The sequence below is a fragment of the Neobacillus sp. BF23-41 genome (assembly GCF_041106275.1).
In genome coordinates this window covers 115344-172522 of record NZ_JBGBPR010000011.1, presented here as the reverse complement: position 1 = coordinate 172522, position 57179 = coordinate 115344, and the positions used below count along the sequence as shown (strand labels likewise).

The 57179-nt window shown below is 38.9% G+C and carries 64 protein-coding genes, 2 pseudogenes and 2 riboswitches (2 of these 68 cut by a window edge); of the genes and pseudogenes, 50 read left to right on the top strand and 16 right to left on the bottom strand.

The window, feature by feature from the left end; all coding sequences use genetic code 11:
- Positions 1-1140: the 5' portion of a cytochrome aa3 quinol oxidase subunit I gene (gene qoxB / locus AB7942_RS17825; RefSeq protein WP_088086839.1), read on the bottom strand. It extends 837 nt beyond the left edge of the window; only the first 1140 of its 1977 coding nucleotides appear in the window; it begins with the start codon at positions 1138-1140; its stop codon lies off the left edge, out of view.
- A complete protein-coding gene (qoxA, locus tag AB7942_RS17820; protein ID WP_088086840.1) occupies positions 1130-2092 on the bottom strand; it encodes a cytochrome aa3 quinol oxidase subunit II in 963 nt (320 codons plus the stop codon). Before qoxA ends, qoxB begins: the two co-directional genes overlap by 11 nt.
- 374 nt (positions 2093-2466) lie before the next feature.
- Here qoxA and AB7942_RS17815 point away from each other — a divergent pair, with 374 nt between their 5' ends.
- The gene (locus AB7942_RS17815) at positions 2467-2769 is read left to right on the top strand and encodes an iron-sulfur cluster assembly accessory protein (protein ID WP_369447908.1); all 303 of its coding nucleotides are present in this window, start codon (positions 2467-2469) and stop codon (positions 2767-2769) included.
- Between the two features lie 62 nt (positions 2770-2831).
- Here AB7942_RS17815 and AB7942_RS17810 read toward each other — a convergent pair whose 3' ends face one another.
- From AB7942_RS17810 to AB7942_RS17800, 3 genes are read right to left on the bottom strand one after another with little or no spacing between them, the layout of a single operon-like run.
- A complete protein-coding gene (locus AB7942_RS17810) occupies positions 2832-3254 on the bottom strand; it encodes an Hsp20/alpha crystallin family protein (protein ID WP_369447907.1) in 423 nt (140 codons plus the stop codon).
- A 12-nt stretch (positions 3255-3266) separates the two neighbouring features.
- On the bottom strand, positions 3267-3509 hold the full coding sequence (locus AB7942_RS17805) for a spore germination protein (RefSeq protein ID WP_088086843.1): 243 nt from the start codon (positions 3507-3509) through the stop codon (positions 3267-3269).
- Between the two features lie 20 nt (positions 3510-3529).
- A complete protein-coding gene (locus tag AB7942_RS17800) occupies positions 3530-3796 on the bottom strand; it encodes a spore germination protein (protein WP_088086844.1) in 267 nt (88 codons plus the stop codon).
- 216 nt (positions 3797-4012) lie between these two features.
- Between AB7942_RS17800 and AB7942_RS17795 the strand changes: the two genes are divergently transcribed.
- The gene (locus tag AB7942_RS17795) at positions 4013-4768 is read left to right on the top strand and encodes a Cof-type HAD-IIB family hydrolase (RefSeq protein ID WP_369447906.1); all 756 of its coding nucleotides are present in this window, start codon (positions 4013-4015) and stop codon (positions 4766-4768) included.
- 122 nt (positions 4769-4890) lie between these two features.
- Entirely contained in the window at positions 4891-5091 is a 201-nt protein-coding gene (locus tag AB7942_RS17790) for a cold-shock protein (RefSeq protein ID WP_088086846.1), read from the top strand.
- 124 nt (positions 5092-5215) lie between these two features.
- Here AB7942_RS17790 and AB7942_RS17785 read toward each other — a convergent pair whose 3' ends face one another.
- Together AB7942_RS17785 and AB7942_RS17780 are read right to left on the bottom strand one after the other, a co-directional pair.
- Positions 5216-5413, bottom strand: a complete 198-nt coding sequence (locus tag AB7942_RS17785; protein ID WP_088086847.1) for a YwbE family protein — start codon at positions 5411-5413, stop codon at positions 5216-5218.
- Positions 5406-5609, bottom strand: a complete 204-nt coding sequence (locus AB7942_RS17780; RefSeq protein ID WP_369447905.1) for a hypothetical protein — start codon at positions 5607-5609, stop codon at positions 5406-5408. The genes AB7942_RS17785 and AB7942_RS17780 overlap by 8 nt, the downstream gene beginning before the upstream one ends.
- A 399-nt stretch (positions 5610-6008) precedes the next feature.
- On the opposite strand from AB7942_RS17780, the gene katA reads away from it, so the two are divergent.
- The 19 genes and pseudogenes from katA to AB7942_RS17685 all read left to right on the top strand — a co-directional run bounded on the left by katA (position 6009) and on the right by AB7942_RS17685 (position 22577).
- On the top strand, positions 6009-7469 hold the full coding sequence (gene katA / locus AB7942_RS17775; protein WP_369447904.1) for a catalase KatA: 1461 nt from the start codon (positions 6009-6011) through the stop codon (positions 7467-7469).
- 144 nt (positions 7470-7613) lie between these two features.
- Positions 7614-8138 (top strand): CBO0543 family protein, encoded by a 525-nt coding sequence (locus tag AB7942_RS17770; protein ID WP_369447903.1) that lies wholly within the window; start codon positions 7614-7616, stop codon positions 8136-8138.
- A 140-nt stretch (positions 8139-8278) separates the two neighbouring features.
- Complete coding sequence (locus tag AB7942_RS17765; RefSeq protein WP_088086851.1) at positions 8279-8749, top strand: GyrI-like domain-containing protein; 471 nt, start codon at positions 8279-8281, stop codon at positions 8747-8749.
- 162 nt (positions 8750-8911) lie between these two features.
- A riboswitch (FMN riboswitch) is annotated at positions 8912-9060 on the top strand.
- Between the two features lie 148 nt (positions 9061-9208).
- Entirely contained in the window at positions 9209-9868 is a 660-nt protein-coding gene (gene ribE, locus AB7942_RS17760; RefSeq protein ID WP_369447902.1) for a riboflavin synthase, read from the top strand.
- A gap of 59 nt (positions 9869-9927) precedes the next feature.
- Positions 9928-10551, top strand: a pseudogene (ribB, locus tag AB7942_RS17755) (3,4-dihydroxy-2-butanone-4-phosphate synthase); the annotation flags it as partial.
- A 26-nt stretch (positions 10552-10577) separates the two neighbouring features.
- Positions 10578-11048 (top strand): 6,7-dimethyl-8-ribityllumazine synthase, encoded by a 471-nt coding sequence (gene ribH, locus AB7942_RS17750; RefSeq protein WP_214716906.1) that lies wholly within the window; start codon positions 10578-10580, stop codon positions 11046-11048.
- A 59-nt stretch (positions 11049-11107) separates the two neighbouring features.
- Positions 11108-11300, top strand: a riboswitch (cobalamin riboswitch).
- A 196-nt stretch (positions 11301-11496) separates the two neighbouring features.
- Positions 11497-12462, top strand: coding sequence for an ABC transporter substrate-binding protein (locus AB7942_RS17745; protein WP_369447901.1), 966 nt, complete (start codon positions 11497-11499; stop codon positions 12460-12462).
- Positions 12428-13489, top strand: a complete 1062-nt coding sequence (locus AB7942_RS17740; protein ID WP_369447900.1) for a FecCD family ABC transporter permease — start codon at positions 12428-12430, stop codon at positions 13487-13489. Before AB7942_RS17745 ends, AB7942_RS17740 begins: the two co-directional genes overlap by 35 nt.
- Before the next feature lie 3 nt (positions 13490-13492).
- A complete protein-coding gene (locus tag AB7942_RS17735) occupies positions 13493-14959 on the top strand; it encodes a heme ABC transporter ATP-binding protein (RefSeq protein WP_369447899.1) in 1467 nt (488 codons plus the stop codon).
- Positions 14956-15939, top strand: coding sequence for an adenosylcobinamide-phosphate synthase CbiB (cbiB, locus tag AB7942_RS17730; RefSeq protein WP_369447898.1), 984 nt, complete (start codon positions 14956-14958; stop codon positions 15937-15939). Before AB7942_RS17735 ends, cbiB begins: the two co-directional genes overlap by 4 nt.
- Entirely contained in the window at positions 15896-16972 is a 1077-nt protein-coding gene (cobD, locus tag AB7942_RS17725) for a threonine-phosphate decarboxylase CobD (protein ID WP_369447897.1), read from the top strand. Before cbiB ends, cobD begins: the two co-directional genes overlap by 44 nt.
- Positions 16954-17526 (top strand): bifunctional adenosylcobinamide kinase/adenosylcobinamide-phosphate guanylyltransferase, encoded by a 573-nt coding sequence (locus AB7942_RS17720; protein WP_335439179.1) that lies wholly within the window; start codon positions 16954-16956, stop codon positions 17524-17526. The genes cobD and AB7942_RS17720 overlap by 19 nt, the downstream gene beginning before the upstream one ends.
- Positions 17523-19031, top strand: coding sequence for a cobyric acid synthase (locus AB7942_RS17715; RefSeq protein WP_369447896.1), 1509 nt, complete (start codon positions 17523-17525; stop codon positions 19029-19031). The genes AB7942_RS17720 and AB7942_RS17715 overlap by 4 nt, the downstream gene beginning before the upstream one ends.
- Positions 19028-19816: an adenosylcobinamide-GDP ribazoletransferase gene (cobS, locus tag AB7942_RS17710; RefSeq protein ID WP_369447895.1), complete on the top strand. Its 789-nt coding sequence runs from the start codon at positions 19028-19030 to the stop codon at positions 19814-19816. Before AB7942_RS17715 ends, cobS begins: the two co-directional genes overlap by 4 nt.
- Complete coding sequence (locus AB7942_RS17705) at positions 19786-20385, top strand: histidine phosphatase family protein (protein ID WP_369447894.1); 600 nt, start codon at positions 19786-19788, stop codon at positions 20383-20385. Before cobS ends, AB7942_RS17705 begins: the two co-directional genes overlap by 31 nt.
- Positions 20337-20771, top strand: a complete 435-nt coding sequence (locus tag AB7942_RS17700) for a bifunctional adenosylcobinamide kinase/adenosylcobinamide-phosphate guanylyltransferase (protein ID WP_369447893.1) — start codon at positions 20337-20339, stop codon at positions 20769-20771. The genes AB7942_RS17705 and AB7942_RS17700 overlap by 49 nt, the downstream gene beginning before the upstream one ends.
- Positions 20772-20786: 15 nt before the next feature.
- On the top strand, positions 20787-21371 hold the full coding sequence (locus tag AB7942_RS17695) for a cob(I)yrinic acid a,c-diamide adenosyltransferase (RefSeq protein ID WP_369447892.1): 585 nt from the start codon (positions 20787-20789) through the stop codon (positions 21369-21371).
- Position 21372: 1 nt separating this feature from the next.
- The gene (locus AB7942_RS17690) at positions 21373-21864 is read left to right on the top strand and encodes an ECF transporter S component (protein WP_088086931.1); all 492 of its coding nucleotides are present in this window, start codon (positions 21373-21375) and stop codon (positions 21862-21864) included.
- On the top strand, positions 21861-22577 hold the full coding sequence (locus AB7942_RS17685) for an ATP-binding protein (RefSeq protein ID WP_369447891.1): 717 nt from the start codon (positions 21861-21863) through the stop codon (positions 22575-22577). The genes AB7942_RS17690 and AB7942_RS17685 overlap by 4 nt, the downstream gene beginning before the upstream one ends.
- A 17-nt stretch (positions 22578-22594) precedes the next feature.
- On the opposite strand, the gene AB7942_RS17680 is transcribed toward AB7942_RS17685, so the two are convergent.
- A complete protein-coding gene (locus tag AB7942_RS17680) occupies positions 22595-24697 on the bottom strand; it encodes a transglycosylase domain-containing protein (RefSeq protein ID WP_369447889.1) in 2103 nt (700 codons plus the stop codon).
- A gap of 222 nt (positions 24698-24919) precedes the next feature.
- Here AB7942_RS17680 and AB7942_RS17675 point away from each other — a divergent pair, with 222 nt between their 5' ends.
- From AB7942_RS17675 to AB7942_RS17655, 5 genes are all read left to right on the top strand, one after another.
- Complete coding sequence (locus AB7942_RS17675) at positions 24920-25609, top strand: ABC transporter ATP-binding protein (RefSeq protein ID WP_335712933.1); 690 nt, start codon at positions 24920-24922, stop codon at positions 25607-25609.
- Positions 25606-26952: an ABC transporter permease gene (locus tag AB7942_RS17670; RefSeq protein WP_369447888.1), complete on the top strand. Its 1347-nt coding sequence runs from the start codon at positions 25606-25608 to the stop codon at positions 26950-26952. The genes AB7942_RS17675 and AB7942_RS17670 overlap by 4 nt, the downstream gene beginning before the upstream one ends.
- Positions 26953-27060: 108 nt before the next feature.
- Positions 27061-27327: a phage holin gene (locus AB7942_RS17665; RefSeq protein WP_088086936.1), complete on the top strand. Its 267-nt coding sequence runs from the start codon at positions 27061-27063 to the stop codon at positions 27325-27327.
- A gap of 230 nt (positions 27328-27557) precedes the next feature.
- Positions 27558-28778 carry an MDR family MFS transporter gene (locus AB7942_RS17660; protein WP_369447887.1) on the top strand — a complete coding sequence of 407 codons (1221 nt, stop codon included), beginning with the start codon at positions 27558-27560 and terminating at the stop codon, positions 28776-28778.
- 228 nt (positions 28779-29006) lie between these two features.
- Positions 29007-29231: a hypothetical protein gene (locus AB7942_RS17655; RefSeq protein WP_369447886.1), complete on the top strand. Its 225-nt coding sequence runs from the start codon at positions 29007-29009 to the stop codon at positions 29229-29231.
- Between the two features lie 61 nt (positions 29232-29292).
- Here AB7942_RS17655 and AB7942_RS30560 read toward each other — a convergent pair whose 3' ends face one another.
- A complete protein-coding gene (locus AB7942_RS30560) occupies positions 29293-29529 on the bottom strand; it encodes a YczF family membrane protein (RefSeq protein ID WP_483310883.1) in 237 nt (78 codons plus the stop codon).
- 181 nt (positions 29530-29710) lie between these two features.
- On the opposite strand from AB7942_RS30560, the gene AB7942_RS17650 reads away from it, so the two are divergent.
- Genes AB7942_RS17650 through AB7942_RS17635 form a run of 4 tightly spaced genes read left to right on the top strand, consistent with a single transcriptional unit; the run spans position 29711 to position 34807 of the window.
- Positions 29711-31315, top strand: coding sequence for a spore germination protein (locus AB7942_RS17650; protein WP_369447885.1), 1605 nt, complete (start codon positions 29711-29713; stop codon positions 31313-31315).
- Positions 31312-32529 carry a Ger(x)C family spore germination protein gene (locus AB7942_RS17645; protein WP_369447884.1) on the top strand — a complete coding sequence of 406 codons (1218 nt, stop codon included), beginning with the start codon at positions 31312-31314 and terminating at the stop codon, positions 32527-32529. Before AB7942_RS17650 ends, AB7942_RS17645 begins: the two co-directional genes overlap by 4 nt.
- Positions 32530-32558: 29 nt before the next feature.
- Positions 32559-33665, top strand: coding sequence for a GerAB/ArcD/ProY family transporter (locus tag AB7942_RS17640; RefSeq protein ID WP_369447883.1), 1107 nt, complete (start codon positions 32559-32561; stop codon positions 33663-33665).
- Positions 33666-33700: 35 nt separating this feature from the next.
- Entirely contained in the window at positions 33701-34807 is a 1107-nt protein-coding gene (locus tag AB7942_RS17635; protein ID WP_369447882.1) for a GerAB/ArcD/ProY family transporter, read from the top strand.
- Between the two features lie 13 nt (positions 34808-34820).
- Here AB7942_RS17635 and AB7942_RS17630 read toward each other — a convergent pair whose 3' ends face one another.
- The 3 genes from AB7942_RS17630 to AB7942_RS17620 form a co-directional block, all read right to left on the bottom strand.
- Positions 34821-36500: a PAS domain S-box protein gene (locus tag AB7942_RS17630; RefSeq protein ID WP_369447881.1), complete on the bottom strand. Its 1680-nt coding sequence runs from the start codon at positions 36498-36500 to the stop codon at positions 34821-34823.
- A 228-nt stretch (positions 36501-36728) separates the two neighbouring features.
- Positions 36729-37232, bottom strand: coding sequence for a GNAT family N-acetyltransferase (locus AB7942_RS17625; RefSeq protein ID WP_088086944.1), 504 nt, complete (start codon positions 37230-37232; stop codon positions 36729-36731).
- Positions 37233-37415: 183 nt separating this feature from the next.
- Positions 37416-37571, bottom strand: coding sequence for a YpzG family protein (locus tag AB7942_RS17620; RefSeq protein WP_098933996.1), 156 nt, complete (start codon positions 37569-37571; stop codon positions 37416-37418).
- Between the two features lie 252 nt (positions 37572-37823).
- Between AB7942_RS17620 and AB7942_RS17615 the strand changes: the two genes are divergently transcribed.
- The 14 genes from AB7942_RS17615 to AB7942_RS17550 all read left to right on the top strand — a co-directional run bounded on the left by AB7942_RS17615 (position 37824) and on the right by AB7942_RS17550 (position 51286).
- On the top strand, positions 37824-38183 hold the full coding sequence (locus AB7942_RS17615; RefSeq protein WP_088086946.1) for a DUF3147 family protein: 360 nt from the start codon (positions 37824-37826) through the stop codon (positions 38181-38183).
- 18 nt (positions 38184-38201) lie between these two features.
- Positions 38202-38573, top strand: a complete 372-nt coding sequence (locus tag AB7942_RS17610) for a DUF3147 family protein (protein WP_369447880.1) — start codon at positions 38202-38204, stop codon at positions 38571-38573.
- A gap of 191 nt (positions 38574-38764) precedes the next feature.
- On the top strand, positions 38765-39943 hold the full coding sequence (locus AB7942_RS17605; protein WP_369447879.1) for an acyl-CoA dehydrogenase family protein: 1179 nt from the start codon (positions 38765-38767) through the stop codon (positions 39941-39943).
- 53 nt (positions 39944-39996) lie between these two features.
- A complete protein-coding gene (gene fabG, locus AB7942_RS17600; protein WP_369447878.1) occupies positions 39997-40761 on the top strand; it encodes a 3-oxoacyl-ACP reductase FabG in 765 nt (254 codons plus the stop codon).
- A 20-nt stretch (positions 40762-40781) separates the two neighbouring features.
- Positions 40782-41231, top strand: coding sequence for a MaoC family dehydratase N-terminal domain-containing protein (locus AB7942_RS17595; protein ID WP_369447877.1), 450 nt, complete (start codon positions 40782-40784; stop codon positions 41229-41231).
- Positions 41228-41629 (top strand): MaoC family dehydratase, encoded by a 402-nt coding sequence (locus AB7942_RS17590; protein WP_369447876.1) that lies wholly within the window; start codon positions 41228-41230, stop codon positions 41627-41629. The genes AB7942_RS17595 and AB7942_RS17590 overlap by 4 nt, the downstream gene beginning before the upstream one ends.
- 244 nt (positions 41630-41873) lie before the next feature.
- A complete protein-coding gene (locus AB7942_RS17585) occupies positions 41874-42647 on the top strand; it encodes an SDR family oxidoreductase (protein WP_369447875.1) in 774 nt (257 codons plus the stop codon).
- 320 nt (positions 42648-42967) lie between these two features.
- The gene (locus AB7942_RS17580) at positions 42968-43918 is read left to right on the top strand and encodes an MBL fold metallo-hydrolase (RefSeq protein ID WP_369447874.1); all 951 of its coding nucleotides are present in this window, start codon (positions 42968-42970) and stop codon (positions 43916-43918) included.
- 56 nt (positions 43919-43974) lie between these two features.
- Positions 43975-45495 carry a class I adenylate-forming enzyme family protein gene (locus AB7942_RS17575; protein WP_369447873.1) on the top strand — a complete coding sequence of 507 codons (1521 nt, stop codon included), beginning with the start codon at positions 43975-43977 and terminating at the stop codon, positions 45493-45495.
- A 23-nt stretch (positions 45496-45518) separates the two neighbouring features.
- Entirely contained in the window at positions 45519-46412 is an 894-nt protein-coding gene (locus tag AB7942_RS17570; RefSeq protein WP_369447872.1) for a R2-like ligand-binding oxidase, read from the top strand.
- A gap of 26 nt (positions 46413-46438) precedes the next feature.
- A complete protein-coding gene (locus AB7942_RS17565; protein WP_369447871.1) occupies positions 46439-47962 on the top strand; it encodes an aldehyde dehydrogenase family protein in 1524 nt (507 codons plus the stop codon).
- 19 nt (positions 47963-47981) lie between these two features.
- Positions 47982-49190, top strand: a complete 1209-nt coding sequence (locus AB7942_RS17560; protein ID WP_369447870.1) for an iron-containing alcohol dehydrogenase — start codon at positions 47982-47984, stop codon at positions 49188-49190.
- Between the two features lie 196 nt (positions 49191-49386).
- The gene (locus AB7942_RS17555) at positions 49387-50238 is read left to right on the top strand and encodes a GNAT family N-acetyltransferase (protein ID WP_369447869.1); all 852 of its coding nucleotides are present in this window, start codon (positions 49387-49389) and stop codon (positions 50236-50238) included.
- Between the two features lie 112 nt (positions 50239-50350).
- Positions 50351-51286: a manganese-dependent inorganic pyrophosphatase gene (locus AB7942_RS17550; protein WP_088086959.1), complete on the top strand. Its 936-nt coding sequence runs from the start codon at positions 50351-50353 to the stop codon at positions 51284-51286.
- Between the two features lie 82 nt (positions 51287-51368).
- Here the strand turns inward: AB7942_RS17550 and AB7942_RS17545 are convergent, their stop codons facing one another.
- Positions 51369-51959, bottom strand: coding sequence for a hypothetical protein (locus AB7942_RS17545; RefSeq protein WP_369447868.1), 591 nt, complete (start codon positions 51957-51959; stop codon positions 51369-51371).
- Positions 51960-52108: 149 nt separating this feature from the next.
- Positions 52109-52930 carry a Cof-type HAD-IIB family hydrolase gene (locus tag AB7942_RS17540; protein ID WP_369447867.1) on the bottom strand — a complete coding sequence of 274 codons (822 nt, stop codon included), beginning with the start codon at positions 52928-52930 and terminating at the stop codon, positions 52109-52111.
- A gap of 544 nt (positions 52931-53474) precedes the next feature.
- On the opposite strand from AB7942_RS17540, the gene AB7942_RS17535 reads away from it, so the two are divergent.
- Together AB7942_RS17535 and AB7942_RS17530 are read left to right on the top strand one after the other, a co-directional pair.
- Positions 53475-53867 (top strand): MmcQ/YjbR family DNA-binding protein, encoded by a 393-nt coding sequence (locus AB7942_RS17535; protein WP_335712902.1) that lies wholly within the window; start codon positions 53475-53477, stop codon positions 53865-53867.
- The gene (locus tag AB7942_RS17530; RefSeq protein WP_335712903.1) at positions 53864-54436 is read left to right on the top strand and encodes a DNA-3-methyladenine glycosylase I; all 573 of its coding nucleotides are present in this window, start codon (positions 53864-53866) and stop codon (positions 54434-54436) included. Before AB7942_RS17535 ends, AB7942_RS17530 begins: the two co-directional genes overlap by 4 nt.
- A 161-nt stretch (positions 54437-54597) precedes the next feature.
- On the opposite strand, the gene AB7942_RS17525 is transcribed toward AB7942_RS17530, so the two are convergent.
- Positions 54598-55035 (bottom strand): hypothetical protein, encoded by a 438-nt coding sequence (locus AB7942_RS17525; protein ID WP_369447866.1) that lies wholly within the window; start codon positions 55033-55035, stop codon positions 54598-54600.
- A gap of 182 nt (positions 55036-55217) precedes the next feature.
- On the bottom strand, positions 55218-55382 hold the full coding sequence (locus AB7942_RS17520; protein ID WP_369447865.1) for a hypothetical protein: 165 nt from the start codon (positions 55380-55382) through the stop codon (positions 55218-55220).
- Between the two features lie 296 nt (positions 55383-55678).
- On the opposite strand from AB7942_RS17520, the gene AB7942_RS17515 reads away from it, so the two are divergent.
- From AB7942_RS17515 to AB7942_RS17505, 3 genes and pseudogenes are all read left to right on the top strand, one after another.
- Complete coding sequence (locus AB7942_RS17515) at positions 55679-56344, top strand: TetR/AcrR family transcriptional regulator (RefSeq protein ID WP_369447864.1); 666 nt, start codon at positions 55679-55681, stop codon at positions 56342-56344.
- Positions 56345-56426: 82 nt separating this feature from the next.
- Positions 56427-56642: pseudogene (locus tag AB7942_RS17510) on the top strand (GTP pyrophosphokinase family protein); the annotation flags it as partial.
- A gap of 145 nt (positions 56643-56787) precedes the next feature.
- A protein-coding gene (locus tag AB7942_RS17505; protein WP_369447862.1) for a CBS domain-containing protein crosses the window boundary here: on the top strand, positions 56788-57179 show its 5' portion. 85 nt of this gene lie beyond the right edge of the window; 392 of the gene's 477 nt are visible here — the first part of the coding sequence; its start codon is at positions 56788-56790; the stop codon falls past the right edge of the window.

Here is a 57179-nt window from a genome sequence, read left to right as displayed (position 1 = left end):
CGCCCACAGCATCGCTGTTGTAAACTCGATTCGACCTTTTCTCATCGTGAATAACCAGTTAAACATTTTGACACCCGTTGGAATAGCAATCATCATCGTCGTAATGGAGAAAACAGAGTTGACTCCTGGTCCGGCTCCCATCGTAAAGAAGTGGTGAACCCAAACAAGCATACTTAATAACGCAATTCCAACAATGGAGAATACCATTGATTTATAACCGAACAGCATTTTTCTAGAAAAGGTTGAAATAACCTCAGAGAACATCCCAAATGCTGGAAGAACAACGATATATACTTCAGGGTGACCCCATAACCAGAATAAGTTGGCCCACATCATATCCATACCGCCACCGCTTAAGGTGAAGAAGTGCGTTCCAAAGATCCGGTCAAAGGTCATCAAGGCAAGTGCAACAGTGAAAATTGGAAAGGAAGCCACAATAATGACAGATGCAATGAATGAAGTCCAAGTAAACATTGGCATTTTCATTAGTGTCATACCTTTAGTTCTCATTTTTAAGATAGTTACGATAAAATTAATTCCTGTCATTAACGTACCAATCCCGGCAATTTGCAGGGCAATAGCGTAATAGTTATTTCCGATCCCAGGAGTAAATTCTTTACCTGCAAGAGGGAAGTAGGCTGTCCAGCCGGCATCCGGGGACCCTCCAATAACAAACGAAATATTAAACAACATAGCACCACTAAAGAACAACCAGAAGCTTAGAGCGTTAAGTTGAGGGAATGCCACGTCACGCGCGCCAATTTGCAGCGGGATTACCACGTTCATTAAACCAATTAATAATGGCATTGCCGCAAACAAAATCATGATCACACCGTGTGTGGTAAAAATTTCATTGTAATGCTGCGCATCTAAAAATTTCATCTCTGGACGAGAGGTTTGAGCCTTCATTAAAAGACCATCTACGCCTCCCCGGAAAAACATCAGCACACCAGAAAGGATGTACATAATCCCAATTCGTTTATGATCAACGGTTGTTAACCATTCTCTCCAAAGCCATTTCCATTTCTTTAAATAGGTAACCCCTGCTACAATTCCTATCATTGTTAATAGAATAGCAATCTGAGAACCTAGTATTAATGGGTTGCCGACAATAAAAAAGTCATGCCAATTAATGCCCATCGTGCTCACCTCCATCTGATTTTTCGCCCATGTCCATAGAATGCCCATTTGTTTCTTTCTCTTTAAAAATCTTTCCTTTGACGCCATGTACTTCGTACAATTCAGGATTTGTATAAGTTTTAGAATTCATATCAGCATGATTTACCCAGGCTAGATGAGTTCCAAGGAATGTTTCACGACCTAAGTGTGTAGGTTTTAGAAGTTGATTGTATTTCTTTTCTGTTAACTTAGGGGCAGTATCTTTGACATCCTTAACCCACTTTTCAAAGGCTTGCGGGGATTTCGCTTCAACTGTAAATTCCATTTCTGCATATCCCTTGCCGTTAAAGTTTGTATTTCTACCTAGAAATTCTCCAGGCTTGTCTGCTGTGAGATACAACTCTGTCTCCATTTTGTTCATGGTATACTTTTGACCACCTAAAGCAGGAACCCAGAACGATTGCATTGTACCAGCAGAGGTTAACTTAAACTGTACCGGAGTGCCAGCAGGAATATTCACATAGTTCACTGTCTCGATCCCTTGTTCTGGATAGCTAAAAATCCACTTCCAATCAGCTGATGTTACATTAATGGTAATAGGTTTTTTATTTTCATACCCGGCAGGTACTTTCTCTAATTTATATATTGTTTTAACAGTAGGAATCGTTAAAGCAATGACAATCAGAATAGGAATGACAGTCCAAATAATCTCTAATTTTGTACTTCCGTGTTCTTCAGGCGGTTCGTAATCTGCATTTTCAGGTTTCGCACGATATTTCCAAATGATATATCCAAATAAACCGAATACAACGACAACCACCAACAGCATAAAAATAAGTGACCAGTTAATTAATTCTAGAATGTCACGTGCGGCAGGGCCTTTTGGATCAAAGACGACCATATTCGTACAGCCGCTTAAAAGTAAAGTTGGTACTAAAGCTAACAGTGGAATGATGTAGCTTTTTTTAAACATGAATATTTCTCCCTTCTAGAATGTTCATTTTTTGATATGATTATCGTGAATTCATTCACAAACAAAACAAGACTAATTCATTCCTTCATTGTAATAGATGTAAGAATTTAAATTAATTATCATTTAATATTAATTAGTCTGTATGTATTTCCTAAAATCTATATTATCAACATTGCTGTGATGTTAATATAGGTTTTTGGATTAAATTGTGACAAATTTGTTAAGGTTTTAAAATCCCTTACTAGGAAAAATTAGGTAAGTTGATTTTACAAAAAGTGCATTTATGACTTTTGTTGTTTCAAAGCTAAACATTGTCTATTTTGGATTTAAAGTGGGATAATATAAAGGAATACATAGATAGAGGAGAGTAAAAAATGAAGGTAAAAGTTAATCGGAATGCAGCAAAAGCATTGAAGAAAATGATGGAACAAGAAGAGGCACAAGGGAAATTGTTTCGAGTATATGTGACAAGTATCCACGGAGACCACGCCCATTATGAATTAAAGCTTGATACACCAACAGAAAACGATGTAGTGGTTACAAGTGATAAAGAAATTGACTTTATTCTTGATAAAAATGATCCGACATTAAATAATATCTGGATTCAATATTTCCAATTACCAAAAGAAGAATGGCTAATTACCAACCCAACAATGGGCGTTCATCATCACCATTAATAAAACAAGAAAAAACGCTTGTGAGTTCACTGCGTTTTTTTTGTGACTATTTTCTTTTCTTTCTATTGACTATTATTTAACACACTTTTTCGAGGATATGATATATGAAGTAGTCCATTATAAATTTGTGTTTGCATTAAATGAACATATGTTGGTTCTGGAAGTTCAATTACACGTTCAAAATCACCATATATTCGCTCTCTTTTCATTTCCATTTCAAATGGTAGAACCGGCTTTATTCTGCCATTAATTTTTAAATGTGTATTTGTGATTAAGTTAATTGAAAGATCTTCTTGATTTACTCCAGGTATTTCAAAAATAATAAAGTAATAATTTTCATTTTGATATATATCAAATTTTGGATTACATACCGCTTCTCTAAAAAATTCATCAGGATGTTTTTGCTTAAGTACACTAGACCAAAAATTGCTCTCTCTATATTCATTTGTAATCTCTAGCCATTTTCTCATTTTTTCTATATCCATCTTACTACTCCTTTAAATTTGATTGGCGATAGGCATAGAAGGGTTAGCTATTTGATCCTGATCACTAATATCTGGATCTATATTGCCTGAGTTCATAAGAGAAGAAGCAGGTGAAAAATCACCTAAAGAAAAATTTGCTCCGACAAATTTACTATTGGCAGTATGGCTGTTATGCACAGTGGGACCTATATCAACATTTCCGTTTTGCGTAGCTCCATTAATCTTAAAATTTAAAATATTTATTTGAAATGGCATATCATATAACCCCTATAATGTTAGATTGGTAGTACAGGTTGAATGGGTTTATTTACATTAGCAACATCAGTAGTTCCAATTGAAGTTTGATCATTGACGTCAGGATCATTTAATAGGTTTTCCATCATTGCCTCAGTCGGTGAAGTGTCTCCATATGAAGCATTAATTCCTTGTGATTTAGTATTGGAAGTGGGACTATTATGAGATGCTTCCCCTATAGTTATGGAACCATTACCCGAAATACTATTGATTTTTAAATAATATAAATTGATTACAACCGATGGCATCTTTAAACACCTTTCTATCCTTTGGCTTATGGGTACTATATGCGATGGTGTGCCTATTTGTTACTTAATGGTTGTTGTATTAGAAATGTTTTGGATTTCACTTGACTCTTCTTTGTCTACCGTAAATATATTATGTAAACTTAATTATTTGATTAATTTTTAGTAATGGTGTTAATCTTATAGATGGAAAAGTAAGAAGGGAGCACTTTAATACATATGGATAATTTTAAAAATGATGTTGAAATCAAATTAGTAGCACTTGATATGGATGGCACACTATTAAATAATAAAGGCCAGATATCGGAAGCAAATCGCCAGGCAATTAAAGCAGCAAAGGACAAAGGAGTTTTTGTCGTACTAAGTACTGGACGTTCTGTGATTACTAGTCGAGAGCATGCTGATTCATTGGAGCTAAATTCATATTTGGTAACGGTAAATGGAAGTGAGATTTGGGATGAGAAACGGGAACTAGTGGAAAGGAATTTGGTTAAATCGGAGCTGGTTGAGTGGATGTGGGGGTTAACGCAACAGCATAACACAAAATTTTGGGCGATTAGTACCGAGCGTAATTGGCATAATGAAATGCCGGCTGACCTACATACACTGGAATGGATGAAATTTGGCTTTAATATCGATGATGACGCAACAAGAGCACTAATCTTTAATGAATTACAGGCTAAAGGTGAATTTGAATTAAGCAATTCAACCCTGAAAAACATTGAAGTAAATCCAGCTGGAATTAATAAAGCGAAGGGACTTGGGATTGTTTGCAGCCGATTGGGTTTGGAAATGAAAAATGTTATGGCCGTAGGAGATAGCCTTAATGATTTAGCAATGATCAAAGCTGCTGGTTTGGGTGTAGCGATGGGAAATGCTCAGGATACGGTAAAGGAGTCTGCGGACTGGGTAACAGCAACCAATGAAGAAGATGGTGTAGCGCAGGCAATCCGTAAATGGGTGCTGTCAAAATAAAATATGGACGATAAAATTTTTAGGAATTAGTTTGGTATATGCAATCCATAAATGGGTAAAAATAATTAGGCAAGTCAATTTGCAATTTACATGTAATTGTTACATGCTAGGAGGCTACAAAAATGGAACATGGTAAAGTAAAATGGTTTAACGGTGAAAAAGGTTTTGGATTCATTGAGCGTGAAGGTGGAGAAGATGTATTTGTTCACTTCTCAGCTATTCAAGGCGAAGGATACAAAACATTAGATGAAGGTCAAGAGGTTACGTTTGAAATTGAAAGTGGTCAGCGTGGACCACAAGCAGTAAACGTCCGTAAAGCATAATGACCCGCCGATAAAACAGGCCCAAGCATTTGGGTCTGTTTTTTATTGGAAAAACCGTTCTGTGTGAACAATGAATGAGCGTCCCATTTACAAAAAACCCTCTACATAAATGTAGAGGGTTGGTTTAACGATTGATTTCCTTGACTCTGCCAACTTGACCATCCGTTAGCCGTACTTTAATTCCATGAGGGTGAAAACTTGACTTGGTCAATATATCCTTAACAGTCCCCTCAGTGAGTTTCCCGCTTCTTTGATCTGCTTTTAGGACTATTTTGACTAAAGTCCCTGGGACAATGTCTACTCTATTTTGACCACTAGACACCCATTTTTCTCCGTGAATTACTTACTTTTTTAGTCTGCTGGCTTTGCAGCTTTTTAGTTGCCTGTGAGCTATTCGAGCTTGAATTCCCAGCGGCTGATTTGTTTTTCTTATTTTCCAGCTGTTGTTTCATCGCTTCCTGCAGACTTATTTTCTTCTTAGGTTCTTCCTGTGGATTGGTTTGGTTTATATCACTCATAAAAAATCCTCCTATTATAGTGTTAACTACATTATAAGCTATTTTCGTCCAAATTAAAATTTAACCATTAATTCTTTAACTTGCCTTAAAATGTTCATATTCTTTAAAATATTCTTATAAACAATCATACTAAAATATGGTAGAATGAACATGAGTGACGTCCGCGGACAATTTTAATCACAACTAAGGGCTTACTAACATTAAAATAAAAATTTTTTGGACGTTATTTCTCATTTTTGGAATAACGTCCTTTATTTTTAATACCTATGTAATAGTGGGTACATGTTATCCTGTTGATAATCAATACTAATTTATAATAATTATAATTTAGTATTGATTTTAATAAGATTTATATTATAATTTGTTTAAGCTTTAAAAAATAGTTTACGAGGTGATCAAATGGGTAATGGTAACAAACACTTAACTACAGGAAATGGAGCACCAGTCGGTGATAATCAAAATTCTATGACGGCTGGATCACGTGGACCAACATTGATTCAAGATGTACATTTACTAGAGAAATTGGCTCACTTTAACCGTGAGAGAGTTCCTGAGCGTGTTGTCCACGCCAAAGGTGCCGGAGCACATGGCTATTTCGAAGTGACAAATGACATGTCAAAATATACAAAAGCAAAATTGTTTAATAGCGTTGGAAAACGTACACCTATGTTTATTCGCTTCTCAACTGTTGCAGGTGAACTTGGTTCAGCTGATACAGTTCGCGATCCGCGTGGCTTTGCTGTTAAGTTTTATACGGAAGAAGGAAACTATGATTTAGTAGGGAACAACACGCCAGTCTTCTTCATTCGCGATGCGATTAAATTTCCTGATTTCATTCATACTCAAAAAAGAGATCCAAAAACCCATTTGAAAAATCCAACTGCAGTTTGGGACTTCTGGTCACTGTCACCTGAATCCTTACACCAAGTTACTTATTTAATGGGTGACCGAGGACTTCCAGCAACACTTAGACACATGAATGGCTATGGCAGCCATACCTTTAAATGGGTTAATGCGGATGGAGCGGCAGTTTGGGTCAAATATCACTTTAAATCCGAGCAAGGTGTTAAGAATATGGCACCAGAGCTTGCTGGTAAGTTAGCTGGTGATAATCCTGATTACCATACGGAAGACTTATTTCATGCAATTGACAAGGGTGACTTCCCAGCATGGAGACTCCATGTTCAAATCATGCCTTTTGAAGATGCTGAAACGTATCGCTTCGATCCGTTTGATGTCACAAAGGTATGGTCACATAAGGACTACCCATTAATCGAGGTTGGACGCATGGTGCTCAACCGTAATCCAGAAAACTATTTTGCAGAAGTCGAGCAGGCCACATTCTCTCCTGGAACAATGGTCCCTGGTGTTGAGGCTTCGCCGGATAAAATGCTTCAAGGCCGACTATTTGCTTATTCGGATGCCCACCGCTATCGTGTAGGACCGAATCATAATTTGCTTCCAATTAATCGTCCAAAGGTAGAAGTAAATAACTATCAACGTGATGGGGCGATGCGTTCCGATCATAATGGTGGTGGTTCGGTTTACTATGAGCCAAACAGTTTTGGAGGACCAAAGGAAGAACCTGAAAATAAACAAACTGCCTTCCAGGTTAATGGACTTGCTGAACAAGTAGCCTATGATCAAAATGACCACTACACACAAGCCGGTGATTTATATCGCTTAATGTCAGCAGACGAGCGGGCCCGCTTAATTGAAACAGTTGTAGGCGCAATGAAGCCAGTTGAGAGGGATGACATAAAGCTTCGTCAAATTCAACATTTCTACAAAGCAGACCCAGAATATGGTGAGAAAGTAGCTAAAGGGTTGAATCTAGCTATTCCTCAAGAGGTAAAGTAACTATTAAACTAGTAAAGGCCGTTCATTTAGTTGAGCGGTCTTTTTTCATGTAGTGAATTCAGAGGATTACGGTTATTCCTTATCGTGTTATAAATACCAATTAATTGGAAAAAATAATAACAATAAGTGATAAGGAGCCTGCTCGTGAATCTTAACTTGATGTATGGTGCGATATTTATTTTTTCAGCAATAAAATGGGGCGATTGGAAAAATTGGAAATCTTATTATCCAACCTTTCTCTTTTTAATGGTAGGTGATTTGGTTTATCAATTTTTATTTTATAAGCATAGTATGTGGGAATATGTACCTGTAAGAAGTGATAAAAGCTGGGCTAAGCACACCCATATTGCTTTTTTGATTATGTTAATTAAGTATCCTGCAACTATTAGCATGTTCCTTGGTAATATGCCCAAGGCAGCATGGAAGAAACTAGTGTTTATCCTATTCTGGACACTTCTCTATACGATTAATGAATTCACTGATTTGAAATTAGGTGGAATAGTGCATAAAAATGGCTGGAATTTAGGCTGGTCAGCTTTTTTTAGTTTCGTCATGTTTATTGTTTTAGATGTTCATTATAAAAAGCCGCTTTTAGCTTGGATTCTTTCTGCTATCTTTGCTACTTTCCTGTGGAATGTTTTTAAGATACCACAAAGTATTCTAAAATGAATCGTCCTCCACTAACCTATTTTAGGGTGCTTTTTGCATTTTTTGAAATAAATTTACTGATTTGGTCGAAATATATATGCAGGATTTATAGGGCTAAGATTAGAATTATATTAATATGATGATTCAAAAGGGGGATTAGCATGAGTATCCAGGTAATAGAAAAAGAAGAAATGAAAGTTGTTGGGATTTCATGGAATGGAACTTACTCACAAATCAGTACACTTCCACGTCTTTTTCAAGAAATGGTTAATCGACTAGAAGAAGTATCCTATCAAACGAAAGAACCTGTCTTGATTGCACCTTTTCATAGCCGGGAAACAGAGTTCACCTATTATGTAACAACGCCCGTAGAAAAAATTGACGAAATTCCCGATGGTATGGTTGGATTTACGATTCCAAGTAAAAATTATGTTTTTGCTACTCATAAAGGACCGCAAGAGGAAGTCCAAAATACATATCAACAAATATATGCTTTGATGAAAGAATATGGCTATGAACAGGATCACAATGCATTAAGCATTGAAGTATATAAAGAAGAGCATAAACATCTGTATGCTTCTGGGGAGCTTCACTTTGATATTTATTTACCAGTAAAGACTTATAAAGAGTAAACTAATTCTTTCAATGGAAGCAAGCTAAGGGAAGAAGCAATCACCTTAGCTAATGGATTTTATGTGAAATAATAATCAAATAATTTTAGTATGAAAATACTTTTTAGTGCGTTTCCCTTTACTGTTACAATAGAGTATACTATCATTAATTTAAGAATTGTATATTTCCTTCGGGGTCAGGTGAAATTCCTAACCGGCGGTGATGAAGCGTTGCTTCTTAGTCCGTGACCCGGTTAACATATTATTGTTAAACGGTGGATCTGGTGAAACTCCAGAGCCGACAGTTAAAGTCTGGATGGGAGAAGGAAAAGACAGGATTAAGGGTAGGGTGTAGTGTACCTATTTTTAACCCTTTATTTTCTATTGTCTTTTACAGGACCCTGAGGACTTATTGTCTTCAGGTTCTTTTTCATTTTAGCGTAAGAATTTAAGTGGAACCATAGTAAGGAGAAGGAAATTATGTTTACTGGAATTATTGAAGAAATTGGAGTAGTCGCGAACATCCAGCGGACAGGTGAGTCGTTTGTGTTAGCCATTGAAGCAAAGAAAATACTAAATGATGTTCACCTTGGCGATAGTATTGCGGTCAACGGGGTTTGTCTAACGGTGACATCCTTTACGGGAAAGTTATTCACGGTAGATGTTATGCCCGAAACGGTCAAAGCTTCAAGTTTAAATATGGTTAAGCGGGGTTCCAAAGTAAATCTTGAGCGGGCGATGGCAGCAGGTGGAAGGTTTGGCGGTCATTTCGTCTCTGGACATATCGATGGAACTGGCATAATTAAAAGTAAACAGTCTTTCGAAAATGCGGTTTACTATGAGATTGAAGCGGAGCAGAACATATTAAAATATGTCATCTTAAGAGGATCTATCACGGTAGATGGGACAAGTTTGACTGTTTTTGCGGTAACAGAAAATAGTTTTACAATATCGATCATCCCTCATACATTATCGGAAACGATTTTGGGATTAAAAGGGTCAGGGGATATCGTTAATCTAGAATGCGATATGATTGGTAAATACGTTGGTCATTTTATCAAAAACCTTTCAAGTGATACAGTGGAAAAGCGTAAGACAGGGATAACTGCACAATTTTTAGCAGACAATGGCTTTAATTAAATGATGGTTGGAAAAGTCTAGTTTTAATTGGTTTGTAATTTTGAAAGGAGAGATGTGGCGTGTTTAATACGATTGACGAAGCTCTTGCTGATTTAAAAGTAGGAAAGGTTGTTATTGCCTGCGATGATGAGAACAGGGAAAATGAAGGGGACTTTATTTCTCTTGCTGAAAAAGCAACGCCGGAGGTTATAAATCTTATGGCCACTCACGGAAGAGGTCTAATCTGTGTTCCCATTGACGAGGCATTAGCTCAAAAGCTCGACTTACATCCAATGGTTTCCAAAAACACGGATCCAAATCGAACAGCTTTTACCGTAAGCATTGACCATAAATTTTCTACCACTGGCATTTCTGCATTTGAACGTTCAGCAACGGTGTTGAGTATGGTCGACCCGGAATCAAAAGCATCTGATTTTTTAAGACCAGGGCATATGTTTCCGCTAATTGCTAAAAAAGGCGGAGTCTTGAGCAGAACGGGGCATACAGAAGCAGCTGTAGACCTTGCAATTTTATGCGGTGCCAAACCTGCTGGTGTCATTTGTGAAATCATGAATGACGACGGAACGATGGCCCGTGTCCCCCAACTGCGCAAAATTGCTGATAAGCTAAACGTTAAAATGATTACGATAAAAGACTTAGTAGAATACCGAAACAACAAGGAAAACTTAGTTAAGCGGGAAGTTTAAAATCAAATTTAGGAGGAATATTCATGGGTAATATTTTTGAAGGAAATTTAGTTGGCTCAGGATTAAAAGTTGGAATCGTGGTTGGACGTTTTAATGAATTTATTACAAGTAAATTATTAGGCGGTGCACAGGATGCTCTCAAAAGACATGGCGTCAGCGAGACAGACGTGGATATTGCCTGGGTACCAGGTGCATTTGAGATTTCATTAATCGCCCAAAAAATGGCTAATAGTAAAAAATATGATGCAGTTATCACGCTTGGCACAGTCATTCGCGGCTCTACTCCACATTTTGACTTTGTTTGTAATGAAGTGGCAAAAGGTGTTTCTGCAATCAATTTAAGTAGTGGTATTCCGGTTATTTTTGGAGTGTTAACCACGGATTCTATTGAACAGGCAATTGAGCGTGCTGGGACAAAGGCGGGTAACAAGGGATGGGATGCCGCTTCGGCTGCAATTGAAATGGCCAATTTGTGCAGAACGATTGAACTATAATCTTATAGCAAAAAAACATGTACAATTCATAGCAACTTTTCTATAATGAATTTAACAAAAAATATTTTTAAAAATTAGGTGCTAAAATCTTTTCGAAAGATTTTCAGCTTAAAAGGGAAGTTTGGTGTAAGCCAACGCGGTCCCGCCACTGTAAATGAGAGCAACCTATATTGTGTCACTGTCGAATATGATGGGAAGGCATAGGAAGCGATGATCATGAGCCAGGAAACCTGCCTAATTCTTGTGCGCCAATAAACCTACGAGGATGGGACGGTGTTGAAGTCTAGACTCTTTTTACTTTTTGCTAGTAACCTGAATCTACTCATACCAACATCTCCATATCACAGTGGAGATGTTTTTTATTGTTAATATCCAAGCTATATTGTTTGGCACAAGGTGGATTTATTTTTTGTCACATACTTTTATTACATAGAAAGCAGGGAGAAAAATGAAGAAGTTGTATTCATTGCTGTTAGTAGTATTATTAACAGTAGGAGTTTTAGCAGGTTGTGTTGAAAAGAAAGACCAAGTGAAGGAAGAGAATAAATCCAGCGTTGAGAAGAAAACAGCGGAAATAACATATCCTGTTACACTTACAGATGCTACCAAAACTAAAGTTATTATCGAAAAGAAACCTGAAAAGATCGTTTCACTAATTCCAAGTAATACAGAAATTGCATTTTCATTAGGACTTGACAAAGAAGTGGTGGGCGTGTCTGATTTCGATAATTATCCGGAAGCAGCGACGAAAAAAGAAAAAATCGGCGGACAGGAAATAAACTTAGAAAAAATCATTTCCTTAAAACCAGATTTAGTGCTAGCACATGAATCGTCCGCTCATAATTCTGAAGCAGGGCTTCAGCAGCTTAAAGATGCCGGAATTACCGTTTTGGTTGTTAATGATGCGCAAAATTTTGACCAAGTTTATGATTCCATTGATATGATTGGGAAAGCTACCGGTGAAACAGCGAAAGCCGATGAAATGATTACAGGGATGAAGGATAAATTGGCCGAAATTAAAGCAAAGGCTGGGGAAATAAAAGAAAAGAAAAAGGTATTAGTTGAGGTTTCACCGGCTCCAGAAATTTATACACCTGGAAAGAATACCTTTATGGATCAAATGCTAAGTTCGATTAATGCTGAAAACATTGCAAATGATCAAGAAGGCTGGATTAAAATTGATCAAGAGGCGATGATTAAACGAAATCCTGATGTTATCGTCACAACATATGGGTACTATGTGAAAAATCCGGCAGAACAAGTTTTAAGCAGAAAGGGCTGGGAAACAGTCAACGCTGTAAAAAATAAGAAAGTAGTCGATGTAGATTCTGATCGAGTAACTCGGTCAGGCCCTAGGATCGTTGAAGGAGTAGAAGATCTTGCAAAGGCTGTCTATCCTGAAATTTTTAAATAACAAGTATACAGCCTATATAATAGCTGGAATTTTCCTATTCCTAGCTATTTTATTAGGTATTTCAATAGGAACAGTTTCGGTTCCAATGTTAGCCATTATTAAGATTATCAGCGCTAAATTATTTGGGGTTATTCCATTGGAGACAATTGACCCTATGTATTCGAGTATAGTTCTAAACATTCGCTTACCCAGAGTGATATTATCAGGCCTTGTCGGGGCTTCTCTTGCAATTGCAGGGGCAGCCTTTCAAGGACTGCTCAGAAACCCGTTAGCCGATCCCTATACATTAGGTGTATCTTCAGGGGCGTCTGTGGGTGCAGTTTTGACTCTGTTTTTCCATCTATCGATCCCTTTTATCGGTTCCTTCACACTACCATTGCTTAGTATTCTTTTTTCCTTTTTAACCATCTTTTTAGTCCTCGCTTTCGCCAGTAAAATAGAGCGCTCCATGAGAGTGGAAACGATTATTTTAACAGGGATAATTTTTAGCTCGTTCTTAGGGGCAATAATTTCGCTGATGATTGCGCTGACCGGGGATGAGCTCCGGCAAATTATAGGCTGGCTATTAGGAAGCGTTTCGATGAGAGGATGGGAGTACATAAAGATCATTTTGCCATTTTTTATCATTGGCTCATGCCTGCTGATTTTTAATTCAAAAGAACTAAACGCCATGTCGTTTGGGGAAGAGCGGGCACAGCATTTAGGGGTCAATGTTCAAAAAAGAAAGCTAATTATATTAACAGCTGGCTCTATTTTAACAGGAGCGGCGGTTGCGGTGTCAGGCACCATTGGTTTTGTCGGGCTTGTGATTCCTCATTTATCAAGATTATTATGGGGGCCCGATCACCGGCATCTCCTTCCTTTATCGATCATAACTGGAAGCGGTTTTTTAATCTTAGCTGATCTAATTTCAAGAACAATCATATCTCCTACAGAATTACCCATTGGTGTTATCACTGCTTTAATTGGTGCACCGGTATTTGCAATAATCCTGCTCCAAAGAAAAAGGATGGAAAGAAGTGGTTAGAGAATGCTTAGTGTTCAACAGGTTTCCGGTGGATACTCGAGTGAAGCGGTTCTGCAAGACATTTCTTTTGATGTGAAAAAGGGAGAATTATTCGGGATATTGGGGCCAAATGGAAGTGGAAAGACAACCCTTTTGAAAATGCTTAGTGGAATTTTACCAATTCAAAAAGGTGAGATTATCATCAATCGGAAACGGCTGCAGGAATACAGACCAAAACAGCTTGCCCAAATGATTGCCGTTCTTTCACAACATTCATCACAATCTTTCTCGTATACCGTAAAAGAAACCGTTTCGCTTGGCCGTTATGCACATCAAAAGGGGTTATTTCAATCCTGGAGTAAAGCGGATGAAGAGGTTGTCCAGCGAGTAATGAAGCAAATTGGTGTTTCCAGATTCCAAAATAAAAATATTCAGGAGTTATCAGGCGGTGAAAAACAACGAGTATTTCTCGCCCAAGCTCTAGCCCAAGAGCCTGAAATATTATTGTTAGATGAACCTACGAACCATTTGGATTTGTCGTATCAAAAGGAATTGTTAGATTTTTTAAAACAATGGACGTCAGAAAATGAATTAACAGTCATCTCCATTTTTCACGATTTAAATCTTGCAGGGCTTTATTGTGATCGACTGCTCCTTCTCGAAAATGGAAGAATTAATATCGATCATATTCCTAATGAGGTGCTTCGGGAAGAACGAATAAGAGATGTGTATCATACAGACATTCAAAAACATCCTCATCCTAAAGTCGCTGCACCGCAAATGGTCTTACTGCCAAAAGTGAAAAACGAAGTTGTCGATTTTGACATAGATGTGGCGATGTTACATATCTCAGAAGAATTAATCGAGTTAACATCCCCCATGCCATTAAGGACGATGTCATCTGGGGTGATTGGTTCGGGAACGGGATGGCACCAAACATTTGTGAACCGCCATGTTCACAAGGGTTACAGCTGTAGTGACCATCGCTCAGAAATGGCTTCATTTTTAAAATCAAACGGGTTTGAACCGTCGGAAACTGTTGGCATGATGACCGCGGTTGTCCTCGAAGATGTAGTTTACAAGCGGTTTGAACATAATAACTTCTCGATATTTGCTGTTGTGACAGCAGGAGTAGGAAATGCGATTGATGCCTCGAGAAGTGAACAGCATTCATTTGAAATGACACCTGGAACAATCAATACCTGGATTTTTGTGAGCGGCGAGCTGACAGAGGAGGCTTTTATTCAAAGTATCATGACCGCAACTGAAGCGAAGGTCAAAGCATTGAATGATCTAAAGATAATCGATGAAGTCACCGGAACGATCGCCACTGGTACATCGACAGATAGTATCTTAATTGCTGCTACTCAAACGGGTGAAGTATTAGAATTTGCGGGAACCATTACCCCGTTAGGCAAGCTTATTAGCAAGGCAATTTATCAGTGCACGATCGAAGCGATTCAAAAATCCAGCAAAAGGAAACGCAAATGATCGTCTATCATTTAATCTCAATCACAGTTGCCTATATTATTGACCTGTTTATTGGGGATCCACCCGATTGGCCCCATCCTGTAAGATGGATTGGCACGATGATAACATTTCTTGAAAAACGTTGGAATAATGGCAAATCAAAACGATGGAAAGGGGTGGCAATGCTCCTTTTTATATTACTCTTTGTTTTTTTCATCGTTTTGGTTTTAGTAATAATAGGATATAGGATTCATCCTTTCGTTGGAGTTTTAGTGGAAAGCTTGATTATTTCTACTTCCATTGCTCAAAAAAGCTTAAAGGTGGCTTCTCTTGAAGTCTATCGTCCCTTAATAGAAGGGGACCTTCCTGAAGCAAGGAAAAAACTATCCTATATTGTTGGCCGTGATACAGATTCCTTGGATGAGAGTGAAATCGCTCGCGGCACGATTGAGACTGTGGCTGAAAATACTAGTGATGGGGTGACGGCCCCCTTGTTTTGGGCACTGATTGGCGGAGCCCCGCTGGCGATGGTTTATCGCGCAGCCAATACATGTGATTCGATGGTGGGCCACTTGAACGATAGATATAAAGAGTTTGGCTGGGCGTCTGCAAAATGGGATGATGTGATGAATTGGGTTCCAAGTCGATTAACAGGAATCATCATGCTGATAGGAAAACGCCCCGTAAGGATGCCTTATAGAAAAGCTTGGACGATTTTATTCCGTGATGCGAAAAAGCATCCGAGCCCAAACAGTGGCTGGGGGGAAGCGGCTGTTGCAGCTATTTTAGGGATACAGCTTGGCGGAATCAATTATTATAAAGGCATGATATCGAAACGGGCAAAAATGGGTGATCCCATTCAGACGATCCAAGCGGAACATATCATCAAAGCCAATCACATTCTAAGTAAAACGGTCTTTTTATTTTTACTATTTTTATGGATAGGGGGAATGGTCCTTGAATTGGCCGTCACATGGCTCGAATCCTCAATATTTATATGAGGCAATGGGTCTTGCACTCCCGTTGCAGTTTATTGATTTTAGCGCAAATATTAACCCTATTGGCCCGCCATCTGCTTTGAAAGAAAAATGGCCGGGTTTTTTTCAAGAAATTAACGTTTATCCAGACCCTTATGCAACACAGCTAAAGGAAAGGATTGCGAAATCGGAGCAGACCCCGATCGATACAATCCTGATTGGAAATGGAGGAGCAGAGCTTATTACGCTGCTTGCCCGTATGCTTGCCGGCAAAAAAGTACTCATCGTGGAACCCACATTTTCGGAGTATGAACAAGCATGTCGGGCAAACAAATGTGAAATTGTCCACCATCAACTTGTGGAGCCGAACTTTGAATTGAATCCAGTCGATTTTCACTCGAGTCTGATGGATGCAGATGCGGTGTTTTTGTGTAATCCAAATAACCCAACAGGTATTCACTATCCGACGTCAACGATTATTTCGCTTTTAGAGGAATGTGAAAAGCGGGATTGCCTTGTCATCTTGGATGAAGCATTTTTTGATTTTTTAATAGAATATGAATCATTGGTTCCATACATAAACAAGTTTTCAAATTTAATTATTATTCGGTCGCTGACAAAGATGTTTGCAATTCCAGGAATACGCTTGGGATATTTAATCGCTCAGCCAGCTATTGTTTCAAGCCTTTGCCAGTTACAATCACATTGGAGTACCAATACCATTGCTTTATTAGCAGGGGAACTTTGTTTGGAAAATGAATTTTTTATTAAAGAGACACAGGCATATATTAGTCAAGAGCGGAAAAGGCTGTTTGACTTTTTTACACAGGAAGAATTTGTGGTTTCGACTTCCAACGTGAATTTCTATTTATTGAAGGATCCGCATTTGAAAGATCAGTTTGCGTTGTTTGAGTTCCTTCTTCATCATGGCATCATTCCAAGGCATACCTTTAATTTTCCTGGTTTAGAGGGAAGATGGCTTCGGTTTGCCATAAAAAGTAATCAAGAAAATAATCAACTAATGGAAGTGTTGGCGAAATGGCGTCATCATCATTAATCTTCATAACAGGCGGAGTAAGAAGTGGGAAGAGCAGCTTTGCTGAGAGGAAAGCAGTAGAGATCGCTCGTAAGACAGGCTGCCAACTTAACTATCTGGCAACCGGCGTTCCTTCTGACTCAGAAATGAAGGCACGAATTGAAAAACACCAACGCGATCGAGATTCAGCGAATTACCGGTGGAAAACGTATGAACAGTCTGTTCAAATTGGGAAAATTGCAGATGACTTTCATGATAAGGATATTGTTTTGTTGGATTGTGTCACAACTCTATTAAATAATGAATTGTTTTCTTCTGAGCAAGCATGGGATGAACGTTTTTTAGAAAAGGTCAAAGAAAATGTGATTACAGGAATTACTTCGATAAAAAATCGTGCTCGGACAATAATTGTCGTAAGTAATGAAGTATTAAATGAGCCGTTAATTGGCAATGAACTGGTTTTTACCTATGGCCGCTTGCTGGGCCAAATCCATCAATATTTAGTCAAGGAAGCTGAGTTAGTGTATTTAGTGGAGGCAGGGATTCCTATTGTAATGAAGGGAGTAATGCAATGAAAGGAATCATGATTCAGGGTACGGCTTCAGATGTGGGAAAAAGTCTAATCGTAACGGCGATGTGCCGAATACTTGCCAATGAGGGAGTAAAGGTCGCCCCATTTAAATCTCAAAACATGTCCAACAACTCGTACGTGACACAAGACGGTAAAGAAATTGGCAGAGCACAAGGGATTCAGGCGGAAGCTGCTAGAGTGGAGCCAACCGTTTGGATGAACCCAATTCTATTAAAGCCACGTTCAGATCAACACGCAGAAATTGTTTATCTAGGAAAAGCAATCGAAACCCTTTCGGGACGTGGGTATCGGGATCATTTTTATGAGAAGGGGTTAGAGGTAATAAAGAAATCAATTCATCAGCTTGCCGATGAATATGATGTAGTGGTGATTGAGGGAGCAGGCAGCCCGGTTGAAATCAATTTAAAGGACCGCGAGTTGGTCAATATGAAGGTCGCCGAATTGGCGGAGGTACCAGTTGTACTGGTAGCCGATATTGACCGCGGCGGAGTATTTGCTAGTATTGTTGGCACACTTGAACTATTGGAGCCTTACGAAAGGCAACGAGTTGTCGGTGTGATTATCAATAAATTCCGCGGTGATATTACCCTATTTGAGGACGGAGTTCAGTGGCTGGAAGAGAAAACGGGTGTACCTGTATTAGGAGTATTGCCGTTTGTGGAAAATCATATGATTGATGGTGAGGACTCATTATCGATTCGCAGTCAATTTTCTAATCGGAATGAAGGGACAATTGATATTGCAGTCATCAACCTGCCGTTTATTTCAAATTACAGTGATCTGGAACCGTTTTTATTTGAAAAAGATGTTTCGCTACGTTTGGTCAATCATGCGAGTGAGTTTGGACAGCCAGATGCCGTTATCCTTCCGGGTACGAAAAGTACGATAAGCGACTTGAAAAATTTAAGAGATAAACAGTTAGATATCTTAGTCCAAACCTACGTAGCAAATGGCGGTTATATTGTTGGGATTTGCGGTGGGTATCAAATCCTTGGCGGATATTTGATCGATGAAGTTGGTTCCGACACTGGGATAACGAACTACATGGTGAAGGGGTTAGGAGTGATTCCTGCTGCTACCACTTTTTATAAAGAAAAGGAAACAAATCGAGTCAGTGCCATGTATCACAAGGGGTTAGAATTACCAATTCACCAGCCAATCGTAGGGTATGAAATCCATTTAGGAAAGACTATATTTTCTAAAGAAGTCTGTCCGTTTTTAACATTATCAAACGGGGAAGAAGAAGGCTATTTCGCAAATGACGGTCAAATCATCGGAACGTACCTTCACCATTTATTTCATAATGATGAGTGGAGAAATCACTGGTTAAACATGATTCGGACAAGGAAAGGACTCCCTGCTGAAGCAATCCGTTCAATTAGCGACTATAAGGACAAACGATTTGATTCTATCGCTGCCGAAATGAAAAGTCATCTAAAATGGGATCTGATTAAAAAGATTATCAATCAATGGGGTTCAAAAACATGAAGTTCTTGAAAGGTTTCTTGATTAATATTCAATTCTTTACAGCAATCCCTATAACACTCGAGTTACCTATGGATAAAGACCATCTTAAAAAGGCAGTCCAAGCCTTCCCACTCGTTGGATTAATACAAGGGATCATTTATTCAGCGGTATTTTATCTGTGTCTTGAATTTACTCCGTTTTCACATCTTGCTTGTGCATTCTTGCTTTGGCTGGTAACGATTCTCCTGACCGGAGGAATTCATCTAGATGGCTGGATGGATGCAAGTGACGCTTATTTTTCCTATCAAGATCAAGGGAAAAGGCTGGAAATTATGAAGGATCCAAGAACGGGCGCCTTTGGTGTTCTCTCCATTCTTTTTTTATTAAGCTGTCGGTTTCTATTTATGTATGAGAGTACAGCAAAGGTCGAAAACGTACTATTTTTTATGATTGCAGTTATTCCTTTTTTAAGTAAAACTGTCATGGGTGTTCTGTTGTTAACGGTAAAGTCAGCCAAGGATGAGGGGCTGGGCAAGTTATTCCAGAAAGCGGCGAAACCGCAGGCATTATGGCTATATCCTATTTATTTAATTGGTGTTCTAGTTCTTGTTAATTTATTCATAAAAAAATTCTTCTTAATAGGTTTATTGATTTTGGCTGCAGCATGCTGTTTATTCCTTTTTCGTCGGAAAGCTGTGCAATGGTTTGGCGGTATAACGGGGGATGTCTTAGGTGCAGCTGTTGAAGGGACTGAGCTAATCCTGTGGATGACCGTGTGGTTATTGCATTATTTCGTCATGGTGTAACAGAAGAAAATAGACGGAAAGCCTATCTAGGGTGGAATGATTCGCCAGTATGTCCGGAATCAAAAATTATTTTCGTAACAAATAGCTATCAGCGCTATTTTTCTAGTGATTTGCAAAGATGTACTGATACAGCAGAAATATTATTTCCAAACTCTAGCCCCTATTTATTAAAAGAATTACGAGAAATGAATTTCGGCAAATGGGAAGGGAAAACGTATGAAGACTTGAAAGAAAATAGTCTCTACCGTCAATGGCTGGAAGATCCTGTTTTGCATTGTCCGCCTGACGGAGAATCATTTGATGAGTTCACTAAGAGAGTAGATGCTGGCTGGGCTAGGATGATTGGAGAGATTCTCGATTCAAGTTTGCAGAACGCAGCAGTAATTACTCATGGGGGAGTCATCAGATATCTTTTATCAAAATTTGCCCCACACCAAAAAGAATTTTGGGAGTGGCAGGTTAATCATGATCAGGGGTTCGAACTCATATTTGAAAAAGATTCTTTAAGGAGGGGGACGCGGTGCACTTTATTATTGGAGGTGCCTTTAACGGCAAACGGGCTTGGGTAAAGAATTCCTACACTGTTTACAAGAATAAACATTGGGTCTCAGCATATGATAACCATTCTCTCCCGATAAATTTAATTGATTTTGGCAAGGATGTGATGATCCTTGAGGGAGTAGAAATATGGTTGAAAGATTTAACTGTGACATATGATGCCGACAAGTGTCGGGAGATTTGGAATGATTGTATAGAGAATTGGCTAACTTGGGAACGAACAAGCGAACATCGCCAATTAATTGTGATTGGGACAGATATTACAAAAGGAATTGTGCCATTGGAAGTAGAAAATAGACTGTGGCGGGATGTAACAGGATGGGCCTATCAAGATATTGCCGCAAAATCAGCCAGAGTTGACGTCATTTGGTATGGATTAAATCAAACGATTAAGTAAAGGGGAGAAGTTTCAATGAGAATTTACACAAGAACTGGTGACAAAGGAAAAACAAGCATAATTGGTGGCAGGGTAGACAAAGATGATACCCGTGTGGAAGCGTATGGAACGGTAGATGAAGTGAATTGTTTTGTCGGTCAGGCGATTCAAGAGCTTGACCCCAAATTATTCAAGGACGTGCTTGATGATCTGGAGAAAATTCAACATGAATTATTTGATTGTGGCGGCGACCTTGCTAATGTGACTGAGAAGCGAGTGATAAAGCTGCAGCAAGAATCGATTGATTACCTTGAAAAGAAAATAGATGAATACATTAAAGAAGCACCAGAACTCGAGCGATTTATTTTACCAGGAGGAACCAAGCCCGCGGCATCGATTCATATTGCTAGAACGGTGACAAGAAGAGCGGAAAGATTAGTTGTTAAGCTAGTCAAGGCTGACTCTAAAACACCTGAATTAGCCTTAATGTACTTAAACCGCTTATCAGATTATTTCTTTGCATTGGCTAGAGTTATAAACTTCCGATTAAATGTCAACGACGTTGAGTATGTGCGCAGTGCAAATGTATTCAGGGATGGGAAGAGTAAGGAGGAAAAGTAGTATGAAGGGAAAAGTGGTGAGCGGGCTGGCCATGTTAACGGCATTGTCAGTTGTCGGAGCGATGATAAAAATTCCAGCCATTGTCGGCAGTGTCGCATTGGATGTCTTTCCAGCCCTATTGGCAGCAGTCCTGTTTGGTGCGGGGGCTGGAGCGGTTGTGGCTGCATTTGGTCATCTCCTATCTGCACTAATAGGTGGTTTCCCATTGGGGCCAATGCACTTATTAATTGCTGTCGAAATGGCAATGCTCGTTTGGATGTTTGGACGTCTTTATAAAAACAATAAGGTTTTAGCAAGTGCGCTCTTCATTATTGGGAATGCATTTGTTGCTCCCTTACCATTTATGTTCTTAATGAATGTCGGTTTTTATTTAGGAATTGTGCCTTCATTGCTAATCGGTTCGGTCATCAATACTGTAATTGCACTGGCAGCAATTCCACGCCTTTCTTCATTGGTCAATTTTGGCTTAGCAAAGCGGGAAGAAAAATTATGAGAGATATTATAACCGTTCCTTTAAATGGTATGGACTCCCTCATTATTGCTTGTGATAATAGTGGAGCTATCGGGATGAAGGAACAAGATCTAGTTCATGTCCCATACGAAACGGTGGCTTATTATTCGTTTAGAGTTGCGGTCATGGAATGTATTGCAGCAGGCGCGGAGCCCATTTCAGTGGTGCTCCACAACTTCTGCGGAAATGAACCCTGGGATGAATTGGTTAGTGGCATTCAAAAAGGTTTGCACGAACTAAATCTATCCGATGTATTGATTACGGGTAGTACAGAAAGTAATTTTTCACTGATGCAATCTGCACTTGGCTTAGTTGTTATCGGCAAAAAATTGACTGCTCAAACATTAGAAATGGCTTACTCTAAACAATTGAGGTTTGCTGTTGTAGGTATGCCTTTGGTTGGGGAGGAAGTGACCGAACAAAATGATCAAGTTGCCCCTCTGTCCGTTTTTCAGGAGATCAGTAGGATTCATGATGTAATGGTTTGGCCGGTTGGTTCGAAAGGGATTTTATATGAGATCAATCAGATGTTCCCTAATCTAGAATTTTCACAGGAAATGATTATCTCAAACGTAGATATTTTAAAATCGGCTGGACCAGCTACCTGCTTTCTGGCTGTGTATGATCTAGGACAGGAAGAAACAGTAATGAAAACAGCAGGAAGATTTTTCAACCTATTGGAAATAAAAAAATAGCACGCATCGATTGCGTGCTATTCACCTCTATTTTTAACTTTTTCAACTAATGAATTTACGGCCTCGCCGAGCTTATATAAAGCCCTATCCAAGCCCTTTTTCCATCCAGGGGCTTGTTCTTTTATGGTTTCACCTAGTTTTTGAGCATTTTCATTTAATTCTTTGCTTATCTTCTTCGCCTGTTCATTGATTCTTAGATTTGGGGGAGCTTCTCCGGCGAGCTGTGCATTAATTGAAGAAACTTCGAATTGTTCTTTCGGAAGATGCTGAATAGACTCCTTCATCATCTCTTTAAAAATTGGCACCACATTGGCTGAACTCGCACTTGGCAGGTAATGCTCTCGGTCGGTTTGGTCAAATCCTAACCAGATTGCCCCGACAAGATTTGGGGTATATCCAACCATCCATTGATCCTTTGTTCCACTGACATCCTTAAATGGTAACTGGGTCGATCCTGTTTTTCCGGCGAGTTGCACTCCAGGAATACGGGCGCGTCTACCCGTCCCGGTTTCTACTACATTTAAGAGCATCGATGTCATTTCATCCGTGACCTCTCCTGACGTCACTTTTGTGGTTTTCGCTTCCCGCTCTGCTAAAACATTTCCAGTAGGTCCCACTATTTTAGTAATTATGTGGCTATCTTTACGTTTTCCGCCATTTGGGAAAGCTGAAAAAGCGTTAGCCATTTGTAGGGGGGAAACCCCTTTACTCATTCCCCCTAGTGCAATTGCTAGGTTTTTATCTTCTTTTGTAACAGGGATGCCAAACCTTTTTAATGAATCTATCCCTTTATTTAGGCCAATTTCATTTAACAGCCACACTGCCGGGATATTCAGCGATTTCTCAAGTGCCTTATACATTTCAACCTTTCCAGAATATGTTTTTGAAAAATTTTCTGGTTTGTAATTTCCGAAGGTGGTTGGTTCATCGACAAGCTTGGATGAATAGTTGTATCCCTCTTCAAGGGCTGGTGTATATACTGCCAATGGTTTGATCGTTGATCCAGGCTGTGCACGTAATTGTGTTGCTCGGTTAAAGCCTCTGAATACATGCTCACCGCGGCCTCCAACAAGGGCTAGTACTCCCCCTGATGCAGGGTCTATTAAGACTGAACCACTTTGAACTAATTTACCCCCTTGACTCCTTGGGAACAAGTAGTTTTTACTATAGACTTTTTCAAGTCCAGACTGAAGATCTTGATCCAAAGCAGTATATATTCGATAACCTCTTGTTAATATTTCCTCCTGTGTTATACCGTATTTATTGATAGCTTCATTTAAAACAGCATCCACATAATAAGGGTATTTTCGTTCAACAAAGCTCCCGCCGCCATCGTGAAGACGAATCTTTTCTTTTTTAGCCTCGGTATACTGTGAATTATTAATCATACCTAGTTCTTTCATTTTTGCTAACACCGTATTTCGTCTTTTCATCGCTAAATCATAGTTATTATAAGGGTCCAGATAATTCGGTGAATGCAATAGTCCGGCTAGCATTGCTGCCTCGCTCACCGTTACATCAGTAATATCTTTATTAAAATATTTTTTCGACGCATTGCTGATTCCCCAGGCACCGCTCCCGAAGTAAACCTGATTGATATACATTTGCAGAATCTCGTTTTTGGTATAAACCTTTTCAATTTTTACCGCTAAAAATAATTCCTCTGCTTTTCGCTTATAGGTCCTTTCTGGTGAAAGAAGGGCATTCTTCGTTAACTGCTGCGTTAAAGTACTGCCACCGCCTGTAATTCTTCCCGCAAACAAATTACTGAAAAAGGCACGGGCAATTCCTTTGATATCAAAACCGCCATGCTGATAGAAACGTTCGTCCTCGATGGCAACGACCGCATTGGGGACATACTTTGGCAAGTCCTCGATTTTTACGCCTTTCGTCCGATTGGTAGCGACATTACTAGCCACTTTTCCATTTTTATCATAAATAACTGTCGGCTGACTGAGACCCTGCTTTAATGATTGAACATTTGCTCTCATCGCGAGCCAGCCGAAATAGACGATGGTCGCTAGAACAACCACTAGAATAATTAATAAGAAAATTTGTGTTAAATGTTTCTTTTTCCAGAAACGAACGATTTTTTCCCAAAATGGATGCAATTTCTCCATGTGATCTCCTTACTTTTAAAAGAGTAATTTTTAATTCCTTTATTATAAATTTTATCGAATTAAAAGACTAGTAAAAGCCATTTGGCTATTATTATTCCCCCTAGGAACAAATAAAACTTAGTTACGTCTAACAAGTAGTTAAAAAAATATTTTAAATTTGTGTAGGGTTCATTAAAAAAACTTCGTCTATTAGGTGTAATGAATGGGAAACAGGAGGATATAATGATAACGATAAAAAATTTAAGCCATGATTTTGTGATTGGAAAAAAAGGAAGACAAACAATTATTCCGGTACTTAGAGATATTTCTTTGACGGTCGAAAAAGGTGAAATTGTTACGATTGTTGGTAGAAGCGGATCGGGGAAATCAACGCTTCTTAATTTAGTGAGTGGCTTCATTCATCCGAAAGAGGGTGAAATTTGGATCAGCGGGGAAAAGGTATCAGATCTGAACGAAACGAAATTTGCAGATTTTCGGATTAATAATCTAGGATTTATTTTTCAAAGCTTTCAATTGATTCCGAGCATGACTGCCTTTCAAAACGTGGAGCTGCCGCTTATATTAAAAGGTATTAACGAAAAGGAACGAAAAATCCAAACGGAAGAAATGCTTAAAAAAGTTGGTCTGCTAGATTACCAGGATCATTATCCAGGAGAATTATCAGGCGGGCAGCAGCAGCGGGTAAGTATCGCCCGTGCGTTAATTGTTAATCCCCCGATAATTCTTGCCGATGAACCGACCGGCAGCCTTGATAGTGAAACAGAGGAAGAGTTATTGAAATTCATTAAGGAATTAAATACGGATTTAGGAATCACCTTTTTGATAATCACCCATGATGACAAGGTGGCCGATATCGGTAACCGAAAGATTGAGTTAAAAGATGGCCGCATTGTCGAGGGGGTGCTGTTATGAAGTTAAAAGATCAATTCCGCTTCGTCAGCCAGAATATGAAGAAAAATAGAACGAGAGTATTTATGACGATTCTTGCGACAGCAATGGGATGTGCCTTCCTAATTGTTCTCGCCTCTGTCGGGTTTGGCTTACAGAAATCAGTGGTAAAAGAAATTACTGAACGCAGGGTCATTACCCAAATTGATGTCCATGGCAAAGAAACAAAAGATCAAGGGGTTTTTCGTCCTTTAAATGATAAAGATATTCAAATTTTTGAAAAAGTTAAAGATGTAAAAGCTGTCACAAGAAGGAAAATGTTGCAACAGGAAAGCACCTATACGATTGGGAATTATCAAGAAGCAACGCAAACTTTTGTGGCGAATTTTCCAGCAGAAATAAAATCCGGTTTTGAATTATCTGAGGGCAGGCTGCCAAAGGGGAAAGATGAAGTGGCCGTAGGGTATAATTTCCTAACTAATCTCGCAGAAAAGGAGGCTGGCGATGATTTGTATGAGAAGGGTCAGGTTAAAGCGGAGTACCTCTATAAAGGCGAATTACTTGGCAAGGAAATTTCGTTAACGATCAGGCAGTTTAAAGAGGGCAAACAAGAAGTAAAAACGATTCCATTGAAGGTTGTTGGCATTTCTAAAAAGCCAACGAAAGAATGGGCCGAAGATAGAAGTGTGTTTATTTCGGATGAAATGCTAACGGAAATTGAGACGTTCACTGGAACACCAAAAGGGTACCAGCTCGATGCCAATGGTGAATTACCTGTCGACCTGAATGTCAATAAAAACTCGTATGATGAAGTTAAAATCTATGCTAAAAACATGGAAGCCGTCCAAAGTATCTCTGATCAATTAAAAGACAAGAATTATGCTTCGTATTCAGTGGTAAATGAATTAAAAGAGGTAAATATGGTATTCATGATTGCAAAAGCAGGACTCATATTTATTGGAACTATCGCCATTTTAATCGCTTCTATCGGAATTTATAATACGATGACGATGGCGGTGACCGAGCGGGCGCCTGACATTGGAATTATGAAAGCAATCGGTGCGAATCCGAAAACAATTAAGCAAATCTTTCTGCTTGAAAGCAGTTATATTGGATTAATCGGTGCACTCATTGGTACAGTCGTTTCCTATGGGATTAGTTATACGGTGAATTTTGCGATTCCATTAATTATCAAACAGGCATTTGGTCAAGAAACGGACTTAGACATAATATTTAGTGACATACCGCTTATTTTACCAATCATTTGTATTGTAATTTGTTATGGTGTTACGATTATCTCAGGATTTCGACCAGCACAGCGGGCAACAAAAGTTGATGTATTAAAAGCAATGCGAAGAGAAGTTTAGTTACGAGGTTATCCACTGAAATTCCGTACCATTCGCGGACAACCAATTCCTAGTCCAAGCATATGTTAATAGAAAGATTGTTTAACATAAAGGAAAGGGCTGGGGAAGATGATTAACTGGAAGGTCCGATTAAGAAACCGGAACTGGGTTATCGCGTTTGTATCTCAAATTATGATTGTTGCTCAAATGGTGTTTGCGTGTTTAAATTCCTTTGGGATCATTGATTTTCAACTCACGGATGCTATTCAAAATTCTGTGTTAACCTTTTTAAATGCTGTATTTGTATTGCTGTCTATGTTAGGAATCGTACAGGATCCAACCACCAAGGGCTATGGGGACAGTGAACGAGCGTTAAAATACAAGGACCCAAATTAATTAACCCATGCCAGTTCCAAAGTGGAACTGGCTTTTTTTTGTTGTATAGGAAATTATAAAATTATTTATTGTCGATAACTTAAAATAGTTCTCTGAATCCAGCTCCAGCGCCCAGCTGCTAGTGGACTTCGCTCTTAGTTATATTGGAACAGTGAGAAAATTCTTTACATTATCCACTCAAATTGTTTTACTAGATATTGACTAAATTATTCGTGAGAGGCAGTACATATATGTCAAAAGTAAAAAACTATATTGGGCAATTCCATCCAATTGTGTGGGTTTTGTTATTAGGAACAGTGTTGTCAAGGGGCTCGGCTTTTATGACGCTCCCTTTTCTATCAATCTACTTATCTAGACATATGGATCTGTCACCAATCGTTATTGGGTTAACCGTAGGGATGAGTCCATTAATGGCGACCGCCGGCGGCTTTATTGGCGGCCATTTATCGGACCGGTTCGGACGTAAACCTATTATGCTGACTGCTTTGTTTGCGTTAGCATTTGTTTATTATGGGTTCACCCTTGCATCAGGACAGGGGTGGTTTATTCTCTTAAATGCACTAAACGGGCTTTGTACCTCATTCTTCGAACCAACCTCGCAAGCCTTGATGGCCGATTTAACCAGCAAGGAAAAGCGGATGAAGGTTTACTCTTTACGCTACACGGCAATGAATATCGGAGCATCCGTAGGTCCGCTTATTGGTGCATACTTGGCAAGTACGGCTGCTAAGCTTTCCTTTGCGATTACGGGAACAACTTATCTTATCTATGCGATTGTATTAGTTTATTTTATGAAAAAGCTGGTTATCCAAACAGATAGGATTAGTAAAAAGGTGGTATCCCTTGGGGATGCTTTTTGGATTATTAAAACAGATAAGGCCCTAAGGTATTTAATCATTGGGATTATTTTAGTTAACATTGGCTATGTTCAAATAGATTCCAATTTACCGCAGATTTTAGAAGGTACGGTTGAAAATGGCATTGTGATTTTTTCCTCGCTCATAACGATTAATGCCTTGATGGTTGTTTTCCTGCAGATGCCAATTAGCTATGTTGCTGAAAAGTTTAGATTAATGCAGGTAATGGTAATCGGTGCAATCTTTATGGCGGCAGGGTTAATCGCATTTAGCTTTGTAAGTGGCTGGGTAACCGCTATACTTGCTATCGTGTTATTAACCCTGGGTGAAATATTAATCTTTCCTTCCAACAGTATGATGATTGATCAATTGGCCCCCGAGCATTTGCGCGGGACCTATTTCGGAGCAGCTCAATTCCGGAAAATTGGGAATTTTCTTGGGCCAATCATTGGCGGCTACTTACTTAGCAAGTATCATGGACAGATCATGTTTTGGCTTATTGCTCTAACAACACTAGGAAGTATCGTGTTCTTTACAGCTGGAAACAAAGTTTTCATTGACACTAAAGCTTCCAGCATGGAAAAAACGACTTGAAAAAGATAAAAAAATGCCTCTGGTGATGAAAACCAGAGGCATTTTTTACATCGTGACCCAAAATAAAAACACTACACTTATTACTAAGATGCCCACAATTTCCCAAATGTTTGTTAAAATAAGGATGAGAGATATGGTAAGAGGAAAACTTAGGTTTTAGCCCTTGGTAGTACTTCTTTATTGTTTTTTGAATAGGATTAATAAACTATTGGGAAAGGGGTCCTTAAAATGTGGTTTTGGATTACTATTTCTGCTCTTTGTTTCGTCCTATTGCTGATTGTTGAGGAATTCATCTACTATTTTTGGAACCGTTATCTGTATGGTGCAAATTATGAAAGAAAGAGGAGATGGTGGAGTAAACTGTCTGTTGCAGGTGTTATTTTTAAACGGTTGTTCCATAAAAGAGAAAATGAAAGATCGAATACTAATTCAGATAAGGGCTTGCCATTATAAGGTAAGCTCTTATCTTTTTTTATATTTCCAAGAAAAATGAAAACCTTTTTATTTTTACGTTTTAGTTAGATGAATTCCCTTTTTTCTTATTTAAATAAGAACCGAAGGATTCAATGACGTAAAACAATATAAATAATAAAACAATAATATATTCAGCTGTCTCCATAACCCTAAAAGGGTTTAATGCCTTCCAAAAAATCCCTGAAATACTTATTCCCATCAAAAGATCCAATGAAATAATTAGTATTAAACTGAAAGCCGCCAGCAGGGTTGTTACAAATAATATTTTCAGCCTCATCACACCTTTAGGAATCATCTTGTTTTTATTGTTCTTTTCAAAGCAGTTCCTTATTCGGAACTAAAAATGTTAAGAATGCTTGTATAAAAACCGATTTCAATAGGATAAAGTGATATACCTTGGGCAATATATCCAGTATTGGGAGAAAAGTGTTCAAATAATATTAAGGGAGGCGGATATTGTGTCGATTTTATCTAAAAAGCTTAAAAATAAACAAAAAAAGAGACAGGACGATAATTATAGGCAAAAACAAGATCCGCAAAAACCGGAGGACTTGCCAATCTTAAGAGATTATCAAGAGAATATATCCCGTATAAAAGAGGAAGTTGGCAATAGTTCCGATATTATCGTCCGTGAGTTTAAGATTGGTGCATATAAAGGTGCCCTTGTTTATGTTGACGGATTGGCCAATATGATCTCAATTGCTGACTATATATTAGAAACACTAATGGAAGCAAAGGTACCCGATGAACCGGTCGATATATTTCAATTCATGCTTGATAAAACAATGGCACTAGGAAGTGTCAAGACCATTGATAATTGGAATCAAGTATTTGATGAATTGTTTTCAGGAGATACAGTTATTTTTTTACAAGGATGTAATAAGGCAATTAGCGGTGAAACCAAAGGATGGGAAAAGCGTTCGATTTCCGAGCCTACCACACAATTATCGATTCGTGGTCCGAAAGATTCGTTTACAGAAACACTCCGTACAAATACTGCATTAATCCGTCGCCGTATAAAAAGCCCGAATTTATGGGTGGAGTCGATGAAAATAGGAGCTGTTTCACAAAGTGATATCGCAATTATGTATATGAAAGGCATAGCCAATGAAAAAATTGTTGAAGAAGTCAAAGAAAGACTTGAACGCATCGATATTGATTCAACTCTTGGTTCTGGATATATAGAGCAATTGATTGAAGACCAAACTTGGACAACATTTCCAACCACTTACCACTCAGAAAGACCGGATGTCGTAACATCACATTTACTCGAGGGGAGAATTGCTATCATTGTAGATGGTACCCCGTTTGTAGTTACGGTCCCAGCTATTTTTATTCAATTTTTCCAGGCACCGGATGATTACTATTCACGATTTGATATTTCAACAGGTATAAGGATATTAAGAATTTTATCATTCCTTATTGCAGTTATTGGACCTTCTGTTTATATTGCTGCGACCACTTTCCATCAAGAGATGATCCCGACGACGATGGCCATCGCAATTGCCGCACAGCGTGAAAATGTTCCCTTTCCAGCCTTTGTTGAGGCATTAATCATGGAGGTAACATTTGAAATTTTAAGAGAGGCGGGTCTTAGGCTTCCACGGGCTGTTGGTCAGGCCGTATCGATTGTAGGGGCTCTCGTAATTGGCCAGGCAGCAGTACAGGCTGGGTTTGTCTCTCCTGTAATGGTTATTGTCGTTTCAATCACCGCTATCGCAAATTTTTCCACACCGGTTTTTGCGATGGCGATAGCAGCAAGATTAGTTCGCTTTGTCCTGATGGGATTAGCTGCAATTTTGGGTTTTTATGGAATCATGTTAGGGATTATGTTCATGTCCATTCATTTATGTTCGCTTCGCTCGTTTGGAATTCCATACATGATGCCGCTAGCACCATTCAACATCCATAATCAACAAGACGCATTTGTTCGCTTTCCTATCTGGTCTATGAAAAATAGACCCATGTTTATTAGTAAAGGCAATATGAGAAGAACTGGAGATAATCAAAAACCTGGGCCACCCACACCTACGGAAAATCAACCTAAAAATGGTGAAGAATGATGAAAAAATGTTTCATTATTATTTTGATATTTATGATGTCTCTGCCGATCCTGAGCGCTTGCTGGAATCAGAAAGAGCTTACTGATTTGGCCTTTGTAATGGCACTTGGTATTGATAGGGGTGAGGACGATCTGTACCATCTTTCGTTTCAGCTTGTTAATCCAGGCAATGTTTCAGCTGGGCAAGGTGGAGGAGGAGGCCAGGGGCTGCCGATAGCCGTTTATAAAAGCACAGGTAGAACCATTACTGAAGCATCAAGAAATGCAACAAAAAAGGTTTCGCGCCGTTTATATTATGCACACACCAATTTAGTCGTTGTTAGTGAAGAGGTGGCGAGTGATAGAACTCTAATGCTTAATATGTTGGATGCCTTTGCTAGGGATCCAGAGTTTAGAACAACTACAGAGTTAATTATTGCAAGAGATTCTACGGCAGAGGAAATAGTCACTACTCTGACTATTCTCGATAAACTGCCTGTCACCAAAATCACAAAAGAAATCAAATCTACTGAAGCTATGAAGGGGGAAAATATAAGTGTAAGTATAGATGATATCATTGATGGAATTGTCGACAGTGGGAAAGAACCTATTCTAAACGGTTATCGACTAATTGGTCAAAAAGAAGAAGCCAATAAAGCAACTAATTTGCAAAAAACAACAACCGATGCTCTCCTCGCAGTTGATGGCTTAGCGGTTATTAAAGAGGGTGAATTGATCGGCTGGATTGAGAGTAACAAGGCCCGTGGAGTGATCTGGGTCTTAGATAAAGCGAAGAGTACCGATATCACACTTAAGTGGAAGGGGAAGAAAAACGCCATTAGTATGGTGCCAATTAGATCAAAAACCAAAGTTTCAACCATCTTTAAAAATGGGAAACCTGTAATAAATATTAAAATTGAGAATGAGGGCTGGATTAGTGAAGCGAATACAGCAATAGAATTGATGGATCCAAAAACGATTGGAAAAATTGAAAAGTTAGTTGAAAAAGAAATTAAAAAGGAAATACAGTCTTCAGTAAAGGAAGCCCAGAAACTAAAGTGTGATATCTTCGGGTTTGGTGATAATGTACATAAAGCTAATCCTAAGCTATGGAAGAAGCTAAAAGGGGATTGGAACGATTATTTTGCAGACCTAGAAGTGAATGTTAAGGTAGATTCCTACGTGCGGCGCGAAGGAGTTCGGACAAATCCGTTTTGGTCAGACATTAATAAATAATGCGGTATAAGGAGGGGGGACAATCGTGCATGGAAAAGGCAAAAATAAGTGGATCCCAATTGTTCGTTCTGATCGTTTTGTTTGAAATGGGTAGTGCGATTCTTCTTGGTCTCGGATCAGAATTGAAACAGGACGCCTGGATAGCTATTTTGTTCGGTTTAGCTGGGGGAATCATTGTCTTTTTTATTTATTACCGCCTATTTATGTACTATCCTGACCTGCCCTTAACTAGTTATCTTCAAAAAATTTTAGGAAAATGGCTTGGCAGGTTTATTGGGTTATTATATATTGTCTATTTTATTTATATTGCGTCAAGGGTATTGCGAGATTTTGGAGAGTTATTAACCACAACGATTTATAATAGCACTCCGCTTTTTGTTGTCAATAGTTTGATGATCCTTACTATTATCTATGGGATCCATAAGGGGTTTGAAGTTTTAGCCCGAGTTGGAGAAATTTACTTTGGAGTTGTCTACCTGACCGCGATTTTAGGCATGCTGCTAATTTCCTTTTCGGGTTTAATACATTTGAGTAATCTAACCCCGATCTTAGAGCACGGATTGAAACCTGTTATTAAAACATTTTTAACCGAAACCATCACCTTTCCCTTTGGGGAAATGGTGGTCTTTACAATGCTGCTCCCATTTTTAAATGATAAAAAGAAGGCTAAAATAGTTTGTTTGGGTGGGATGATATTAGCGGGTATAAATATTACAATAACTGCTGTAATAAATATTTCTGTTTTGGGAGCAGGTCTATTTCATCGGTCCACTTTTCCCTTATTAACCACAGTAGGAAGAATCCAAATAGCGGATTTTATCGAACGTTTAGATGTATTATTTATGCTCTATTTAATCATTGGTGGTTTCTTTAAAATTTCCATTTATTATTATGCTGCAGTGGCCGGGACTGCTGATATCTTTCAATTTAAAAACCAACGTAAGCTGGGGTTTCCAATTGGAATGATCGTTTTATTTTCATCAATAACGATTGCATCTAATATTGCAGAATTTATCAAGGAGGGGCTCGTTGTTGCACAGATTTATTTGAATTGGCCTTTTCAAATAATCATCCCCTCTATCTTACTAATTATTGCTTTTTTTCTTAATAGGAAGAAACAAACTAGCTCTGCTTAAATAAATTACCCTGTTTAAGGGGGGATCAATCGTAGATGGAAAAGGCGAAAATAAGTACAACCCAATTGTTCGTCCTGGTCGTTTTGTTTGAAATGGGTAGTGCGATTCTTGTTGGGATCGCAGCAGATGCAAAACAGGATGCCTGGATGGCCATTTTGCTTGGTTTATCCGGCGGTATCATGATCTTTTTAGTTTATCACCGATTATATATATATTATCCTGACCTGCCCTTAACGAGTTATGTTCAACAAATAACTGGAAAGTGGCTGGGACGTTTTATAGGATTATTATATATAGTCTATTTTATTTATTGTGCATCAAGGGTATTGCGAGATTTTGGTGAGCTATTATCATCAACTATATATAATAGTACTCCCTTATTTGTTATCAATACCCTTATGATCATTACTATTATTTATGCAATCCATAAGGGGTTTGAAGTATTAGCCCGAGTTGGCGAGATTTATTTTGGAGTTGTCTACCTAACTGCGATATTAGGAATGCTGTTAATTACCTTTTCTGGGTTAATTCATTTGGGAAATCTAAAACCAATCTTAGAGAATGGGTTGAAACCGGTAATAAAAACATTTTTAACTCAAACCATCAACTTTCCTTTTGGAGAAATGGTCGTTTTTACAATGCTGCTCCCATTCCTAAGAGAGAAAAAGAAGGCTAAAATGGTTTGTTTATGTGGAATGATATTAAGCGGAATAAATATTACTATTACTGTAGTAGTAAATATTGCAGTACTAGGAGTGGATCTCTTTTATCGGTCTACTTTTCCACTATTACAGACAGTAGGGAGAATTCAAATTGCAGATTTTATCGAACGTCTCGATGTATTATTTATGCTCTATCTAGTCATTGGGGGTTTTTTTAAGATTGCAATCTACTATTATGCTGCAGTTGCTGGTGCTGCGGATATCTTTCAAATTTCAAACCAAGGGAAGCTTGGATTTCCAATCGGAATTATCGTCTTATTTGCATCCATTACGATTGCATCGAATTATGCGGAACATATTAAGGAAGGGCTCGTTATTGTTCCTACTTATTTACATTGGCCTTTTCAAATTATCATTCCTTCCATGTTATTAATTATTGCTTTTATCCGAAATAGGAAGAAAAAGAAAAGCCCGTCATAATAGACGGGCAATCCTATTTGTTTTCCACTTGTTCAGGTATAGAGCGCTTAATTTTATTAAGGTCCTTTTGCTTGATCGGTAAGGAAATTTGAACAGATGTCCCTTGATTTTTCTGACTATCAAAATGGATATTGCCTTGATGGGATTGAACAATCTTGAAACTAACCGTTAAACCTAACCCAGTCCCTTTTTCTTTAGAAGAGTAGAAGGGTTCGCCAATTTTCTCTAATCTTTCTTTAGAAATACCGCAGCCATTGTCTTTAATGGAAATTAACACATGACTATTTTCTATTTTCTCTAGAATAATGGAAACTTTTCCTCCATTTTGGCTTGCTTCAATTGAATTTTTAATTACATTGATAAACAATTGCTTGAGTTGATTTGGTTCGCATTCAATCCAAATGTCATTTTTTGGAAAAAGAGAATCAATTTGAACATTATATAAACTGGCTTCGGTGTTTAATAATGATATGACATCCATTAAAAGCTTCTGAAGATCTGCTTTGGTATATTTTAATAGCTGAGGCTTTGCCAATAACAAAAGCTCACCAACAATGTCATTGATACGATTTAATTCGTCGAGCATAATTTGATAAAAAAATTGATGCTTCTCATCTTCCATTTTTAAAAGTTGGACAAATCCTTTTAATGAAGTCAGCGGATTCCGAATTTCATGGGCAACGCTGGCAGATAATTCCCCAACGATTGATAGCTTTTCTGTCCTGCGGAGACGTTCTTCTGCATCCCTTAAGGTGGTCACATCACTGCCATAGCCAATGATCCCAGTGATATTTCCATTAATAATGATCGGAAGGGATGTACATTGTAAGATAATCCGATTCCCGTTGGAATGTGGTATATTCAGTTCATACATGACAGGTTTTATTTCTTCCACTACAGTGGAAATGAATTTAGGAAGATAACGTTTATACCTTTTCGGTAATAATTGTTTTACATTTTTCCCAATCGATTCTTCCCGTTTGAATCCTGTAATGACATCATACTGTGGGTTTAAATTGGTAATAGTACCGCCCAAATCCATCATATAAACAATATCTGGACTGTATTCAAATAATGACTTATATTGTTGCTGGCTTTCAGCCAATTTTAATGTCATTTCCTTTTTTTCGGTAATATCACGCCCAATGATGACCAAACCTTGTCGACTGCCATCCTCGTGAAATAGTGGTACTTTAATGGTGTCAAATATTTTTATTGATCCATCTGGAACAGGAAGGACTTCCTCTATTCGAGTGATTTCTCGATTGTTCCAAGCTTCTTCATCAGAAGTTTCACAAAATCTGAGAGCATCACCGTAAAAGTCTGTATACTCGGCTAATTCCGAATCCTTTTTCCCCCGATAATCCACATTCTCAAGCTGGAACAATTGTAAACCAAATTCATTCGCTTCAATCCATCTTCCTTCGCCGTCTTTAAAGTTAACAAAATCAACCATTGAATTGATTAAAGTAGATAGACGTTTCTGATCTTCCTGGGAAACATCTAACTCCTCTTTTTTACTAATGAAGAAATAGATGAACCCTCCAGTCATGGCAACATAAAAAATCTCTTTCGACCTTTCCACCAATTCAATAAGTGATGAAGGCACATATTGTTCAATTACATAATTGGACCCATATATCCAAATAATACTTGTAATAAAGTAGATGAGAATGACCTTTATTTTATTCATGGAAATCTCCAGTTCTCTTCAAGGAATAAAGTTTATTAAAAACATGGAGTAGTGAGTATTTATTACTCCTTAGTCTATAGTACTAGATAATCCATTATTTTGGAATAATGCAACGCTGGAAATATTAATAACTATTAAACATCTCGCTATATTATTATCTGATTGCCTACATGGAAAAGGCTTATGGAGTTAATTCCATAAGCTATATGTTCTTCGATTTCAAGATTTTTAGAAGAGTCTTTTTCCAAGGATAATTAAATCACGTTCAATGCCATCCAGCTCAGCCACATTCGGAAGCTGTGCCCATTTTTCAAATCCAAAACTTGAGAAAAGTTTAATGCTAGGTTCATTATGACCAAAAATAAAACCTAGTAAGGTTTTGATTTGTAGACTTGGGCAGGCATCGATTGCTTTTTGGATTAAATATTTACCAAGTTTCCTGCCTCGAAAGTCGGGATGAATATAGATACTAATTTCTGCAGTCGCATTATAGGCTGGCCTGCCGTAAAAAGATTGGAAACTAACCCATGCGCAAATTTCCCCTTGATTTTCTACAACCCATAATGGACGAAAGGTTGATGAATGTTCGTTAAACCATTGAACTCTGTTTTCTACTGATATTGGTTCAAGATCGGCTGTAACCATCCTACTTGCTATGGTTGTATTGTATATATCAACAATTACAGGCAAATCACACATATCGGCATCTCTAATCGTAAAGTCATCAAACATGTTATGTTCCACTCCCGTTTTATTTGCTTAATAGATTTTATGATATCTTTTGGAACAAACATTATCAATATTGTAATAACAAATTACTTAGAAAAAGAAAAACCTTTTCTCGAAATTGCTATTCGAGAAAAGGTCATTTCTAATGACAGTAAATATTTATGCTGCCATTACTCGTTTCTTTGCCTAAACCCAACGGTGGGCCTTGGCATTGCTCCTTAAGATGATCGTGTTGTGCGTCACTTGAGTTTGCCCATTCACTTGTGAATTTTGACGTTTTGGACGCGTCGTATGTTGGTGAAAGAGCTCTGAGTGCGGATCTAAATGGTCTTTATAACTCATCTAAAATCACCTCATCAAAGGATTTGAAACGACGATATTCAAATGAATATCACTATTATCTTTTGTAAAATGACAGGAAAATAGTCATCAAATTTGAATTTAATGAGAAATCTATTCAAAAACGTTAATAAAACGTTCACATGCATAGTCATGGAAATGAGTTAAAATGAATACATCGAGTGATTGTGATTCAATTCACAAAGAAAATAATTTTTAACAGCATGTCAAAACAATAAAAGAGGCGAATTTAAAATGGTTAGTTTATCACTTGGCGGACTGCTTCTTCGATTCCTATTGGGAGGTCTAGCTGTAGTTGCCTGTACTGTCGTAGCAAAGAAGTTAGGGGAGAAAGCTGGGGGAATATTTGCTGCATTTCCTGCTGTTTACCTGGCAGCATTACTCACAATTGGTCTTGATTTTCACGGCGGTCAGCTTATTACCCATTCGATCATGTTATCTAAAGGCGCCATTTTTGGAATGGCAATCAATATTCTTGTCGCCATCCTCGCAGGCTACCTGCTTCCTAAGATAGGTTGGAAAAAAGGAATCCTACATGCAATGGCTTGCTGGTTTACTGTATCAATTGTTGTTGTATTCATTACATCTCATTAAATGAAAAAGGTGGACAACATGAATAAAAAAGACTTATTTATTCGTTTTTTATTAGGTGGGGCAGCAGTCTCCCTAAGTTATCTTATAACTATTATTTCCCCATGGAAGATTCTTGCCGGTATTTTTGCCGCTTTTCCAGCCGTTATGCTGACAGCCGTTATTATGGTGGGAATTGCCTCAGGGACTAAGAAAGCAACAAATATTGCAAGAGGCTCCGTTTATGGAATGATTGGTGGAATCATTTGTGTAATAACAGTTTTAATAACATTGGAAACCAGTGAAAATTGGATTTTTAGTATCATTCTAGGTCTCCTATTTTGGCTTGGAAGTTCACTTACCATTTCCACCTTGAGAGAGCGGGCAGCAAAAAAAGTAATTAGTCATGTATAGTTAACAAAAAATTCTTTGGCGCCATAGCTAGAGAATTTTTTTTATTAGGAAAATATTAACTTGTATTATCTGAAAGTTCGGAATAAAATAAAGTTAACATACCAACCGGTAGGTATGCCTACAAACGGTTCAGCATATTATATTTTAACGGCATTAAATTTGATGTTAAGAATAAGAATGGAGTGAATGGTATGTATTTACGATTGACTGATGAACAAAAAATGGTACAAAAAACAATTAGAAGATTCGTAGAAAAAGAACTTATTCCCCTTGAAAACGATGTACTCCGCAATGAACGAGAAGGTAAACCGAGTCTTCCTGCAAGTAAACTAAAAGAGCTGCAACTTAAAGCGAAGGAAGCTGGTTTTTGGGGAATTAACACTCCAGAGGAATATGGTGGCGCAGATCTTGGTCAAATGATGATGGCAATTGTGTTAATGGAAGTTTCAAAAACCTTTGTCCCATTCCAGTTCGGCGGTGGTGCAGATAATATTCTTTACTATGGTAATGAAGAACAAAAGAAAAAATACTTACTTCCGACGATAAATGGCGAGAAAAAGTCCTGCTTTGCAATGACCGAGCCTGGTGCTGGTTCTGATACCAGAAATATCAAAATGGCAGCAGTGAAAGACGGCAGTGAATGGGTGCTGAATGGTGAAAAAACATTCATTACTGGCGGAAACGAAGCGGACTTCGTTATGGCGATTGCGATTACGGATAAAGAACTACATCAATCAACACAAGGGCGTGAAGGGGTTACATGCTTTATTGTCGACCGCGATATGGGCTGGAAATCAGAGTATATACATACAATGGGAGAATGGGGTCCAGCCGGCTTAATATTCGATAATGTCCGTGTTCCGGAGGAAAATATCCTGGGTGAATTACACAAGGGCTATAATCTCGGTCTCGAGTGGATTGGGTTTGCACGCTGGGTTGTTGGGGCAAGAGCTGTCGGTGCTGCTGAACGCCTGCTGCAAATGGCGATTGATTATGCTAAGGAACGGGTTACATTTGGGAAACCTATTGCCGAAAGACAAGCAATCCAATGGCAAATCGCAGATTCTGCGGTTGAAATTGAAGCGGCAAGATGGCTGGTCTTGAACGCTGCCTTCACTCTAGATTATGGGGAAGATAATCGACATGTAGCATCGATGGCAAAATTATATGGTGCAAATATGGGCAACAATGTGGTCGACCGTGTCCTTCAAATTCACGGCGGGATGGGGTATACAAGAGAATTACCAATTGAGCGCTGGTATCGTGAAGCAAGACTATGGAGAATTTACGACGGCACAGACGAAATCCAACGAATGATTATCGCACGTAACCTGATTAAAGGTCATGTGAAGATCGGTCAATACGTGTAAGAAAATAAATGTAAGCGCAATCTATAAATTTATTAAACTCAGGAGGAATAGAAATGGCAGGCAGATTTACGGGAAAAGTTGCTTTTGTTACGGGTGGAAGCCGTGGAATCGGCAAAGGGATTGTCGAGCTTTTTGCACAAGAAGGAGCAAAGGTAGCTTTAATAGATTTGAACGAAGAAGCGTTAAGTGAAACAACCAGTGAACTAAAAGAAAAAGGTTATGACGTTTATTCAAAAGTTGCAAACGTGGTTGATGCCGAGCAGGTTGAAGATGCCCTGAAAGAGGTTTATGAGGAATTTGGCTCCGTAGATATCCTCGTGAATAATGCCGGGGTAATCCGCGATAATCTATTTTTTAAAATGACTGATTCAGATTGGCAGACCGTTATGGATGTGCACTTAAAAGGATCATTCAATGCGGCCCGTGCTGCTCAAAAATATATGGTCGAAAATAAATATGGGCGTATCATCAATATTTCTTCGACATCAGCACTTGGAAATCGCGGTCAAGCTAATTATGCAGCGGCAAAGGCCGGCTTGCAGGGCTTTACAAAAACACTCGCAATTGAGTTGGGAAGATATGGGATTACCGCAAACTCAGTGGCGCCTGGATTTATTGTAACAGAGATGACGAAGGAAACCGCTGCCAGAATCGGCATTCCATTTGAGCAATTAATTCAAGCGAGTGTGGCACATATTCCAGTCGGCAGAAGTGGCAAGCCAGAAGACATTGCCAATGCCGTAGCCTTCTTTGCTGATGAAAAATCATCGTTCGTGAATGGTCAAGTTATATATGTTGCCGGCGGACCAAAATGTTAATTAAATGAGGTGAAGATGAATTGTTTAAAGACCAGATAGGCAAACAATCAAACAAAGTTAAAAATGACATTGAAAGAGGAGCCGTCAAAAAATTTGCGGAGGCGATTGGTGACCTTCATCCCATTTATTTTGATGAAGAAACTGGAAGAAATTCAAGAAACAAAGCCAACATTGCACCTCCTACCTTTCCAAGAACTTTTGATTATGGTGTCATCGAAGGATTAAATCTTCCCAATAAAGGTTTAATCCACGGAGAACAAACATTTCATTACAAGCGGCCATTAAGGGTTGGCGAAACAATTTACTGTTATACCAAAGTAAAAAGCTACTTTGAGAAAAAAGGGAAATTTGGGGAGATGGGATTCCTGGTTGTGGAAAATTACGGCGAGGATCTATCCGGCGCTTTAATTTTTAGCTCATCCTCAACGATTGTCATCTCTGAAGCTGTGAGGAAGGTGTTGGCACGATGAGTATTCTTTCTGAATTACAAGTTGGAGAATCGGTCAAAGAAATTCAACTGGCGCCTGTATCGCGGCTTGACTTAATCAAGTATGCAGGTGCATCAGGAGACTTTAACCCAATTCACACGATTGATGATGAGGCGAAAAAAGCGGGATTACCAGGAATAATTGCCCATGGAATGTGGACAATGGGGAACCTTGCAAAGCTTTTTACTCCTTATTATGAAGAAGGCTTCGTACAGGATTACTCGATCCGTTTTAAAGGAATGGTATTTTTGAATGATGTAATTACGCTGAAAGCGACACTGAAAGAGAATGAGGAACAAAATCTGCGCTTTACGGTCCAAGCGGTCAATCAACAAGGAAATGAAGTATTAAAAGGTGAGGTAGTATATCACCAATATTAAATTCATGAAGTTTATTTAGACCCGGCACCAAGAAGAAAAAACCCCTTCTTGCTGCTGGGTTTATTGTTATCAAGTTAGATGTTGAATAGTATGAAAATTTTGATATCATAAGAAATATCTACATACCAACTGGTTAGTATTTGGTGGTTGTTTATAAAATTGAGGGACGTTTAGGAAGCTTTTCACCGGGTTCGGTGGTAAGGGCTCAATGAACAATGATGCTTATTAATAGGGGGAACGATCAATGAATGTGAAAGAGTTGTTTGATTTAACGGGTAAAGTAGCAATTGTAACAGGCGGCGGCAGAGGACTTGGACAGCAAATAGCTGAAGGTTTTGCGGAAGCAGGTGCAAATGTAGTCGTTTGTTCAAGAAAATTGGAAGCCTGTGAGGAAGTAAGCGAAGGCATAAAAAGACTGGGTGTGGAGAGCTTCGCGTTAAAATGTGATGTCACCAACCCGGAGGATATTAAGAATGTCGTTGAGCGGACAATGGAACGATTTGGGAGAATCGACATTCTTGTAAATAATAGTGGCGCCTCATGGGGAGCACCGGTCGAGGAAATGCCGCTCGAAGCATGGAAGAAAGTAATGGATGTCAATGTTACTGGTACGTTCTTAATGTCACAGGCAGTTGGAAAAGTGATGCTCGAACAAAAATCAGGGAAAATAATTAACATTGCATCGGTGGCTGGTTTAAAGGGCAGTAATCCAAAGTATATGAATGCAATTGGCTATAACTCTAGTAAAGGGGCCGTGATTACTTTTACTAAAGATTTAGCTGTTAAGTGGGGACCTAGTGGCATATATGTAAATGCAATTGCCCCAGGTTTTTTCCCGACGAAAATGTCAAAAGGGCTGCTTGATCAAGGGGGAGAAGCCATTCTTGAAGGGACACCATTAAGGAAATTTGGTACCGATAATGATCTTAAAGGAGTTGCCTTATTCCTAGCTGCACCAGCGTCGGACTTTGTGACGGGAGATATCGTTGTTGTCGATGGCGGGGCCCATGCAATGTAGATATTGTCACCAAAATGAGCTTCGACGATAGAATTAGCAGATTCGCTGATTGAATACAATAATCTACTGATAGAATCCTATTTTATTTAATAAATAGCTCTTAAATGAGTTCTGCCTACGGAAAAAATCAAAACTTTTCCTGAAAAATAATAATATTCAAATCCTAGGGGTGAAAAGGGGGAGTGAGCCAATCTTGGTAAGCTCCCTGCAACTTAATCATATTTCTTATGAAAAAGAAATATAGTTTTGATAGTGCTTAGGTGGTTCCTCCTGTCAAAAAGTGATAGTTAAATAATGTTTTATTATGGAGGGGTATTAAATTGTTTAGAATTGTACCGCTTGAATTAGAAACCCATTTTGCTGAGGGGACGGTAAATGCCTTTTTGGCGATTGGAGATTCCGTTACGTTAATCGACACAGGTAACCCTGGGAAAGTGTCATTTCAACAACTTAAAAGCAAACTACATACGCACGGAGTTACATTGAAGGAAATTGATCAGATTGTCCTTACCCACATTCATATCGACCATGCGGGTGCAATTCCTTACATTTTGGAAGAAATAGATGTGCCAATCTATGTGCATGAACAGGCGAGAGGTTCGATTAATGTTGGTGTGGACGAGTATCAACGAGTGCAGGCTTTTTTTCACCAGTTTTTAACGAACTGTGGTGCCAACCCATTCAATCACATCATCGAACGGCCATTTAAAGAGGAAAAGTGGCGGAATATTACCTATCTAAATGAAGGTGATGTTATTCCTTTAGGTGGAAAGGAGTTTGAAGTAGTTCATGTTCCCGGCCACAGCCAATCTGATATTTTACTATGGAACCAAGAAACAGGCGATACCTTTGCCGGCGACCATTTATTAAAGTCTTTTTCGGTGAATGCCTTTATCGAACCACCTAATCCGGGCGAGGTCAATCGGCCGAGGCCGTTAATGCAATACCGAAATTCGCTTGAAAAAGTAAGCCGACTGCCGTTAGAAATGATTTACCCAGGTCACGGCGAGGCATTTAGCGATCATTTATCCTTGATCAAAACAAGGTTACTGGAACAAGAAAAACGATGTGAGCAAATTCTAGCGATACTTGCAACCGGAGGAAAATGCGTCTATGAAATCTGCAAGCAAATGTATCCGCGATTGCACGGAAATACAGTGTTCTTAGGATTATCACAAATACAAGGTCACTTGGATTTACTTGAAGAAAGACAGCAGGTTAGTTATGAGCAAAAAGATTCAGTTGTTATTTATCGTTCGACCTGGCAATAGTGGTAATCCTATACCTTCGGGTGTTCTATAAGATTTTTAAAAAGGGAGCGGATGGTGTGAAGTTGAAAGACCTGCTGGAAACAAATATCGCCGAATTTGGTGAGTATCCTTTTTTATTTTACAAAGAAAAGACGTACACAAATGTTGAAACGAAGCAATACGCGGACCAATTTGCTCGTGGCTTGCGAAATCTTGGAATTGCTAAAGGCGACAGAGTAATTGTTTGTATGCCCAATTGTCCTGAGGTCCTCTTTGCCTATCAAGGGATTACCAGAGCGGGAGCAACGATTGTCCCAGTTATGTTTACTTTGCATCCAAACGAACTTCACTACATCGCACGAAATTCTGGCGCAAAAGCAGTAATTACCTCCTCCGCATTAAGGAGTAATGTTGAAGGTTCATTAGAAGGATTACCGGCTAACCCACAGTTAATCGTTGTTGATCTTCCATCAGATGAGCGGGCGAAAAACTTTTATGACTTGTTTGTCCCCGCCGAAAATCAACTAGTCGATGGTGGGAACTCAGATGATAAAGCAGTCATTCTATATACCTCAGGTACTACTGGAAATCCAAAAGGAGTGCTATTAACCCATAAAAACTTATATTCTAATGCCGAGAATTCGGCAAAACATAATGGAACCGAGCGAGGAACAACACTTGGTGTCCTGCCGCTTGCCCATGTATATGGCCTGACGATATCAAATATTTGCTTTTTAACAGGCAGCTCTATTGTTATTTTTTCAAAATTTGATACAAAAGAGGTATTTAAGGCGATTGAAAGATATAAGGTACAGACGTTCTCAGCTGTTCCCGCGATGATTCATGCCTTAGTATCGTATCCACACGCCGACCAATATAACACCTCCAGTCTTGAATCAGTTGGATCCGGGTCTGCACCGCTGCCGGTTGCCTTATTGCATGCTTTTGAACAAAAATTTGGCGCAAAAGTGTACGAGGGCTATGGGTTATCAGAGGCTGCACCGGTTGTTACTGCTCATCGCAAAGGGATCGAAATAAAACCAGGCTCTGTTGGAATACCGATTCCTGGGGTAGAGTTGAAAATCGTCGATGAAAATGGCAAGGAAGTTCAAGCCGGAGAAGTAGGGGAGTTAATCGTCCGAGGTGATAGTGTCACGCCCGGCTACTATCAAAATTCGGAAGAAACCAGCCGTGTCTTAAAAGATTCGTGGTTATTTACAGGCGATATGGCCCGGATCGATGACGATGGCTATGTCTATATTGTTGACCGAAAGAAGGATTTAATTATTCGAGGAGGATTTAATGTGTATCCTCGTGATGTCGAAGAAATATTAAATGCTCATGAACAAGTTTTTGAGGCAGCGGTTGTAGGTGTTCCTGATGAACGAATGGGAGAAGAAATGGTTGCCTGTGTCGTGAAAAAAACCGGTGCACAAGTAACTGTTGAGGAGCTAATTCACTATTGCCAGGAGCATTTAGCAAAAAACAAAACACCGCGAAGAATCGTTTTCCTAGAGGCACTGCCAAGGAATGGTGTTGGGAAAATATTAAAGACGCATCTCCGCAAGCAGGCATCAGAAATTGTAATCAAACCGTAAAGGAAAAAAGGAGGAAAACATATATGGAAAAAAGAACCATATTAACAACTAGCAGTCGAGGATTGCTTGAGGATTCTTTCCCGTACCGCTTATTCCAAAAAGCAAAACGGTTAGGAACCTGGAACCCCGCAGATATCGATTTCAGTCAGGACCAAAAGGATTGGAATACGATGAATGCCGAGCAGCGAGCAGATATTTTGCGGCTTATTTCTCAATTTCAAGCGGGTGAGGAAGCGGTTACGTTAGATCTCCTTCCACTGATCATGGCGATTGCGAAAGAAGGGCGTCTTGAGGAAGAAATGTTTTTGACGACCTTTTTATACGAGGAAGCGAAACATACAGAATTTTTCCGTCTAGTTTTGAATGCAATCGGGGAGCGAGGGGACTTATCTCACTTTCATACCGAAACCTATCAGAAGATTTTCTATGAGATTCTCCCAACAACAATGGAACGGCTGATATCCGACCAATCCCCAGAAGCGATCGCCGAGGCATCCGTAGTGTACAACATGTTTGTAGAAGGAGTATTAGCAGAAACCGGTTATTATTCTTTCTATCAAACATTAGAAACCGCTGGTATCATGCCAGGATTACTTGAAGGTGTCGGCAATTTAAAAAAGGATGAGTCCAGGCATATTGGCTATGGGACATTCCTTTTGCAACGGTTAATTTGTGAACATCCACATCTCTTTGATTTTGTGGCAGCCAAGATGGGCGAGCTGACCCCATTAGCAATTAGGCTAAATCAAGAAGGCATCGCGGGAAGGGAGGTAAGTGCATTCGGCGGGGATCCTGCAGATATCATGAACTTTACCTTAAAACAACTTGCAGTCCGAAAGGAAATCTTAGCGCGCGCACAAGGCAAAAAAATCGAAGAGATTTATAGATACACAGATAGTGAGTTAGGAGTGCTATAAATGATTTTAGAAAAGGAGGAATTATCATGACAGTAAAGGTTGATGTGCAAACATTTCCCCATTTTATTAACGGAAAGTGGGAGCCTGCTTCCAGTCAAGAAACGTTTGATGTATTGAACCCGGCAAATGGTGAACTTGTAGCTAGAGTAGCAAAAGGAACTACGGAAGATGTTGACCGTGCTGTAAATGCGGCCCGCGAGGCATTTGATCAAGGTGACTGGAAAGACATGAAGCCAAAAGACCGAGCCAAGGTGTTATATGCCATTTCCTATCAAATTGCCGAGTATGCCGAGGAACTAGCATACTTAGAAGCGATTAGCTCAGGTGGAACAGTACGCCGAATTGGCAATAGTGATATTTTGCAAATGATTGACTTGTTCCAAACATTAGCCAATTTTACGGTTGAGTATCCATTCTCGGAAACACTGCCAGTCCCGCCATTCCCAGGACCAGCACATAATTTTATTTGGCGTGAACCAATCGGTGTATGTGCAGCGATTACTCCTTGGAACTTGCCAATGGTGATTGCTACCTGGAAAATTGCACCGGCATTAGCGATGGGGAATACAATTGTGATCAAGCCAGCCAGCTACACGCCTCTGTCCACTTTGAAGCTAGCAGAAATTATTTCAACCGTGGTCCCTCCAGGTGTAATTAACGTTGTCTCAGGTCCTGGTGCGGAAGTGGGCGAAGCTTTAGTTAACCACCCAAAGGTCGATAAAGTGGCATTCACTGGTTCGACTGGGGTTGGCAGACGAATTATGGGACTAGCTGCAGGGACGATCAAGAAAACCACACTAGAACTAGGTGGGAAATCACCTAATATCCTTTTAGAGGATGCCGATCTTAGTATTGCTCTGCCTGGAAGTCTATTTGGAGTATTTCTCCATGCTGGCCAGCTTTGTGAATCTGGGACACGTTTATTTGTACCGGATAAGCTGTATGACCAAGTGATTGCAGGTTTAGTTGCTCACACAAATAAATTAAAGCTTGGGAATCCCCTTGATCCGACCACCGATGTTGGTCCAGTAATCTCGAAAAAGCAAAAGGAAACCATCCTTTCCTATATTAAAGCAGGTAAACAAGAAGGCGCTACCCTTGTCTGTGGTGGCAATGAAGTTAAGGTTGATGGCTGTGAGGAAGGACATTTCATCGAACCAACGATTTTTACAAATGTCACCAATGATATGAAAATTGCCCAAGAAGAAATTTTCGGCCCAGTCCTCTGTGTGATTCGTTATTCAGAACTGGACGATGCGATTCGAATGGCGAATGATACGATTTATGGCTTAGCTGCAGGAGTTTGGACACGTGATGTCAATAAAGCCTACGCGGTGGCTAGAAAACTGCAGGCGGGCGTGGTCTGGATTAATGACTGGCATATGCTCAGAAGTGATGCCCCGTTTGGCGGGTACAAACAAAGCGGAATTGGCAGAGAAATGGGACAGCAATCACTCGATTCCTATACCCAGGTAAAGCATGTCCACACATCGATGTCGCCTGAACTAGAACGACGCAATTGGTATGGAATTCTGTTTGGCCAAAACTAATGAAAAGGTGAGGATGAAAATGAAAACAACCTTATCACAGTTTATGTTACGTACGGGAATATACAGTGGTTCAAACTCAAGGGCGATGGTCCCAAGTCTCTTTGCTGGTCTGGGTGCCAAACGGGTGCTCCTTTTAAGTGATAGAGGACTAGAAGCAGCAGGAATTGTTGAAAAAGTGGCCGATATTTTTTCGCTGACAGGCCATGGCTCTGGTCCAGAACTTGTCGGTCAATTTCTTGATATCAAACAGGATGCCGAAAGCAGCTGCATAAATGAAGCTGTCCGCTATGCAAGAGAAATAGGTGCAGATTCCTTACTTGCCGTTGGCGGGGGCAGTGTTCTGGATACCGTAAAAGGGGTAAAGTATGCGCTCCACAAAGGATTGACAGATATAAAAGAGGCTATCCCTGGCGGTTTGTTGTACGAGTCATTCCCAAAAGCAAATTACATGCCGATTCCCCATATTGCCATTCCGACTACCGCGGGAACCGGTTCAGAGGTATCACCGATTGCCGTTATTTTTAATGAAGAAATTAAAATGAAGACGAATATCATCAATCCGTTTATTAATGCCGATATGGCGATCTTGGATCCAGATTTAACCGTCGGACTACCACCAGTCATTACGGCATTTACTGGATTTGATGCCTTAACACATGCCATCGAGGCGCTCGCATCACCAACTGCAACAGGTCTAACCGATGCCTATGCCCTCCATGCAATTCGCCTTATTGAAAAAAATCTACCAGTTGCCGTTTTTGATGGTTCGAACCTTGATGCCCGAATGGATTTATTGCAAGCAAGCTTAATGGGGATCACCGCTTTCAGTTTCGCCTTAAATGCGATTCCTGTTCACAATATGGCTCACGCGTACGGGGCCTTGTTCCGAATTCCACATGGCTTAGCAAATGCTGTCTTTTTACCGGTGGTCATGGAATTGGTTCCTGATTTATATCTGCCTAAGGCTGCTGAATTGGCACAAGCCTTGAACGTGGATGTAAAGGGTGATACCCCACAAACAGCGTTAGCAAAAGTGATTGGGAAAATTAAATTGCTTCAGTATAAGGTAGGATTACCGGCTGATTTCAAGCAATTCAACATTAGTGAAGAGGCACTCCAGTTAGCGATTCCAGCGGTCATGAAGGACCCTGCTGCATTAAGCTTCCCAATGCCAAAAGAATTAATTGCGGCAATTGGGCAAAAGGTTGTCCCCTTGCCGGTGAAATAGATTTTTAATGTGACCCAGCCAGCGCGAAGACAAGCTGGCTGGGTTTAATAAATTGCTGAATTTAGTTATACATTCCAAAGGAAGAACCTAGTCGCCAGTAAAGGGAGGTTATCCGCCAGTAAAAGGAGATTATCCGCCAGTAAAAGGAGATTATCCGCCAGTAAAAGGAAACCATCCGCCAGAAAGGGTTGAAAATATGAAAATTACATTTAAAAGATTAACAGAATGCACCGTCCAAGATACGATAACGGCTTGGAATCGGGGGTTTGAAGGTTATTTTGTGCAAATGGAAATGACTGCCGAATTGTTTTTTAACCGATTGGTTAATGAAGGATTATCTTTGAAGCACTCTTTAGTAGCTTTTGATGGAGAAGACCCTGTAGCGATTGTATTAAATGGATTTCGTGTGATCGACGGAAAAAAAACTGCATGGAATGGCGGGACAGGAATAGCCTCCAAATATCGTGGAATGGGTGTTTCAAATCTCTTAATGGAGGCAGCCATAAAAGTTTACTCCGAAGAAGAGGTCGAGGTTGCCACACTTGAAGCCATTAAGGAAAATGAAAGGGCCATTCGATTATATAAAAGACATGGCTATGAAATATTTAATTCTCTTGTTTATCTAAATGGGACACTAGCGGTTGATCACACTCCCATTCCCTTTATATCTATCCGGCCCGAGCAACTGCCAACTTTCCATTTTTATAATGAAAAGGTTCCATGGCAATGTCAGTGGCAGAGTGTTAAGTCGGGTGAGGCACAAATCTATTTCGACGGTAATGAAAAGCCGTTAGGATATTCATTATATAAGAGAGTGTGGAACCAGGACGGGCAACTAGAAAAAGTAATTTTATATCAGCTTGAACTATTCAATGACATTAAAAAGGAAACGATAAAGTCTATTTTCACTTCTATATCTGGAGAACATCAAAAGCCTGTCAATTTTATGACAATTAATTCCATATTATCAAATCCTGTTATCCCATTCTTACTAGATTTAGGCTTTGAGAAAAAAACGGAGCAAGTCCAAATGATAAAAAAAATGTAATTAAAAAAAATTTTTTGAATCCTAATTCATAATATTATATAATTTTCGTTAGGGCCATTCTCATGTAGATTGGGCTTGACCTACATAAATTCATCGGATTAGGAGAAATAAAATGGAAAAAGTACTTATTTTCGGTCATAAAAATCCTGACACAGATACGATTTGTTCTGCAATTGCCTATGCAGACTTAAAAAAACAATTGGGGATGGATGTTGAACCAGTGCGCTTAGGACAAGTAAATGGTGAAACACAATATGCACTAAACCAGTTTAATGCAGAGGCTCCTCGCCTTGTTGAAGCAGTTTCGAATGAAGTGAACGCGGTCATCCTAGTTGATCACAATGAGCGCCAGCAAAGTGCAAATGATATCGCTGATGTTCGTGTATTAGAAGTAATCGATCACCACCGGATTGCTAACTTTGAAACAAGTGATCCGTTATATTACCGCTGCGAACCTGTTGGGTGTACAGCAACGATCTTAAATAAAATGTACAAAGAAAACAACAAAGAAATAAGCAAAGAAATTGCTGGTCTTATGCTTTCTGCGATTATTTCTGACTCATTATTATTTAAATCCCCAACTTGTACGCCAGAAGATGTGGCAGCGGCACGTGAGTTAGCTGAAATTGCTGGTGTCGATGCAGATGCATATGGCCTTGAAATGCTGAAAGCTGGAGCAGATGTTCGTGATAAGTCAATTAATGAACTCCTAAGCCTTGATGCTAAAGGATTTGAAATGGGCTCTAGTAAAGTAGAAATTGCTCAAGTCAATGTGGTTGACACGGCAGATGTGCTTGCTCGCCAAGAAGAATTGGAAGCAGCAATCTCTACGATTATCGAAGAAAAGAACTTAGATTTATTCTTGTTTGTGGTAACTGATATCTTAACAAACGATTCAGTTGGTTTAGCTTTAGGAAGCAAAACAGCTGCAGTAGAAAAAGCTTATAATGTTACACTTGCTAATAACATTGCTACCTTAAAAGGTGTCGTTTCACGCAAAAAGCAAATCGTACCTGTGTTGACTGATATTTTTACTAAAGGGTTATAAGAAGAAAGACCGTCCATAGACATTTCATGGACGGTTTTTTCACTCTCCTTTTGATTAGTTGAAAAATAGTATATTAGGAAACCTAGTCAGAATTGATTTGATTCTCTTCTTGCTTGTTATTCATTAAGAAGAATGTCAATGGCTGGTCGGAACCGGTCATCAATTTATACACATAGGAAGAAGTAATCTTATAACCGTCATCTATTTTCGTTGTTAAATAATTCGTCCGTTCGAACAGAATGGACCGGATATGATTGATTTGACGGGAGATTTTGTCCATTAGGGCTTCTTGATTGTCTAAGCGCTGTAAAACTCCGCCTTGAAATTCCTCTTGTTTAGTCATTTTTTTCGAAATTTCTTTTTGTAATTCCAGTTGTTTATTCAGTTGAAGGGCAAGGTTATGATTAGCATCTTCATAACGCTCCAACCGACTTTGTAAATCATTTAGTTGATTGCCTACATGGTTCCATTGGTTGAGGTGTGATTCTTCTTGATGCTGTGATTGCATACCTAATTCAGATAAAGTTTTTTTGAGCGCAGTATTCGCTTTTTGCTGTTCATAAATTAATTGAGACAGGAAATCCTGTCTTGATATGACTTGATTCGATGCTTGTGGATTTTGCTTGTTTTTATAAACATCCGGATGTTCACTGTTATTAATGAATAACCCCATACCTCTCTCCGCCTTTTTTTGTATTTGGTTGGAATATTTTATGCTTGAAAAACTAAAGAGGGGACATGATTGGGCTGTTGGAAAGGAAAGAGTGCAAAAAAAAACAACGCTCGGAAAATTCCATGCGTTGTTTCGATAAAATTTTATTTTCAAACAAGAGTCGGTGTTTTCAATACGAATTTTTCTACGACCTTTGCGACACCATCATTCATATTGCTGTCAGTGACAAAGTTAGCTTTTTCTTTAATATCGTCTGGAGCATTCCCCATAGCAACACCTAAGCCTGCAAACTCAATCATTGCAAGGTCATTATAGCTGTCTCCAATTGCGATGACTTCTTCGCGCTTAATCCCCAGTTGTTGAATCAAATGGCTAAGGCTTGTACCTTTCGTGACGCCATGCTCCGTAAATTCTAGAAAGAATGGCTTGGAACGCATGACACTTAACTGACCAGCTAGCTCTTGCTGCAGTTTTTCTTCTACATCCGCAAGTTTTGTTTCATCTTCAAGCATCAGCACTTTTACCACAGGTTCCGATACAGCCTCCACGAAACTACTGACTTCAATTATTTCTAGGCCAGTAATTTCTCCTTCAATATTTGTGAATTGGTTTCCAGCCTCGGTAACAATATGCTCCCCAACATACGTATGAATCCAAACATTTTCACGACGACTTACTTCATATAAATAGTGAACGACATCAGGCGATAAAGTGCTGCTAAACAGTTCTTCACCAGTTTGACAGTTAGTAATTTTAGCGCCATTAAAAGAAAGAATAAAGCTGCCGAAATCATTCAACCGCAGTTCTTCAGCAATAGCATACATGGCTGACGTAGGCCGGCCAGAAGCTAACACCACTTTCACTCCTAATTCTTGTGCATCCATAAGTGAACGCTTCGTGCGGTCAGATATCGTGTGGTCGTCCTGCAATAGTGTATCGTCTAAATCAAGTACAATCATTTTATAATGCATTCTTGAAGTCTCCTTTAAACATATGTCATCTAACTATCTTACTATAAATCTAGTAAAAATACGTCCTACAATTGAATCCAATTCGTTTTGAGCCGAATAATATATTAAGAAATCCCATTAAATAATAGAAGGTGACTAGCAGTGTCTATTTTTAGTTTTTTTAATAATAAATGTGATATTTGCAAAAGAAAGATCAAGCCCCTACGAAAATACATTAATGAGAAGGGAGAGACCGTGAAGGTTTGTGTTCCTTGTTCACAGTATGCAGAACGGAGGGCTTTTCGAATAAAAAGATAATAATAGTTCTGTAATATTATTTTGAATAAATATAATTACTTAAACAAAATATGCAGAAGACGGAGCCAATCTGTTGATTAAAAACGGCTGGATGGAACAGCCGTCGACTTTTGATGACAGAGATAAATTGGCAAAACAATAAGCTTCTATTTTCATAAACCTCCCATTTTAATGATGGGAGGTTCTTATTTTAAAAAAAATGTGTAATACTTAAGTGAACGGAAGTTATGAAATAAGGGGTATTGCTATGATTCACAATAAAAATATAAATTCAATACAGGGAAATGAACTTCTTTCAAAAGTAAGAGAAATTGCGATTCAATTCCCAGAAGTAACAGAAGCGGTTGATAAATTTGGGCATACATCGTTTCGTGTAAAGGATAAACCATTTATAATGATGGGGGAAAACGAAGAAGGTGCTTCCTTAGCAATTAAAACACTAAAAACGACCCAACAATTACTACTAGAACAGCCAGAAAGGTTTTTTAAAACTCGTTATATCGGGCAGCACGGCTGGACTTCATTATTTACCAATCAAGATCTAAATTGGGAAGAAATTGAGGGCTATATCAAAGAAGCTTATTTACAGACAGCTCCGAAGAAGCTTTCAAATGAAGTACTGGAGGCTTTTCAAAGATGAATCGATGCAGTTGGGTAAATCAGGATCCACTATATATTGATTATCACGATTATGAATGGGGAGTTCCGGTCTATGATGATCGCCTGCTATTTGAGTACTTAAATCTCGAAGGGGCCCAGGCAGGACTGAGTTGGTACACCATTTTAAAAAAGAGAGAGAACTACCGGAAAGCTTTTGATAACTTTGAAGCGGAAAAAATTATCCGCTATGATGAAAAGAAAATCGAAGAATTGATCCATAATGAAGGGATTGTCCGTAATAAGCTAAAAATCAATGCAGTCATTACCAACGCACATGCGTTTTTGAAAGTTGTGGAGGAGTTTGGCTCATTTAGTAAGTACATATGGTCCTTTGTTGGCGGTAAGCCCATTCAAAACCACTTCCGTGAAATGAAAGATGTTCCAGCTATCACGGATATTAGTGATCAATTAAGTAAGGATTTAAAGAAGCGCGGCTTCAAATTTGTTGGCTCGACCATCTGTTATGCGTTTATGCAAGCAACAGGGATGGTGAATGACCATATCGTGACCTGTGAATGTTATCAAAAAGCACATCAAATAATGAACTAATGAAAAAAGCGATTATCTCAATGAAGAGACATCGCTTTCCTTAGGTTGTGTAAAGAAAAATATAAAGATGGCAATTGACAGTAAAAATAGAAATATCTCTGCTTTAGATGGCTCGAACGTTGGGAGGTCTGTTAAAGACAATATGGCCACTTCCTTCTTAATTAGATTAGAATTTCAGGATCGATTTCAAAATGTTCAGATACAATCCAGCGAAATTGAGTAAAGACTTTTTCTAAATCAGGCAATGTAGGTTCGTGTTTAGGAACTCCAAAAATAGGTCCTGTAATATTAATGCTAAACCTGCCTGGTCCTAAAAAGATACCTGACACATTTGTCTGATTGCTAATCAATAGTATGGCTAATAGGATATCCCCAATGTCCAATAACACACTCAATGTTTTATTCCCTGATTTACCTTCTAAACGGTCTCTTCCAGTTAGCGGCCCACCAACAGATAGGGCAAATCCTCCTGGTTCTATTACAAGTCTAACAACTGTCACTTGACCTGTTAATAATAAAAATGCCGTTATAATATCAATAGTTCGTTGGATAGATATAACTGTTTGTAGGCCATTTTCTAAGTCACAACTACTTTTCAACGATTTCACAACCTACTCAAATTAAACTCTTCATGTACAACGATAATGACACGGATAGAAATCTGTGCAGCTAAAGGATTTCTTTTGTATATTATGAAATGAATAGAAGGATGCTCCTAATTTTACAAAAATAAGGCCCATCACAACGGTGATGGGCTTTATTGGCAATTAAAATGGCTTGCTTATGACTGTGCAGGTTTATCAAGCGCGAAATCTGATGTGGGCAAAGTAATGATCTTGCCGCCAATTTGGACATGAATGGTGTCGTTGAAAATGGCTTTCACAATTCCCTTTAAGGAGATGGTTGAATTGACAGAGATTTTTTTGGATTCAGATTGGTTTGCCACATGATCAACGCCTTTCGAAATTGGTAGAAATATAGGGCCTTACAGTAAAAAAATTAAATAAAGATACATTAAATTATTCGGAAAAATATTAGAAACTCCTGCTAAGGCACGGAGATTTTTATAAAAAAATCGGTCATGTTTTGATCTATCTATATTGCAAAGGGGTGTTAAAACAATAATAGCGTCTTAACATGAACCGTAGGTCAAGTATCGCATTTTTGAAGTTGTCTGTCAACGAAAACATGAACTGTGGTTCAAATTTTAAAATCGTGGTATGATATATTTGAGGTGATAAAATGCCAGACAGTGATGACCTATTAATTGGTGAATTCCCTTTTCTCCCAAAACAGGAACGGGCGCAACAAAAAAGAAATGCACTGCTCGAAAGTGGACAAATTTTGTTTATTTCTAAAGGGTATGAGCAAACTACTGCTAAGGAAATTGCTGCCCATGCAGGTGTTGCTACCGGTACCTTTTATCGTTATTTTTCAGATAAACGCCAACTTTTAATGTCATTATTAGAAGGCAAATTAGACAAGCTTCTCCCACCTGAACCTAGTTGGATTTCCCATGATCCAGTATCATTATTAGCATCACTTTTAGAAGCCCATAATCAACGCCTTAATGAGTTAGGGATACAGCGTGTGTTGCCTGAGCTAGTGATGAAAGATCCTGGTCTTGCTGAATTTTTGGGTGACGCACGAAGGAAAATTCATTCGAGAATTTTGTTAGGGCTAAAACAAGCGGAAGAAAAAGGATTAACTTGGGAGGATCTCGATTTAGAAACTGTCGCGTGGGCAATTTTAGTCTTAGTGGAAAATGGTCATGGGAAAGAGGGACAAACTGGGAAAAGAGCAGATTTTCTAGAAATTTCGAAGGTAATGTGCCGGATGGTTTTTCCACCAGATGTGTTACAGCAATTGCAAAATTCGGATGAAACGAATAATCGAAATAACAGCTAGAGAGGAAGTAACTGGTGAACTTTGAACATAGTATTGACATGAAAGAACTTAAAGCCCTTAAGGTTGAACTGACGAGGTAGTGGAAACAACGAATGTTGAGGTACAAATTCGGACAATTGCGATGGATTTTTGGGCAAGCTTAGAACACAAAATCTATTATAAATATAACAAGGAAATTCCCGGACATATGCTTGATGAATTAAAAGAAGCTGCCACAATGGCAGCAGGTCTTGATCGAAAAATGGAACGGCTTCACAGAGAAATAATAGAGATAAAGCATGCTAAGAAGAGGAAGTAGAGCACATGTTATTAAACATGCAAAAAGAAAACATTCATATTCCATTTTTAGAACCACTCCGCCCTAAAAAGTAAAATTTCAAGTGGAATAGTTTAACTAGCAGATATTCTTTAGCATTTTATTAACTAATGAAAGCGGTGTCGATATGATAAATGTTCAGGCAAAGGATTTTATGGTTAAAGATGTTATATCAGCTAGTCCAAGTGCTTCCATTAAAGATGTAATGACATTGTTTGTTGGGAAAAAAATTGGCGGTTTACCGATTATCGATGAGAATGGTGTGCTACGTGGATTTGTAACAGATGGTGACATTTTACGGGCAATCAGTCCTTTGGATCGTCGGATCCATGATTATTTCTCTCTTATCACATATGTTGCAGAAGAAGACATGGAGAATCGGCTGAGTGAATTGGCGGACAGGGAAGTCATTAGGATTGCAAAAACCCACGGAATTTTAACAGTCCATCCTGAAGATGAAATGAAAAAAGTTGTCTCACTATTGTCTAAGCATCATTTTAAAAAACTACCTGTTGTTGA

Bases quoted from the DNA above. Each gene is read 5' to 3' on its own strand.
- qoxA (WP_088086840.1), bottom strand. From the start codon at position 2,092: ATGTTTAAAAAAAGCTACATCATTCCACTGTTAGCTTTAGTACCAACT.
- AB7942_RS17815 (WP_369447908.1), top strand. From the start codon at position 2,467: ATGAAGGTAAAAGTTAATCGGAATGCAGCAAAAGCATTGAAGAAAATG.
- AB7942_RS17810 (WP_369447907.1), bottom strand. From the start codon at position 3,254: ATGGATATAGAAAAAATGAGAAAATGGCTAGAGATTACAAATGAATAT.
- AB7942_RS17805 (WP_088086843.1), bottom strand. From the start codon at position 3,509: ATGCCATTTCAAATAAATATTTTAAATTTTAAGATTAATGGAGCTACG.
- AB7942_RS17800 (WP_088086844.1), bottom strand. From the start codon at position 3,796: ATGCCATCGGTTGTAATCAATTTATATTATTTAAAAATCAATAGTATT.
- AB7942_RS17795 (WP_369447906.1), top strand. From the start codon at position 4,013: ATGGATAATTTTAAAAATGATGTTGAAATCAAATTAGTAGCACTTGAT.
- AB7942_RS17790 (WP_088086846.1), top strand. From the start codon at position 4,891: ATGGAACATGGTAAAGTAAAATGGTTTAACGGTGAAAAAGGTTTTGGA.
- AB7942_RS17780 (WP_369447905.1), bottom strand. From the start codon at position 5,609: ATGAGTGATATAAACCAAACCAATCCACAGGAAGAACCTAAGAAGAAA.
- katA (WP_369447904.1), top strand. From the start codon at position 6,009: ATGGGTAATGGTAACAAACACTTAACTACAGGAAATGGAGCACCAGTC.
- AB7942_RS17765 (WP_088086851.1), top strand. From the start codon at position 8,279: ATGAGTATCCAGGTAATAGAAAAAGAAGAAATGAAAGTTGTTGGGATT.
- ribE (WP_369447902.1), top strand. From the start codon at position 9,209: ATGTTTACTGGAATTATTGAAGAAATTGGAGTAGTCGCGAACATCCAG.
- ribH (WP_214716906.1), top strand. From the start codon at position 10,578: ATGGGTAATATTTTTGAAGGAAATTTAGTTGGCTCAGGATTAAAAGTT.
- AB7942_RS17745 (WP_369447901.1), top strand. From the start codon at position 11,497: ATGAAGAAGTTGTATTCATTGCTGTTAGTAGTATTATTAACAGTAGGA.
- AB7942_RS17735 (WP_369447899.1), top strand. From the start codon at position 13,493: ATGCTTAGTGTTCAACAGGTTTCCGGTGGATACTCGAGTGAAGCGGTT.
- cbiB (WP_369447898.1), top strand. From the start codon at position 14,956: ATGATCGTCTATCATTTAATCTCAATCACAGTTGCCTATATTATTGAC.
- AB7942_RS17720 (WP_335439179.1), top strand. From the start codon at position 16,954: ATGGCGTCATCATCATTAATCTTCATAACAGGCGGAGTAAGAAGTGGG.
- AB7942_RS17715 (WP_369447896.1), top strand. From the start codon at position 17,523: ATGAAAGGAATCATGATTCAGGGTACGGCTTCAGATGTGGGAAAAAGT.
- cobS (WP_369447895.1), top strand. From the start codon at position 19,028: ATGAAGTTCTTGAAAGGTTTCTTGATTAATATTCAATTCTTTACAGCA.
- AB7942_RS17695 (WP_369447892.1), top strand. From the start codon at position 20,787: ATGAGAATTTACACAAGAACTGGTGACAAAGGAAAAACAAGCATAATT.
- AB7942_RS17690 (WP_088086931.1), top strand. From the start codon at position 21,373: ATGAAGGGAAAAGTGGTGAGCGGGCTGGCCATGTTAACGGCATTGTCA.
- AB7942_RS17685 (WP_369447891.1), top strand. From the start codon at position 21,861: ATGAGAGATATTATAACCGTTCCTTTAAATGGTATGGACTCCCTCATT.
- AB7942_RS17680 (WP_369447889.1), bottom strand. From the start codon at position 24,697: ATGGAGAAATTGCATCCATTTTGGGAAAAAATCGTTCGTTTCTGGAAA.
- AB7942_RS17675 (WP_335712933.1), top strand. From the start codon at position 24,920: ATGATAACGATAAAAAATTTAAGCCATGATTTTGTGATTGGAAAAAAA.
- AB7942_RS17670 (WP_369447888.1), top strand. From the start codon at position 25,606: ATGAAGTTAAAAGATCAATTCCGCTTCGTCAGCCAGAATATGAAGAAA.
- AB7942_RS17665 (WP_088086936.1), top strand. From the start codon at position 27,061: ATGATTAACTGGAAGGTCCGATTAAGAAACCGGAACTGGGTTATCGCG.
- AB7942_RS17660 (WP_369447887.1), top strand. From the start codon at position 27,558: ATGTCAAAAGTAAAAAACTATATTGGGCAATTCCATCCAATTGTGTGG.
- AB7942_RS17655 (WP_369447886.1), top strand. From the start codon at position 29,007: ATGTGGTTTTGGATTACTATTTCTGCTCTTTGTTTCGTCCTATTGCTG.
- AB7942_RS30560 (WP_483310883.1), bottom strand. From the start codon at position 29,529: ATGAGGCTGAAAATATTATTTGTAACAACCCTGCTGGCGGCTTTCAGT.
- AB7942_RS17645 (WP_369447884.1), top strand. From the start codon at position 31,312: ATGATGAAAAAATGTTTCATTATTATTTTGATATTTATGATGTCTCTG.
- AB7942_RS17640 (WP_369447883.1), top strand. From the start codon at position 32,559: ATGGAAAAGGCAAAAATAAGTGGATCCCAATTGTTCGTTCTGATCGTT.
- AB7942_RS17635 (WP_369447882.1), top strand. From the start codon at position 33,701: ATGGAAAAGGCGAAAATAAGTACAACCCAATTGTTCGTCCTGGTCGTT.
- AB7942_RS17630 (WP_369447881.1), bottom strand. From the start codon at position 36,500: ATGAATAAAATAAAGGTCATTCTCATCTACTTTATTACAAGTATTATT.
- AB7942_RS17625 (WP_088086944.1), bottom strand. From the start codon at position 37,232: ATGTTTGATGACTTTACGATTAGAGATGCCGATATGTGTGATTTGCCT.
- AB7942_RS17620 (WP_098933996.1), bottom strand. From the start codon at position 37,571: ATGAGTTATAAAGACCATTTAGATCCGCACTCAGAGCTCTTTCACCAA.
- AB7942_RS17615 (WP_088086946.1), top strand. From the start codon at position 37,824: ATGGTTAGTTTATCACTTGGCGGACTGCTTCTTCGATTCCTATTGGGA.
- AB7942_RS17610 (WP_369447880.1), top strand. From the start codon at position 38,202: ATGAATAAAAAAGACTTATTTATTCGTTTTTTATTAGGTGGGGCAGCA.
- AB7942_RS17605 (WP_369447879.1), top strand. From the start codon at position 38,765: ATGTATTTACGATTGACTGATGAACAAAAAATGGTACAAAAAACAATT.
- fabG (WP_369447878.1), top strand. From the start codon at position 39,997: ATGGCAGGCAGATTTACGGGAAAAGTTGCTTTTGTTACGGGTGGAAGC.
- AB7942_RS17590 (WP_369447876.1), top strand. From the start codon at position 41,228: ATGAGTATTCTTTCTGAATTACAAGTTGGAGAATCGGTCAAAGAAATT.
- AB7942_RS17585 (WP_369447875.1), top strand. From the start codon at position 41,874: ATGAATGTGAAAGAGTTGTTTGATTTAACGGGTAAAGTAGCAATTGTA.
- AB7942_RS17570 (WP_369447872.1), top strand. From the start codon at position 45,519: ATGGAAAAAAGAACCATATTAACAACTAGCAGTCGAGGATTGCTTGAG.
- AB7942_RS17565 (WP_369447871.1), top strand. From the start codon at position 46,439: ATGACAGTAAAGGTTGATGTGCAAACATTTCCCCATTTTATTAACGGA.
- AB7942_RS17560 (WP_369447870.1), top strand. From the start codon at position 47,982: ATGAAAACAACCTTATCACAGTTTATGTTACGTACGGGAATATACAGT.
- AB7942_RS17555 (WP_369447869.1), top strand. From the start codon at position 49,387: ATGAAAATTACATTTAAAAGATTAACAGAATGCACCGTCCAAGATACG.
- AB7942_RS17550 (WP_088086959.1), top strand. From the start codon at position 50,351: ATGGAAAAAGTACTTATTTTCGGTCATAAAAATCCTGACACAGATACG.
- AB7942_RS17545 (WP_369447868.1), bottom strand. From the start codon at position 51,959: ATGGGGTTATTCATTAATAACAGTGAACATCCGGATGTTTATAAAAAC.
- AB7942_RS17540 (WP_369447867.1), bottom strand. From the start codon at position 52,930: ATGCATTATAAAATGATTGTACTTGATTTAGACGATACACTATTGCAG.
- AB7942_RS17535 (WP_335712902.1), top strand. From the start codon at position 53,475: ATGATTCACAATAAAAATATAAATTCAATACAGGGAAATGAACTTCTT.
- AB7942_RS17530 (WP_335712903.1), top strand. From the start codon at position 53,864: ATGAATCGATGCAGTTGGGTAAATCAGGATCCACTATATATTGATTAT.
- AB7942_RS17515 (WP_369447864.1), top strand. From the start codon at position 55,679: ATGCCAGACAGTGATGACCTATTAATTGGTGAATTCCCTTTTCTCCCA.